The sequence below is a fragment of the Kribbella sp. DT2 genome (genome assembly GCF_049844575.1).
GTDB lineage: Bacteria > Actinomycetota > Actinomycetes > Propionibacteriales > Kribbellaceae > Kribbella.
This window is the reverse complement of the sequence record NZ_JBNCLH010000003.1, coordinates 521,810-577,618: the sequence shown is the minus strand read 5'-3', so window position 1 is coordinate 577,618 and position 55,809 is coordinate 521,810. Positions and strand designations below refer to the sequence as shown.

Here is a 55,809-nt window from a genome sequence, read left to right as displayed (position 1 = left end):
CTTCTGCCTGATCGCGGTCATCGGGCCGTGGATCGCGCCGTACGACCCGTCCGCGCGCAGCGCCGACCTGATCCAGCCGCCGTCGGGCGATCACTGGTTCGGCACCACCCACCTGGGGCAGGACATCTTCTCCCAGATCCTCGTCGGCACCCGCGGCGTGATGTTCGTCGGCCTGCTGGCCGGCATCGTCGCGACCGCGCTGTCGGTCCTGATCGGCGTCAGCTCGGGCTTCCTCGGCGGCGCCGCCGACGAGGGTCTGTCCGCGCTGTCGAACGTCTTCCTGGTCATCCCGGCGCTGCCGTTGATCATCATCGTCGCCTCCACCATCCCGGGCGCGGGTGACCTGATGGTTGCCCTGGTCATCGGTCTGACGTCGTGGGCGTGGGGTGCTCGGGTCCTGCGAGCACAGACCCTGTCGTTGCGGCGGCGCGACTACGTCGAGGCCGCCCGGGCGACCGGCGAGAGCACCTGGCGGATCATCACCGTCGAGATCCTGCCGAACCTGACCGCGATCATCGCGTCCGGTTTCGTCGGGACGGTGATCTTCGCGGTGATGTCGGAGATCACGCTGGCCTTCATCGGCATCTCGACGATCTCGGAGTGGAACTGGGGCACGATCCTGTTCTGGGCGCAGAGCCAGCAGGCGCTCGCCCAGGGCGCGTGGTGGTGGTTCGTCCCGGCCGGCCTCGCGATCGCCGTACTGGGCACGGCGCTGTCGCTGATCAACTTCGGCATCGACGAGTTCGTCAGCCCGCGGCTGCGCAGCAGCGGGCACACCAAGGTGAAGACCAAGGACGGCCACACGGTCCGGATGAAGGTCGGGTTCACCCCGGTGCTGAACACCACCGATCGCAAGGCCCCGGTGACGCCGGTGGTCCGCGCCGACGAAGCGAAGGGCACGGTCTGATGGCCAAGGAACCAGTGCTGGAGATCAGGGACTTCAGCGTCGACTACGGGCTGGGCGACCAGGCCGTGCGCGCGGTCCGCGACGTCACGCTGACTCTGCACCGCGGTGAGGTGCTCGGGCTGGCCGGCGAGAGCGGATCCGGCAAGTCGACCCTGGCGTACGGCGTGACGCGGCTCCTTCCGCCGCCCGGCGTGATCAGCGGCGGCTCGGTGATCTACCACCCGCCGGGCGACCAGCCGTACGACGTGATGTCGCTGTCGCCGGCCGAGCTGCGCAAGTTCCGCTGGGCCGAGACGTCGATCGTGTTCCAGGGCGCGATGAACTCGCTCAACCCGGTGCACAAGGTCTCCACCCAGATGCTCGACGTGATCCGTGCGCACGAGCCGCAGCTCAGCTCCCAGGCACGGCTGGCCCGTGCCAAGGACATGCTGAAGCTGGTCGGCATCTCCGCCGACCGGATGGACGCCTACCCGCACCAGCTGTCCGGCGGCATGCGGCAGCGGGTGATGATCGGGATGGCGCTCGTGCTCGAGCCGCAGATCGTGATCATGGACGAGCCGACCACCGCGCTCGACGTGGTGATGCAGCGCCAGATCCTGGCCCAGCTGGTCGAGCTGCGCGAGCGGCTCGGGTTCTCGGTCCTGTTCATCACCCACGACCTGTCGCTGCTGGTCGAGTTCTCCGACCGGATCGCGATCATGTACGGCGGCCGGATCGTCGAGGAGGCGCGCTCGGCCGACCTCTACAAGGACTCCCTGCACCCGTACAGCGAGGGACTGCTGAAGTCCTTCCCGGCGCTGCGCGGTCCACGCCGGGAGCTGAGCGGGATCCCGGGCTCGCCGCCCGACCTGCGCGGCATGCCCTCCGGCTGCGCGTTCCACCCGCGCTGCCCGCACGCGTTCGACCGCTGCTCGACGGAGATCCCCGTCCTCGGCGTCCCGGAGGCCAGGAACGACCCGAGCCGCCAGGTGGCCTGCTGGCTGCCCGGCCGCGTCCCTGTCGCCTAACTTCTTCCCGAAGGGAGTCAGTACGGCGCTCCGCGCCCGCCCACCGGCTGGGCGCGGAGCGCCGCACGTCCACCATGAACACATCTGCTGCCCCCACCACCTCCGAGGCGGACCTCGCGGCGCGTCTGCCGAGCGGTTTCCGCTGGGGTGTGGCCACCTCGGCGTACCAGATCGAGGGCGCCGTCGACGTCGACGGCCGGACCCCGTCGATCTGGGACACGTTCTGCCGGGTTCCCGGCGCCGTGCACGACGGCGACAACGGTGACGTCGCCTGCGAGCACTACACGCGGATGCCCGCCGACGTTGCCCTGATCAAGGATCTCGGGATGGACACCTACCGGTTCTCGGTGTCCTGGACGCGGGTCCAGCCGCACGGTCGCGGCGGGGTCAACCCGGCCGGGATCGCGTTCTACGACCGGCTGGTCGACGAACTGCTTGCCCAGGGCATCGACCCGTGGGTGACGCTGTACCACTGGGACCTGCCGCAGGAGCTCGAGGACGCGGGCGGCTGGCCTGCGCGTGACACGGCGTACCGGTTCGCCGACTACTCGATGCTGGTGTTCGATGCATTGAGCGACCGGGTCGACACCTGGACGACGCTGAACGAGCCGTGGTGCTCGGCGATGCTCGGGTACGCGTACGGCGCGCATGCACCCGGCAAGCGAGACCTCCCGGCCGCCGTTTCCGCCGTACACCATCTGCTGCTCGGCCACGGGCTCGCGACCGAGCGGATGCGCGAGGCCGCGCCGCGCAAGCTCGACATCGGGATCACGCTGAACGCCGCCACGGCGTACCCGGCCTCGGACCTGGAGCCTGACCTCGAAGCTGCCCGCCGGGCCGACGGGATGGGTGCGCGGCTCTACCTGGATCCGTTGGTGCACGGGCGTTACCCGGCCGACGTGATCGCCGACCTCGATGCCCAGGGCATTTCGCTGCCGGTCCAGGACGGTGACCTGGCCACCATCTCCGCACCGATCGATGTCCTCGGCATCAACTACTACTTCAGCCAGAAGTTCACCGGCTTCGCCGAGGACGGCAGCACGGTCGACGCCGCCGGCCTGCCGGTCAGCCGGTCCGTCCCGCTGAACCGTCCGCGCACCGCGATGGACTGGGAGATCGTCCCCGAGGGCTTCACCGACCTGCTGGTCCGGATCAGCAAGAACTACCCCGGCCTGCCGATGGTGATCACCGAGAACGGCTCCGCCTTCGACGACGTGCCCGATGCCTCAGGCTTCGTCGCCGACGAGGGCCGTACGACGTACTTCACCACCCACCTCGCAGCTGTTGCCGACGCGATCGAACAAGGCGCCGACATCCGTGGCTACCTGGCCTGGTCCCTCCTCGACAACTTCGAATGGGCCTACGGCTACGAAAAGCGCTTCGGCATCGTGCGGGTCGACTACGACACCCAGGAGCGCATCCCCAAGCAGTCGGCGCTGTATTTGAAGGACCTGGCCCAGCAGCACCGCGCGCGCTGAACCGGCCTGGAGCCGCGTCCCCTGACGGAGGACGCGGCCTCCGGCCGTCCTACGATCTTCAGGTGCCAACCCCACCCGAGAACGCCCTACGGCACATCACCGCACTCTCCTCGGGCCCGCCGCTCGACCCCGCCCTGCGGGTGACGCTGAACTTCCACCCCGACCGCCCAGGTCTCCTTGACGCACTCGCCGACGGCGGCACCTACCTGTCCCAGTTCGCGACCGGCACCAGCAACGGCGGCCTCACCGCCCATCCCGGCGGAGACCGCCGGCGCTGGGAGAGCAGGATCTTCAACCGCGCGTACGACGAGGCGCCGGCTCACAGCCGTCCCGTCTACGGCGCGCTCAACTTCCGCCGTCGACCGGTCGGCGCGGCCCCACGCTTCGGCTCGGGGCACTTCCGGCTGACCGCGGACGTCCTCCCTCGCACCACCTTCTGCTACCCCGACAGCGCCTTCGATCCCACCAGCTTCGGCGTCGCCGCCAAGATGTCCCTGATCGCCCTCGCCGAGGCCGATCACCAGGACCCGCTCGACGACTACATCGAGGCCCAGGTCCACGGCCCGGTCCGCCTCGCCCGCGACGTCGAAGCGCTGGTCCTCGACCCGAGCTTCCGCGGCACTCCCGTCGAACACGCCGCCGGACGACTCCCCTGCCCCCTCGAGTGGCACGGCGGCTTCAAGCTGTCCGTCGAAGAACTCCGACGCCATCCACACTTCCGGGGCCCGCAGTACGTCGTACTGGCCACTCACCTGGCCGAGGACGGTTGGCTGACTCCTCACGTCCTCGACCGGGCGTTCGGCCAGTACGACCCTCAGCACCTCAAACGCGTCTGGCACTACCTCGCCCGCTTCGGAACCGACTCGGTGGTCTAGGGCTTGCCACGGTGGAGCAGCGCCTTTGTCGTGTCCCGACGTGGTCCCGGCATCCGTGCTCACCACTGATTCGCTACGGCTTCTATCGTCTCCTCATGGACCTGAAGGCCGAACTCCATGACTCCCTCCGCACCGCCCGCGCCACCAACCTCCAGAAGGCCGCGGGCTTGTCCGAGTACGACCTCCGCCGCCCGCTCACGCCTTCGGGCACCAACGTCCTCGGTGTTCTGAAGCACCTCGGCGGCATGGAGTACGGCTACCTGGGCGGGGCCTTCGGGCGCGACCTGGATCGCGAGATCCCCGGCGACGAGGATCTCTGGGGTGGCGCCGACATGTGGGCCCGCCCCGACGAGTCGTCGGCGTACATCCTCGACTGGTACCACCAGTCCTGCGCCAACGCCGACGAAACCATCGAGCTCCACGACCTCGACTCCCCTGGCCGGGTCGAACACTTCACCGCCGGCCACCAAGCGACCACCCTCTCGTCGATGATCCTCCGGGTCCTCAACGAAGAACTCCGCCACGGCGGCCACCTCGACATCCTCCGAGAACTCGTCGACGGCACCACGAGCCCGAGCAACATCGCGGTCGACCAGACCGCCTACCTCGCGAAGGTCCACACCGCAGCAGCACCGTTCGCGCCGCCTGAGCCTGCCGAGTAGCCGTTGACTGCGGCTCAGGACCGGCTCTTCTGGCGGGCGAAGCGGCGGATCTTGGCGAACATGTCCTCCAGCAGGAAGCGGACGTCGATCTGTTCGCAGACGTGGATCGGGTTGCCGGTGCCGGGCAGGTACCAGCCGTCGACGCCGAAGCGCGGCGCCGGCTGAACCCGCAAGGCCCCGCTCTGGGGGTAGAGCATCAGCGCGATCGCGGGCGAGTCGCCGAGGGAGCGGGACTCGATCGGCTCGCCGTGGTGGATCGCGTTCCACTCGTGCAACTGCTTGATCAGGTACTTGCCGAGCGGCCCGGCGTCCCCGATCTTCTCGTCGAGCTCGGCGTAGCTGACCGAGACCTTGGTGTAGACGTCACTCGTTACCTGCCAAACCGTCATCCCCGATCCGAACACGACGTTCGCGGCGTGGATGTCATTGGACAGGTTGAATTCCATGCCCGGGTACGACGTGTACCCCTGGTAGCCCCGGCCGCCGATCCAGATCACCACGACGTCACGGTTCACGATGCCGGGGTCGAGCAGGATCGCCGAGGCCATGTCGGTCAGCGGGCCGAGGAACGCCACGAACAGCGGGTCGCCCTTCGAGGCCAGCTTCGACTCCTCGATGATCAGCCGTGCGCCGGGTGAGTCCAGCGGGGTCTGCTCGTCGGGAATGCCGGTCGGCCCGCCGTTCGCGACCGGCACCTTGCCGGTCAGGTCCAGCAGTCCCAGCAGCAGGTCGATCTCCTCCCGGGACTCCTCCATGCTGCGGTCCGACCGCCGGGTACCGAAGTGGGCGGCGATCAGCCCCCGCACGTCGAAGGTCGGCGACAGCAGCCCATGCACGATCGCGAACTGGTCGTCGGCCTCGTTCTTGGCATCGGTGTCGATGATCACCCGGCGTCTGCTCGGCTTCACGCTGCCACCCTCTTCAGTAGGAACTCACTGGCACGACGGCGTTAGCGTCCCCGGTCCCCACCCATCTCATGCAGCCCCACCGACTAGCGGGGCAGCTCGATCGCCAAGTGCCCGTCAGCGGCAACTCGCACGATCCACTCCGTGATCGGCGGCGCACCCGCCCGCTGCCAGTCCGCGAAGACTTCCTCAACCTCGGACCAGAGGTCCCGCCCAAGCATCCGTACGCCGTCCGGCCCGGCCTGAGCCCAGGCGCCGTCGTCCGCGGTGAGCGTGACCTCGCGGTCGTGGCGCCAGAACCACACTCCCGGTCGGCAACGCCAGAAGTACAGCCCGAAAGCCTCGTCGTCGAAGACCTCCGGCGCGAGCGCACTCCCCCGCGTCATCATCGACTCGGCCCGCCGCTGATGCTCCTCCAGCGTCAATTCCGGCTGACGTTGCCCGTCGTCGGCGTACTCCGGCACCTTCCGCGCGCTCATGAAGTACCCGCGCGGCGTCATCAGCCGACCGCTCGCACAGTTGCCATCGGCCTCGATCACGAGCTTGACCCACGCACCGATCTGGGTGTTGGACGGTGGCCGCAGGTCGGTGAGGATCACCGCACCCGGCCTCGCCCACGCGATCCATTCGGCCGGTACGTCGTCCACGGCATGCGTCGACAGGATCCGGTCGTAGCTGCCCGGCACAGGCTTGGTCGACGGCTGAAATCCCAGCGCCGCCAACCGTTCGACCGCCGAGCGCAGCAGGTCCGGATCGATCTCCACCGTGGTCACCGCGGCGTCGCCGAGCAGCCGGCACAGGATCGCGGCGTTGTACCCCGTACCGGTCCCGCTCTCAAGCACCCGCATCCCCGGCGCGAGCTCCAGCTCCTCGATCATGTCCGCCATCACCGACGGCATCGAGGACGACGAACTCCAGACGTAGCTCTCCGGCTGACCCCTGACCGGTTTCGTTTGTGTCATCAACGCCTGGTCGGAGTAGACGGTGTCCAGGTACTCCGGACTCGTCCCGTCCACCACGCCGTCGACTGCGGCGAAGCCGGAAGCATCAACCTCCAGCCGCAGAAACTCCGGTACGAACAGATGCCGCGGCACCTCTGCGAACGCCGCAGCCAACCGCTCGTCCGACAACCTGCCCTTCCGCCGAAGCGAGCCCACCAGCTCCGCGGCTCGCCGGCGCCACTCCCGATCGATCTCAGCCCCACTCACGCCGTCTCCAGAAGGTCCGCCATCGCCGCCGTCATCGGCAGCCCGGTCTCCAGCTCGAGCCAGTGCCACTGCCCACCGGCGTTGCATTCGTACCAGACCCACGTCCCGTCGTACGCCAGCCCGAAGTCGAACGCCCCGAAGAGCAACCCGAACCGCTCGAGGTAGCGGCGGCATGCCCGCTCCACCGCGCGCGGCGTGTCGATCACTGTGTACGACACCTGGTCGTAGTCCCGCCGCCAGTCAACGTGCGGCGAATCGATCCGAACGCTGAACACCTCGTCGCCGATCACGGTGACGCGGACGTCGGCGCGCTTGTCGACCTTCGCCTGAAACAGGTGCAGGGTCAGCCGGATCGACTCGTCGAGCTCAGCCGGATCGACCTCGTCCACCCAGATCATCAGCGCGTCACCGTCCGGACCGGTCAGGTCGGCGTTCTGCAACGGCTTGTAGACCAGCCTGCCGTACGTCGACGCGAACTCGCGGACGTCGTCGTACCGGTTCGTGATGATGGTCGGCGGAACGACGAAGCCGAGTTCGCGCGCGACGGCCAGTTGGGTCGGCTTGAACTCTGCTTCGAGGCTTCGCCAGAGATGGTTGACCCACCGGCCACGCACACCGGACAGGATCCCTGCCATTCCGTGCTTCGCCTGCTCCTTGGCGAACCGGCCGTCCTGGCCGGACAGCACCGCAGGTGCGACGTACGACGATGGGCGGCGGTTGGGTCGCCGGCGCAGGTCAGCACCAGGACAGGCTGCTCCATCCCCATCAGTCCGGTACGTACTCGACGATCTTGGTGTCGTCCGGCTTCCCCGGTCTGGCGCCGTCTCCCCCTCCGGTCGGCAGACTCTTGAACTGTGCGCGTGAGGTCCCGTGCTTCGGCGGCCCGGCCTGCACTTGTCGCCCATCCAGGTCCCGGTAGATCCCCAACTGCGTCTCGGGATCGATCGAGTCGGCACTGAGCAGCAAGGTGTCGTCGGGCAACGAGGCGCACCGCGCTGCTCGTCGTACACCCCACGGCCGGGTGGTCGGCATGGTTGTCATGGTCGATCCCTTCGGCGGCGTCATCACTGGGGGTAGTGGTCGCCACGCAGTGTTAGAGGTGGCTCTATTGCGCCATCTCTCGACACGGATGTCAATAGGACCCCCTCTACTGCCTCAAACACGCCGACAGGGCTACCCTTATTCGACGAAGCTGAGGAGGATGATGACCGGCGGCTACAGAGAACTCGCAGCCACGCTGCGGGACGCCATCGTGCGCGGCGAGTACCCGGCGGGTTCGACCCTGCCGAAACAGGACGAGCTGGCGAAGCTCCACGGAGTCAACGTCAAGACGGTTCGCAACGCGGTGTCGTTGCTGGCAGCCGAAGGCCTCGTCACCCCGGTCCGGCGTCGCGGAACCGTTGTCCGGGACCGCCCGCCGATGCGGCGGCTCAGCACTGACCGATACGCGAAGAGCAAGTGGAAGTACGGCGACGTCGTCGCGTTCATCGCCGACCGCGAGGCCTCCGGGCAGGAGTGGAAGCGGACCGACCAGACGCAGACCGTCGCCACGGCCGAGGCGGACGCCGAAGTCGCGGAGGCCTTCGGCCTCGGGATCGGCGCCCCGGTGCACGAGCGGGCGCGCCTCGTCCGGGACTCCGCCGGCAAGCCCACCCACACTCTGACCAGCTACTACCTGCCGGGCGATGTCGAGGGCACGCCCTTGGTCGACCCGACACCAGGACCGGCCGGACGCGGAGGCGGCTTCGCGGTCCTGACCCGGCAGGGCCTCGAACCCGACGCGATCACCGAGACCTTCCACTCCCGCATGCCGACTCCCGAGGAGATCGCCGTACTGGAGCTTCCGGCCGGCGAGCCGGTGATGGTTCTCCACCGGACGACGGTGACCCGGGACGGCCGGGTCGTGGAGTTCGCGCGCGGCGTCCACGCGGCCAGCCGATTCGCCTGGAGCTACACCTTCCGGATCCCCGAGTGAGCGCGCCCCGGATCCCTTCAGAACTCCGCGCGGCAACGCAGATCCTCTGGGATTACCACGATCTGAAGCACGAGCTCGAGCCGGCGGACGTCGCCATCGGACTCGGCAGCCACGACCTGGGCGTCGCGACCTTCACGGCAGAGTTGTACCAGCGGGGCGTCGTACCGCGGATTCTCTTCACCGGCGCGAATGCCCCGACCACGATCGAGCGATTCCCTCGCGGAGAGGCCGTGCATTACACCGAGCACGCGGTGGCACTCGGCGTACCGCCGGCGGACATCGTCGTCGAGCCAGCCGCCACCAACACGGGCGAGAACATCACTCTCGCCCGTGCGGCCCTGGCCGACCAGCAACTCTCGGTCGAAACCGTCATCCTCGTCTCCCGTCCGTACCAGCAGCGCCGAGCCTTCGCGACCTGCCGAAAGCTCTGGCCGGACGTCCGGCCGATCTGCGCGTCGTTGCCGCTGCCGCTCGACCAGTACGTCGATGCGATCGGCGACCCGGACCGGGTCCTGAACATGCTGGTCGGCGACACCCAACGCATCGAACTGTTCGCTGCCAAGGGTTTCGCGATTCCTCAGGACCTGCCGGACGAAGTACGCGGCGCCTACCGGCTGTTGGTCGATGCCGGCTACACCCGGCGCCTGATTGCCGAGTGACCGGGTGAGCGGTGCCAGATCAGGCCGGCGGCGAGCGCGATCGACGTGGTGAGGGCGAACTCGACCCACAGGCCGGTGGTGCTCAGCTGCGGGACGAGTTCCTCGGTCAGGTTCCAGGCCGCGTGGACGAGAACCGCTGCCCACACTCCACCGCGCAACCGTTCGGAGACGAACAGGATGGTGTAGGTCAGCGGGAACAGGCCGAGGAAGAACAGCAGGCCTTCTAGGCTGATCAGGCCCTTGTCGTGCTGGCCGGTGCCGTCGAGGAAGAAGAGCGGGACGTGCCACAGGCCCCAGGCGATGCCGAGGACGACGGTGACGGCGATGCGTCCGTAGTACCGGCGAAGTCGGGGCTGCACGTAGCCGCGCCAGCCGAACTCCTCGGACAGCGGGCCGGCGAGCAGTGTGTAGGCGAAGGCGCCGAGCGGGCCGCCGGCGCCGGCGATCACCGACGAGGCGTGCGCGGGGATGCCGTCGACGCCCGTCAGCAGTGCCGCGAGCAACGGCGGAGCCGCGCCAAGGACCACGGCCACGATGGGCCAGTGCCAGGACCAGGTCACTTGCCGAGGCATGCGGTCGGTACGCCGGTAGCGCAGCCACATCACCAACGCGGCCAAGGAGGGGCCACTCGCCGCCAACGCGAAGACCAGCGAACCGGCTCCTTCGTCGACGTTCGCACCGACCGCGCCGAGCACGATCCACGGCGTCCAGCTCAGCAACAGGCACACCCCGAAGAACCAGCCCAGCCGCCGGTGCACCACCGGCTTGTCGCCGCCCACGCGTACGGGCTCGGCCACTGCGGTCCCGTCTTTCGTCGAATCCATGCTTGAATCCTGGCGGTGATCCACACGTTCGATGAGGGGTCCAGGGTGCCGATCCGTGGTGGTGCTAGGCCCACCACGTGCCGGGTGCCATACCACTGAACGAGCCCCCGGTACGACGTCCCGGTACGACCAGCGTCGCCCCGATCCGGTCGACCTCGTCACCCGGTACGGTGCCGCTCGTGCCGATGCGAACGCTGATGACGGGAACCGCGCCGGTCTCGTACGCGCAGATCTACGTCGAGAGCTCGAACGATTCGATGCCGGAGCTGAGCCAGTGCTTCGCCGGCCAGCAGAACGGGCTGTGCGGCGCCGTCGCTCCCGGCACGCTGTTCCTGATCACCGGTCTCCACACCGGCGACGTCGGCTTCACCGTCGAGCTTCACGACGAGGAACCGCCTGTCGACGACACCTGGGAGGAGATCGTCGAGGCGTCGTACCGGCCCCGCGGTGAAGTCGCACTCAACAGCTGGGGCGGCGAGGCGAGTTGGCCACTGGAGTTGGACCTCGTGAACTACCGCCTCCGCTACTCCGGCTCAGGCCTGGAGGCCGGCCGCCAGGCCGCCCCACAACTGAACGGCGAACCACCGGTCGACCACTACCTCCTACAGTTCTGGCCCGCGCCGCCGGCACCGGATCGGGTGGTCAAGCAGACCAGCACCGCAGCGGCGTACTGGCACGGCTTCGCGCAGGAAACACCACCGCCTCCGACGCCTGAGCAACGCGCTGAGCTGCAGCAAGAACGCGAACGCCAGAAGGAGATCGAGCGGCAAGCGGAAGAGCTGGCCGCCTGGGGAGGCACGCTCCCGAGCGAACGCCTGCAGGAGATCTGGAAGGCGTTCCACCTGGCCAGCGACTACCGCGAGCTGTTGGACGCCGCCGACGCAGCACCACCGGACACCCAGTGGGAGATCGCCCGCTGGATCACCCGCAGCATGTGCGTCGAGGCTGACCTCGCCCAACTCGACTGGATCACGGCCACCCTCGACCGCCTCGACAACGGCCACGAGAACAAGTGGGAGATCCTCCAGATCCCCGCGGAAGCCTTCGACCCACCCCTCACCGACGGCGTCCGCGTCACCTCCGGCGGCTGGAATCCCAACGCGGACCAAGCAGCCCAGGCAACGGCGCTCTTCTCCGCTTTCCTGTACGACGACCCGCTGCGGGCGGTGGTCGACACCCTGTGGGTCGCCCGAGACGTCTACGGACCAGCCCGAGCCCAGGCCTTCCTGGACGACCTGTGGAGCGACTTCCCGACGCTTCGGGGCAGAGGTTAGGTCCAGGTCTGTGACGGCATTCGGGCGTCAGCAGGTTCGGCCTGTTCCGAGGTTCCATGCGGCGCGGGCCGCGTGGGGAAATTCTGACCGCCGACGGGATAGTTGTGTGGGGATGAAACCGCTCCCCCGGGATTCTCCGAGGGGTGGAGATCTGATCAAATAGCAGGTAGTGGTGGCCGGTGTTCCCGCGAAGTCACCGGCCACCACGCTGGGTTGGGGGTCAGCCGTTCCAGCCGCTGCCTTGTTTGATCCGGGTGCCCAGGGCGTTGGGCTTGCCGGGGTAGACGTACAGGTCGCCGCCGGTGTTCGCGACGGTGATCAGGTCCGGTACGGCGTCGCCGGTGAGGTCACCGAAGCCGGTGAGGGAGCGCATGCCGTTCCAGCCGCCGGTGCCGATCTCTGTGCGGGAGGTGCCGCCGGCGAAGGTCAGGCCCTTGTAGAGCCAGAGCTTGCCGGTCGAGGTGTCGACGGCGGCGAAGTCGGGCTTGCCGTCGCGGGAGAGGTCACCGACGGCGGCGAGCTTGGTCATCTTCTGCCAGCTCGTGCCCAGCTGCTTGCGCGCGGCGAGGCCGTTCAGCTTGCCGGGGTAGACCCAGAGCTTGCCGGTCGACTTCTCGACGGTCACCAGGTCCGGCTTGGCGTCGCCGGTGATGTTGCCGATGCCGATCAGGTCGCGCATGCCGGTCCAGCCGGAGTTGCCGATCAGGAGCCGGGTGGTGCCGGACAGTGACGGGCCGCGGTACAGCCACAGCTTGCCGGTGGACTTCTCGACGGCCGCGACGTCGGCCAAGCCGTCGCCGGTCAGGTCGCCGACGCCGGTCAGCTCGGTCATGCCGTTCCAGCTCGTTCCGATCTTGACGGCAGCGGAACCGCCCTCGAACGACCCCTTGCCGTTGTTCGTGTACCGGTACAGATCGCCCGTCGGCCGGTGCACCGCGATCATGTCCTGCAGCCCGTCGCCGGTCAGGTCGCCGGCGTTGGTCAGGTCCGCGTCCGAGTGCCCGGCGACGTACGAGAGACCGTACGACTGCATCGCCGCGTTCAGCGTCGAGGCCGCGATCGTGTGCGTGCCTCCGGTCGGCTTCCACGGGTCCCAGACGGTCAGCGTCTTCGCGGTCCGGTCGTACCCGTAGACGAGGATCGCGTGCCCGAAGTGGCCGTTCAGCCCCTTGTTCCAGGGCAGCTTCTCCATCCAGACACCGATCATCGGCGCGCGCTTCAGCGTGCCGATGTCGTACGCCGCCCAGTTCAGCAGGTTGGTCGGGTTGCCGGTGGTGTCGCTGCTCCAGATCGAGTACCCGAGCGGGTTCACGTGCTTGTTGACCACCGGCATCGAGGTCCGGTTGTAGGTCCCGTCGGTGGTCGTGCCCATCTCCTTGGCCAGCGTCTGCTGGGTGACGTTCACGCCGTACGTCGACAGCGTGACCTGGCTCGAGGCGGGGACGCAGAAGTAGTTCGTGCTCTGGTAGACGCCCTTGATCGACAGCTTGCCGGACGTCGGTACGGCGGCGACGGCGCGCGCGAGCTGCTGGGACGAGTTGGGGCGCGGGGCAACGGCCGGGCCGGAGACGCTCGACGGCGAAACCGCCTTCGGCGCGAAGGCGGCGGCTTCCGCAGCAGTCAGCGGGACGGAGCCCGCGACGGGCGGGAGGCTTGAGGCGGTCGGGCCAGAATCGGCGGCGGGAGCGCCGGTGTCCGCGGTCGCCATGTGGGCGACTCCTCCGACGACGAGGCCCAGGCTCACCACGGCGGCGGTGGCGAGCTTCCAACGGTGACGCAGTCTCATGCAGGGGTCCTCACGACGTACAGGCGGATGCAGCGAGAACAACCCAAGCACGACGAAGGGGCAGACCGGTCGAACGGTCTGCCCCTCCAAGTGATCAACTCAGCAGGTGGCGGTCGGGACCGCCCAGTCGGCGCGGTCGTTGTAGCCGCCGTCGCCGGCGTCGCCGACGACCAGGTCGAGCACCCGGACCCCGGTCAGGTCGACGTCGACCTGCTTCGGGTCGTCCCGGCCGACGGTCCCGCTGTCGTACAGAACCTTGCCGTCACCAACGACCTGGAAGGTGGAGGTGCCACCGTCCGGACCGACGGTGCGGACGGCGTCGTCGATGCCGACGGTCGCGGTGAACCGGCTGCACTGCTGCCCGACGTAGTACCGGACCAGCGACGGCGACGCGACACCGATGCCGGTCTCGTAGGTCTGGCCGACCAGGCTGATCGGCGACCCGCCGCCGACCGACTCGTCGACGGTCGGCGTCATCCAGCCACTGGTCGCGGTGATCCAGTCGTGGTGTGAGAGCTGCGCGGTGCCGGACGGCGGCTCCGGCGCAACCACGACCGGCGAGACCGTGGTCTGGGTCTGCTCGCCGTACCCGATCGCCTCGTACGACGTCCGCGCCGTCAGCGCGGCGTTCCCCGGTGCCGCGCCCGCCGGCAGTTTCGCGGTGAAGGCGAACGTGAACTGCTGACCCGGTGCAAGCACGATCGGCGCCTTGGTCAACGACTTGATCGTCCACCCGGTGCCACCGGCAAGCGTCGCGGCCGGCTTCAGCACCGGCAGGATCCCGTCGTTGCGGACGGCAACCTCGACGCGGAGCTCGTCGCCACCGGCAACCACCGGAGCAACGTCAGCCGGCTGAACAGCCGAGCCGACCTTGGTCACCTGAGGAATCCCGGCGGTGACGTGCGGGACACCCGGCAGACCACGCGCCGGCTCGACCCGGAACAGCGCCGTACCGTGCGCCGGCACCGCGGCGCTGATCGTGCCCGCGCTCTCGGTGACCTTGTTCGTCCACGCGTTCTTCAGCGTGAAGCGACCGCCACCAAGGCCAACAGCCTTAGCCGTCGTGGTGAGCGTCTTCGCGCTGTCCCCACGGTTCAGCAGCACGACCGCGCGACCACCGTCGGCGAGCCGCTTGACCCACGTCTCCGTCGTACCGGCCGCACCGACGCGCACGGCCTGGACGACCGCCTTGTCCTGGTTGATCGCGAGCACGTCAGGATCGGTCAGCGTCGCGATCGAGGTGTCGCTCAGCTTGCGGACGTCGCTGCCGATGATCAGCGGTGCCGCGGCCACGGCCCACAGCGTCATCTGGCTGCGGAACTCCTCGTCGGACATGCCCAGCTCCGGCGCGAGGTAGTCGGGGTCGTTGAACGCGCCCGGCCGGACGACCTCCGGGTGCCGCGCGTTCGCGTCGTAGTTGCGCAGCACGTCCTTGAACTTGATGTCGAACACGAAGCCGACGTCGGTGTAGGTCCGCCACGACTGCGCGATGTCCGGCGCGTAGGTCCAGGAGTTGATCGACTGCTGCGACTCGGGGTAGTCACCCCAGTCCGGCGACGTGACCGGGTTGCACAGGTTGAAGATCATCGGGCGCTTGCTCGCGTTGTTGCGCAGCGCCTTGGCGAACTCGGTGAACGCCGTCTTCGGGTCGAGGTCGGCGGCGATCCCGCAGAGGAAGTCGACCTTGACCGCGTCGAAGCCCAGCGCGGCGAACTGGTCGGCGTCGTGCTGGTAGTAGCCACCGCCGCTGCCGAGCCCGCACTTGCCCGGGATGAACGGCCCGGCGTCGGTGTAGATGCCGGCCTTCAGGCCCTTGCCGTGGATGTAGTCGACCAGCGACTTCAGGCCGCTGGGGAACTTGGCCGGGTTGGCCACCAGGTCACCCTCGGGGCTGCGCGACTGGTCGGCCTGCCAGCCGCCGTCGAGCCAGACGATGTCGTAGCCGGCCTTGGCCAGCCCGCGGCTGACGATGGAGTCGGCGACGGACTTGACGGTGTCTTCGGTGAAATCGCCACCGAGTCCGAAGTACGTGTTCCACCCCTGGTACGGCGTGGGGCTGAGCACCGGAGCGGCGGGTGCTGACGGAGCGGCGGGCGTCGCTGCGGCCGGGACGGTCGCGGTCACCAGAGAGGCGGACACCAGGACCGCCGTCAGGAGACCGCCGAGCAGGGCGGAAGGTCGTTTCACGCCGTTTCCTTTGCTGCCTAGGACGGACGGGCGGGTCGGTCGACGGAGTCGACGACCAGGCAGTGCGAGTCGGCGCCCTCGGGGCTAACACCGACCTCCAGCAGGTAGCTCCCCGGGTGGGTCTCGTCGCCCACCCGGTAGTTCTTCGACGGGTCCAGGCCGGCCAGCCGGACCCGGCGAGGACGGGTCGGCAGGGTGCCGCGGACGTTGGTGTCGGTGGTGTCCCAGAGGAAGACGACCGACTGGCGTTCCCCGTTGTACTGCAGACCCTGATCGAGGAAGTGCACGTTGCCATGAGCAACTGTCCGGCGGATGTCGCGGTACTCCAGGACATGGCGGCGGGCAACGCCCAGCTGCTCGTCCGACCACTTCGACAGGTCGGCACCGATCCCCAGTCCACCGGCCATCGCGACGTGGAAGCGGAAGTCCAGCGACCGCTCCCGGCCGTCATGGGTGCCCTCGGCATCGGTCACCCACGAGCTCATCAGGTGCGGCGACCATCCGGTCAGGAACCCGCGCTGGATCTTCAGCCGGTCCAGCGGCGCCGTGTTGTCGCTCGGCCAGAGCGTGTCCACGCGCGCGGCCATCCCGAGATCGACCCGGGCGCCACCACCCGCGCAGCCCTCGACGAACACCCGCGGGTGCTCCTCCCGCAGCCGGTCGAGAATCCCGTACAGGTTCGCCACGACGCGACCGTCGAGATCCCGCCGCCGGTCCCCCGCGTCCAGCCGCGCCCGGTTCGCGTCCCACTTCAGGTACGTGATGTCGTACGACGTCAGCAGGCGGTCCAGCATCGACCAGATCCACTCCGCGACGTCGTCCCGGCTCAGGTCGAGCAGCCACTGGTTCCGGATCTGCACCGGCTCGCGGCCCTCGGTCCGCAGTACCCATTCCGGGTGCTCCGAAGCCAACCGCGACGAAGGACTGATCGCCTCCGGCTCGACCCACAGCCCGAAGTCCAGCCCCAGTTCGCCCAGATCGGCGATGAACGTGTCGAGCCCGCCCGGGAACGCGGCCGGGTCGACCTCCCAGTCCCCCAGCGCCGATCGGTCGTCGTTGCGCCCGACGAACCAGCCGTCGTCGACGACGAACAGCTCAGCGCCGACCGATGCAGCCCGCCCAGCCAGCTCCAGCTGGTGGTCGGCCCGGATGTCGAACTCGGTCGCGAACCACGAGTTGTACAGCACCCGCCGCGGCAGGTCCCGCGCCAACGACCGCTGGTAGGCGTGAAAGACCCGAGCGAGCCCGTCGGGCCCGGAAGCGCTGCACCCGCCGACCGCCACCGGGGAGACCCAGGACGATCCCGGGGCAAGGGCGAGGCCGAAGCTGGACGGGGCCCGGCCCGCCTGGATCCGGGTCTGCCCGGTGGTGTCGACGTCCGCGCTCATCCGCCAGTCTCCGGACCACGCCAGCTGGACGCCGTACGTGGTACCGGCCGGATCGCCGGCGTCGCTCACGGACAGGAAGGGTGAGTACGAGTGGCCGGTGATGCCCTGGTGGCTGTCGACGGTGAACCGTCCCCGCCGCAGGGTGACCGACTCCTGCTGGAACTCGCTGTTCCACTCGCCCCACAGCGACCGGATCACCGCGCCGTCGGACGTCGGGACCACGAACCCGGCCGAGTCGTGCTGATGCAACGTCAATGCGACGTCGCCGTCGTTGTGCACGGCAACCCACCGCTCGACGACATCGAGCTCGGCAGGCATCCGGTAGTGCAGTACGACGCGCACCGACCGCAGCGGATCGGCGAACGTCAGCTCCAGCTCGTCCTCGTCCTGGACGGCGTCGACGAACACCGGCCGGCACTCGTCGCTCCCGTCCGGACCGCTCACGACCAGCTCGGCCGGGCTCGTGTACCGCACACCTCGTACGCCGTACTCGAGCGGCTCGACGTCGGCCCGCGGCAGGAAGTGCTCGGTCCCGGCCGGCGCGATCACCGACGGGCCGTCGGCAACGGCTTGCGGGCCCCAGGCAACGAGCGAGGCCCACTGACCGTGCTCCGGCACAGCCACGACGTACGCCGTACTGGCGCCGCGCAACGTCCATCGGGTCACTTGACCGCTCCGATCGCCAGCCCACCGACGAAGTGCTTCTGGAACCGCAGGAACACCGCGACCGTCGGCACCGCCGCGATCACCGTGCCCGCCGCGATCACGTTCCACGACGAGACGAACAGGCCCTGGAGCCCGAGCAGCGCCGGGGTGACCGGCATCTTGTCGCCGGACCGGATCACCGTGATCGACCAGAGCAGGTCGTTGAAGATCCAGGTGAACGACAGCGCGCCGAGCGCGGCCAGCGCGGGCCGGGTCAGCGGCAGGATCACGCTGGAGAAGATCCTGCCCGGGCCCGCGCCGTCGATCGTCGCGGCCTCCTGGATCTCCTTCGGCAGGTCGCGCATGAAGCCGTGCAGCACGAACGTGTAGAAGCCGAGCCCGAACCCGACGTGCACGGCGATCAGCGCGATCAGCGTGTCGTAGTACCCGATCAGCTCGACGAAGCGCGAGATCGGGATCAGCAGGATCTGCGGCGGCAGCAGGTTGCCCATCAGCATCAGCAGCAGGACGGTCCGGCGGAACGGGATATTGTACCGGGCCAGCCCGTACGCCGCGATCGCGGCGAGCCCGAGGCTCAGCAGCACGGCCGGGATCGTGACGAGCAGGCTGTTGACCAGGGCCCGGAACTCGTCCGCGTCCTGCCAGGCCTGCACGTAGGTCGAGAACGTGAACGAGTGCGGCAGCGACCCGAGCCCGTTGGCCGCGACGTCGTCGAAGCTGCGGAACGAGATCACCACCACCCAGAGGATCGGCGCGACCCACAGCAACGAGACCAGGCCCATCGACAGGTGGTAGCCACCGGTCTTGAAGCGGTTCCTCATGTCTCCTCCCGGAAGGCACGGATCAGGTAGCCGAGGATGACCGCGAGCGCGAGCAGGAAGATCACCACGGCGATCGCGGAGGCGTAGCCCAGCTGGGTGGACTGGAACGCGGTCGAGTACATGTACGTGCTGAGCAGCTCCGAGGAGTGGTACGGGCCGCCCTTGGTCATCGACCAGACGATGTCGAACGACCGCAGCGAGTCGATCACGATCACCGACAGCACGACCGAGTTCACGCCCTTGAGCTGCGGGATCGTCACGTACCGGGTGCGCTGCCAGGCTGACGCGCCGTCCACCCGGGCCGCTTCGTACAGCGCCGGGTCGACCGCCTTCAGGCCGGCCAGGTAGAGCACCATCACGTAGCCGATCTGCCGCCAGAGCGCGGGCACGATCACGGCGTACAGGGCGGTGTCGGGATCGGCCAGCCACGGGCGGACCAGGTCACCGAGACCGACGCCGCGCAGGACCGAGTCGACCAGGCCGTCCGGCTGGTAGAAGACGCGCCAGATCAGCGCGGTGACGACCAGCGAGAAGACGACCGGGGTGAACAGCGCGGCGCGGTAGATGCCGACGCCGCGGCGTTCCTTCTGCAGCAGCAGAGCCATCCCGAAGCCGCCGGCGACACTGAGGCCGCCGAAGAGCACGAGCCAGATCGCGGTGTTCTTCAGCGCCGTACGGAAGATCGGGTCCGAGACCAGCTCGCCGAAGTTGCCGAGGCCGACGAAGGTCGGGGCGGACAGGCCGTCCCAGTTGGTCAGCGACAGCCAGAACCCCTGTAGCGCGGGCCAGAACACCCAGACCGCCTCGACCGCGAACGGCACGAAGACGAAGGCGAGGATCAGCGGCGAGACCCCCAGCGACCGGCGCCTGGCCGATCGCTGACGGGCCTTCACCTCGACGGCTGTTGCCGTCACGCCTTGAAGACCTTCGTCGCCGCGGCCTGCCAGTCCTTCAGGATCTGATCGATCTGGTCCGGCTTGTCCATGAACTTGGTCAGCGCCGCGTCGGCGGTCGGCTGCAGCGCGTCGCTGGAGTCGCGGTTGAAGAACTGGGTCAGCTCGGCGGCGCTGTTCACCATCGCCTTGCCCTTGGCAACGAGCGGGGTGTCGGCGGCCTTGCCGTCGGGGTTGGCCGGGATCGCCGTACCGGAGGAGTTCTGCACGTACAGCTCCTGCGCCGCCGGCGTGGCCAGGTAGGTGAGGAACTTCTTCACCGCCTCGGGGTCCTTCGCCTTCTTGCTGGCGAAGTAGCCGTCGGTCGGAGCCTCTTCGGCGACCGGAACGTTCGGGTCGATGATCGGGAACTGGAAGAAGTCGATGTCGTCGAGGGCGTCCTTCGGGGCGCTGTCAGCGAAGAACGTGCCGATCAGGAACATCCCGGTCTTGCCGCCCAGCAGCGCAGAGGTGGCCTCCTGGAACGGGAACGACTTGCCCTTGGGGTCGAAGTACGGCAGCACCTCGCGCCACTTGGTGAAGACGGCCTTCACCTTCGGGTCGGTGAAGTCGCCCTTGCCGGCCAGCAGGTCGCGGTGGAACGGCGCGCCGTTGATCCGGATGTTGAGGTAGTCGAACCAGGCCGACGCCACCCACGGGGTGTCGCCGAGACCGATGCCGATCGGCGGGACGCCCTGGGCCTGGATCTTCTGGCAGACCTCGAGGAACTCCGCCCAGGTCTTCGGCGGGGTCACGCCCCACTTGGCGAAGTTCGACTTGCGGTAGAACATGCCCCACCAGTAGTAGCTGGTCGGCACGAAGATCTTCTGGCCGGCCGCGCTGGTGGACAGCGTCTGCATCGACTTGGGGTAGTTGCCCATCGTGTCCCAGACGCTGGACACGTCGAGCAGCAGGTCCTTCTCGGCGTACGAGTTGGCGACCGAGCCGGCGTACCAGGTGTAGAGGTCCGGCGGGTTGGCCGAGGTCAGGTACGTCGGCAGCTGGGTGCGGAAGATCTCCGACGCCACGGTGTTCAGCTTGACCGTGCCGCCGCCGGTCTTGTTGTAGGCCTCGACCAGCTTCTCCATCGCGGCCTTGGCCTGCTCGGCCGACAGGTTGGACTGCAGCGCGAGCTCACCGGTGGCCGAGCCACCGCTGCTGCCGCTGCCCGAGGTCGAGGTGGCGCACCCGGGCACCAGGGCCGCGGCCCCGAGTACTCCGAGGCCCTTGAGGAAAGTCCGCCGATCTGATGCCATCACTGCTCCAGTGCACTGAGTGGTCCGCTGTCGCCGACGATCTTGCGACCAGTTACTTCACTGTGTCAATATTAATTCATAAATTATGTTGAAGAGCTTGAGAGGACACCTCCGTGCAGGTGATCGTGGTGACCGGCGCAGCGACGGGGATCGGTGCTGCCTGCGTGGAGCGGCTGCTGGCGGACGGCCACGCCGTCGTCCAGGTGGACCTCCACCCCTGCAAGGAAGTCCCGGGCCGCGCGATCGCCGTCGTAGGTGACGTCTCCGCGCCGGACACCTGGGCCGAGGTGCTCTCCCGCGGCCGCGACGAGCTCGGGCCGGTCACCGGCCTGGTCAGCAACGCGTACACGGTCGACGTCCGCCCGGCCCACGAGCTCACACCTGCGTCGTGGCAACGCCAGCTCGACGTGAACCTCACCGCAGCGTTCCTCGCCTTCAGGACCCTGTACGACGACCTCGCGGCCGCGAACGGTTCGGTGGTGCTGGTGTCGTCGGTGCACGCGGTCGCGGGCATCCCCGGCCACCCGGCGTACGCCGCAACCAAAGGCGCGCTGGTCTCGCTCGGGCGGCAGTTGGCCGTCGAGTACGGCGGATCGATCCGGGTGAACACCGTGCTTCCGGGCCCGGTCGACACCGCCGCCTGGGACCGGGTCAGTGCCGAGGGCAAGGAGCAGAGCGCGCGGGCGACCGCGGTCGGACGGCTCGGCCGGCCCGACGAGGTCGCGGCGGCGGTCGCGTTCCTGCTGTCGGACCAGGCGTCGTTCGTGACCGCGGCGACGCTCGCGGTCGACGGCGGCTGGTCCGCGGTGAAGGATTCGGCGTGAGCGGCGGCGGGCGCCGCACCGGCGAGCGTCCGGCGTGAGCGGCGGCGGAGCGGGTATGACGAGTTCGACGACCAGGGTGATGGGGAGAGCGACGTGACGGGGATTCAGCGAGGGACGTCGCGGGGGCTGCACGGGCAGATCGTCGAGGTGATGGCGCAGCGCATCCTGTCGGGGCAGATCGCCGAGGGCGCGACGATCAACGTGCCGGACCTGCAGGCCGATCTCGGGGTCAGCCTGACCGCCGTCCGGGAGGCCCTCAAGGTGCTGACCGCCAAGGGGCTGGTCGACGCGCGGCAGAAGCGCGGCACGTTCGTCCGGCCGCGCTCGGACTGGAACCTGCTCGACGCGGACATGATCCGCTGGCACTTCGACGACGACGTACGGCCTGCGCTGCTCGAGGAGTTGCACGAGGTGCGCGGCATCGTCGAGCCGGCCGCCGCGCGACTGGCCGCGATCCGCGCCGACGACGCCAACCTGGCCGCGCTCGACACCGCGCTGGCCGCGATGGCCTCGGCCACCGACGACATCTCCGCGGCCGAGGCCGACGTGGCCTTCCACAAGGCGCTGCTGGCGTCGACCGGGAACGAGTTGCTGACCAAGATGGAGGTCATCATGGAGACCGGCCTGGCCGGCCGCGACCGGTTGGTGCACAAGGCGAAACCGTCCGACGACCCGGTCCCCAGTCACCAGCGCGTGGTCGAGGCCGTCCGGGCCGGCGATCCCGAGGGCGCCGAGCTGGCGATGCGGGAGCTGCTGGCGAAGGCCGCCGAGGACCTGTCCGACGTACGGAAGAAGCCTGGCGTCGGTCGGGGTCGCAGGTGAAGATCGAGCGGATCGAGACGTTCCTGGTACCGCCGCGCTGGCTGTTCTGCCGGATCGAGACCAGCGACGGGGTCGTCGGCTGGGGCGAACCGGTGGTCGAGGGCCGCGCCGAGGTCGTGCGGACCGCGATCGAGGTCCTGTCGGAGTACCTGATCGGCCAGGACCCACTGCAGATCGAGCGGCACTGGCAGATCCTGAGCAAGGGCGGTTTCTACCGCGGCGGACCGGTGCTGAGCAGCGCGGTCGCGGGGCTGGATCACGCGCTGTGGGACATCGCGGGCAAGGTGTACGGCGCTCCGGTGTCGTCGCTGCTCGGCGGCCGGGTGCGGGACCGGGCGCGGGTGTACGCGTGGGTCGGCGGCGACGAGCCGGGCGAGATCGCAGAGCAGGTCGCCGAGCAGGTCGCGGCCGGGATGACCGCGGTGAAGATGAACGCGAGCGGACTGATCCAGCCGTCGCCGTCGCGGGCCGACATTGTCGGCATCGTGGATCGGCTGGCGGCCGCGCGGTCGGTGCTCGGGGATTCGCTGGATGTCGCGATCGACCTGCACGGGCGCGTCGGGGTCGCTGGAGCTCGGCGGATCCTGCATGCGGTCGAGGATCTACATCCGTTGTTCGTCGAGGAGCCGGTGCTGCCTGAGCACCTGCGGCATCTGTCGTCGATCGTGGACGGGTCTACGGTGCCGATCGCCTTGGGCGAGCGGCTCTACAGCAGGTCAGAGTTCCTGCCTGCGTTGGATGCCGGGGTTGCTGTCGTGCAGCCGGACGTGTCGCACGCGGGTGGGATCTCGGAGCTGCGGCGGATCGCTTCGCTGGCCGAGTCGCACGGGGCGCTGTTCGCGCCGCACTGCCCACTGGGGCCGATTTCGCTCGCGGCGTCGCTGCAGGTTTCGTTCGCTACGCCGAACTTCCTGATTCAGGAGCAGAGCCGCGGGATCCACTACAACGTGGCGAGTGACCTGACGTCGTACGTGGTGGATCCGGCGCCGTTCACCTGGGTCGACGGGCACGCGGAGTACAACCCGCTGCCAGGGCTCGGGATCACGGTCGACGAGGCCGCCGTACGGGCTGCTGATCAGAAGGGGCACGCCTGGCGCAATCCCCTGTGGACGCAGGACGACGGGTCCTTCGCCGAATGGTGAGCGCGACCGTTGGCGTCGACCTGACGGACGGTGGTCGGTGGAACTCCTTGCAGCTCGGCGGTCGCGAGTGGCTGTGGTCGGGGCCGGGGCTGGTGTCCGGGCCTCGGACTGGCGATGTCACCTTCACCGATGCGGGTGGGGTGGACGAGTGCTTTCCTACTGTTCGTGGCACACCTGACCATGGTGGGTTGTGGAACCAGGTGTGGAGCGCGGACGGTGAGTGGGATGTGGTGCGGTGGGGCGAGGCGGAGCTGCGGCGCCGGATGAATGGTGGGGAGCGACCGGCGGGTGTCGTCGGCGGGCCGGCGGGTGTCGTCTGGGCGGACTATTTGCTGACGGCTCCGGCCGGGTATCGGTTCGTGTGGGCAGCGCACGCGTTGCTCGACTGTGTTGTCGGTGCGTCTGTTGAGGTTCCGGAGGGGACTGCTTGCCGGCTCTATCCGGATGCTGGGCCGTGGATTGAGGGCTCTTGGTCTGCTTCCTTGGGGACCTACGGGCCGAGCGACGGGACTGCTGTTGGGGCTGTACTCGCTTGTTCGTCCGCCTCCGTGCGGGATCGCGGGCTCGAGCTGACCTTCGACTTGAGTTGCCCTGGGCAACCTATTTCGACTGCCCTCTGGCGAAACCTCGGCGGGTTTCCGGAAGGCGCGCCGTACCGGAGCTTGGGTGTGGAGCCGATGCTCGGGCGCGTGTTCGGGCTGGACGAGGCCGGGCCGGGTGATGCTGCCGTGGTGCCTGACGGCGGCGAGCTGGCCTGGCGGCTGGTTGTGTCCGCCAGGCCAGTGTGATGTCAGCCGAGCGGCAGGTCGAGTACGGCGTTCGGAACCGTGGTGACGTTGCTGGTGCGGATGCTGCCGAGCTCGGCGGCCGTGAGTGCACGCTTGTAGAGGCGGACCTCGTCGAGCGAGCCGTCGAGGTGGTGCGCGCCGTCGAGCCGTTGGCCGACGTACATCTTGAACGGACGCCCGGGGCTGATCGACCCGGTCGGCGCCGGCGTACTGGCGACCTGGGTGCCGTCGACCCACAAGCTCAGAGTGCCGGCCTTGCGTTGCAGGGCGACGTGGTGCCAGGCGTTGTCGTTGTACGCCTTGGTCGAGGCGACCGCCGCCGTACTACCGTTGACGGTGATCAGCCCGCGGATGCGCTGGTCGGCCGGCTCGGCGCGCAGCCAGAACTGCGAGAACTCGTTGATCCCGTAGCCCCAGAAGATCGCCTGCGGCGCCGTGCTCGCGCCGTACTTGAGCCAGGTCATCGCGGTCAAGTCACCCGAGCCGAGCGCCAGCGACTCGGCGTACGGGAGCTGGATCGCGTCGTCGCTGCCGTCGAGATCGCGCGCCTGACCGAACTTGCCCGCGACAACCGTCGTACCGCCGCGCAGGTAGCTGTTGTTGCCCAACCCGGAGACGTCCGGCGTGGTCGTCCCGCTCGCCCCGTCCGGATGGCCGATGTCGGTCTCGGTGAACCGCGCGAACCGGACCTGATCCCGCGCGTCGACCGTCCCGCCCTCGTACAGCAGTCCGATCTCACCGGTGTCGAGCACGGCCATGTCCGAGTAGCCGGACCAGTCGCTGGTGATCCGCGTGCCCTGGGCAACGGTCTGCCAGGTCTTGCCCTCGTCGAAGCTCGACCGGATCGTCATGTACCGGCGCCGCTCGGGATCAGCCGGCGAGGCGAACAGGATCCGGTTGTATTTCGCACCCTGATCGGTCGCTCTGAGCCTCTGCAGGGAGCCCTGCACGGTCGGCGTGGTCAGGCCGGGGATCGACGCGTACGGCGCTGCGTAGGTCTGCCCGCCGTCGTTGCTGACGGCAAAGGCTCGACTGTTGCCGCCGCTGCCACCGTTGTTGCGGGCACCGGCATAGATGCCGCCGTCAACCTTCTCCACCACGCTGATCTCCTGCGGCACCAACGCATCGGACCGCAGATCGGTCGCACCCTTGTGCCAGGTGTCGCCGCCGTCGTCGCTGTAGACGAGTTGCCCGGCGTGCTTGCCGCCGACGTCGTAGTTCGTCCCGGCCACGAGGCGGCCCTTGTGAGCGCCCCGGGTCAACTGGATCCCGTGCACCGGGCCGGTCGCGTACCACCCCCAGGCCGGGTCGTCGATCTGGTCGCCGATGTTTCGCGCCTTGCTGAAAGTCAGGCCGTCGTCGTCGCTGAACTGCACGTACGGCGTCCGCGGACGGACTGTGCCGGCGCCAGGGTCCATCGTGGTGAGCAGCACGATCCGGCCGGTCTCGTAGTCGACGATCGGCGTCGGGTTGCCGCGGGTGGCGACGGCGTTCGGGTCGGTGTCGGTTCCGGAGAGGACGATCTTCTGCGCCGACCAGGTGCGTCCGTCGTCGGTGGAGCGGCGCATCACCAGGTCGATCTCCTGGGAGTCGGCGCAGTAGGTCCGGCGGGCCTCGGCGAACGCGAGCAGGGTGCCGGCTTTCGTGCGGACGATGGCGGGGATGCGGTAACAGCCGTAACCGGCGCCGCCTTTGTCGAACAGTACGGTCTGGGTGATCGCGGTCGGTTGATTGACTGCTTGGGGCTGGGCGGTCGCTTGGGGCTGGGTCAGCGCGGCCGGGAGCAGCAGCGCGACGGCGAGGAGGAGGCGGAGGGATTTGGGCACGGGATGTCCTGCCTTCCGGGTGAACGGAAAGTAAACAACGGGGCGGATGCCACTCGGGTAACTTTTCTCCAGTTATCTGACAACTGCAAGACCCTGGACCTGATCAACTAGCGTTTGAGCTTTGGAGGAGACATGGATCTGCTGGCCGAACTGCGGCGCCGCAAGGTGCTCGCGATCATCCGCGCGGACGGACCCGACCGCGCCCTGGACTGCATCCGGACGCTCGTCGGCGCCGGGATCACCACGCTCGAGGTCTCACTCACCACGCCCGGCGGCGCCGAGGCGATCGCGAAGGCGCGCGCCGAGTTCGACCCGTCGGTGCTGATCGGCGCCGGCACGGTCGTCACCGCCGCCCAGGCCGACGAGGTCGCCGCCGCCCGCGCGGGCTTCGTCGTCACGCCCGCGATCACCCAAGGCGCCCACCGCAGCGTCGAACTCGGTTTGCCTCTCCTGTGCGGCGCCCTCACCCCCACCGAGGTAGTCGCCGCCCTGGACCTGGGCGCGCTGGCAGTGAAGATCTTCCCCGCGAAGGTCTACGGCCCGAGCTACTTCCGCGAGCTCCGCGCGCCTCTCCCCCACGCACCGCTCATCGCCGTCGGCGGCGTCGACGCCGCGATCACCCCGGAGTACCTCGCCGCCGGCGCCCTCGCCGTAGGCGTCGGTTCCCCGCTACTAGGCGACGCCGGCACCGGCGGCTCCCAGCAGGAACTCGCCACCCGAGCCAAAGACTTCCTGAAGGCGGTCGCGGATGCCTGAAGTTCTCACCCTGGGGGAAACGATGGTCTCCCTCCGGACCCGGGCAGCCATGCGGCTCGGCGGGGAAGCCCATCTCTCGATCGCCGGATCCGAGAGCAACGTCGCCATCGGGCTCTCCCGCCTCGGCCACCAGGCTGCTTGGCTCGGTGCCGTCGGCAACGACGAACCCGGTCGCCTGATCCACCGCACCCTGCGAGCCGAGGGCGTCAGTACGTCGTACGTCCGCTTCTCCGACACCGACTTCACCGGGTTCATCGCGTTCGACCAGCCCGCACACGACATCACGCGGGTCAGCTACCACCGCCGCGGCTCGGCCGGCTCCAAACTCACCGTTGACGAGTGCACCGCGGCCATCACGAGCGCGGCCCCGAAGCTCCTCCACCTCACCGGCATCACCCCGGCACTGTCTGACACGGCCCACGCGGCCACGCTCGCCGCCGCCGAAGCAGCCACCGCGGCCGGCGTACGAGTTTCCCTGGACGTCAACTACCGCGGCCGCCTCTGGTCCCGCAGTACCGCAGCTCATTGCCTCAAGCAACTACTCCCGCACGTGCAGACCGTCTTCGCCTCCGAGGACGAGCTCGACCTGCTCACCGACGCCACCGATCCGGTGGCCGCTCTGCTCGCCGCCGGCCTCGACGAAGTCGTCGTCACCGCGGGCGGCAAGGGCGCCTGGTCGTACTCCGCCACCGGTACCCGCCACCGACCCGCCCTCCCGGTCACCGTCGTCGACAGCATCGGCGCCGGCGACGCCTTCGTTTCCGGCTACCTCTCAGCAACCCTCGACAACCTGTCCCCTGACGAGTGCCTCGTCCGAGCCACCACCTCAGGCGCCTTCTGCGTCGGCGGGTACGGCGACTGGGAGTCCCTCCCCACCCGCGAAGACCTCACCCTCATCACCCACACCCACGGCACCGCCCTCCGCTGAACCGTCCAACCCAGCCGGCCCGCGAGCACCCAGCACCAGCACCAGCACCAGCACCAGCAAGCCTCCCGCATCCACCGCCACCCCTGAGCACTCCCCAACCGCATCCGGTCGCCCCCGCCGACCGCCTGCTCCACGCGGCGCGACCTCGCGGCCGGTCGACCGACAGCCGAGCCGCGCCCCCGGCCGACTGCCGACTGCTCCCCATTCCCACGACTACCCCGGTACATCGCGCTAGTCGTCCAACAAGGCGCCACTCGTCGCACAACGCGCCAGTGGACGAAGCCTCCCCCGACGCCCCGCCGCGTAGCGCGGGCCCGCCGGTTGCGGGTACCTCGGACACCTCGTCGGGACCTCGGACAGGCTATTTGGTGTCCGAGGTCGCCGTTGGGTGTTCAAGGTGCCGCTGCCCGTGCTGTGGCAACCGGACTTGCCGGTAGGTGCAGACCGTTTGGGTGAGCGGAGCGGGGGACGGCGAGGCCGGGCCGAGCGGCGGAGTGGTTGTGCGCGCGGGGCTCCGACGAGCAGGGGTGGGGGCGGAGTGGTTGTGCGCGCGGCGGGGCTCCGGCGAGCCTGGGGTGGGTGGCGGAGGGGTTAGGCGCCGGGGGCGGGCTGTGGGAGCGGGCGGGCTGCGGTGGGTTGTAGGCCGTCGAAGGTCAGGGCCAGGTAGCGCTGCCAGATCTCGGGAGAGTCTGGGAGGGCCGGCGCGGCGGTTTGGTAGATGCCGGCCAGGAGGAGCATCACGTCCTGGCCGGTGATGTCGTTGCGTACGGCGCCTGCTTGGCGGGCGCGGTCGACGAGGTACTCGACGGCTGACTCGAGGCGGGCGATCTTCTTTCGCAGTACGGGGTGCTGGCGTACGGCGGCGCCCGCGGCTACGTCGCAGAACGCTTGGTTGTGGACCTGGAGTTCGATGCCTGCGGTCATGAAGGCGCGTAGGGCTTCGGCGGCGTCGTCGGCCTGGAGCAGGTCCTCGGTCTTCGCGACCAGGTCGTCGACCATCTCGTCGACGATGGCCGCGACCAGCTCGTCCTTGTTCGCGAAGTGGCGGAAGACCGTGCCCTTGCCCAGGCCGGCGCTCGTTGCGATCTCGGCGACCGTGGCCTCGGTGCCGCGTACGGCGAAGACGTCGCGTGCCGCGGTCATCAGCTGCGCCCGGCTCCGTACGGCGTCCGCCCGTTGCGGCCGGGTCCCCTCGCTCGTGTTCACGCCCCCAGCATACCTAAGTTGACCAGCCGGTCCGGTTAGATGCTACGGTTGATCTAAACGGACCAGCCGGTCAGGTTAATCGCGAGAGGAACAAGCAATGTCACTCGAAGGCAAGGTCGCGCTCGTCACCGGAGCTTCGTCGGGCATCGGCGCAGCCGTCGCCACGGCCCTGGCGGCCGCCGGGGCGAACATCGTCGCCGGCGCACGGCGTACGGACCGCCTGGCAGAACTGGCCGCGACCGGGGTCGAGACCAATCAGGCGACGACCGGGGCCAACGCGGCCACGCCCGGCGAGATCTACCCCGTCAAGCTCGACGTGAGCGATGAGCAGTCCGTGCGGGACGCTGTCGCGGCCACCGCCGAGCGGTTCGGGCGGCTCGACATCGTGGTGAACAACGCGGGCGTGATGCTGGTCGGCGCCGTACAGACCGCCGACACCAGCGAGTGGAACCGCATGGTCCAGACCAACCTGCTCGGCAGCATGTACGTCGCGCACGCCGCGCTCCCCCATCTACTGGACAGCAAGGGCACGATCATCCAGACGTCCTCGACCTCAGGCCGCTCCGCCTCGGCCGGCAACGGCGCGTACGCCGCGACCAAGTTCGGCATCAACGCCTTCACCGAGGCGCTCCGCCAGGAGGTCACCACGCAGGGCGTCCGCGTCGTCCAGATCGCACCCGGCATGGTCGACACCGAGCTCGCCAGCCACGTCACCGACCCCGCGATCCAGGAGATGGCCGCGAAGCTCTACGCCTCGGTCCGCACCCTCCGCCCCGAGGACATCGCCGAGGCCGTCCTGTACGCCGTCAACCAGCCGCCCCACGTCGCGGTGAACGAGATCCTGATCCGCCCGACCGACCAGGTCGCTTAAGAGGCGATCCCGTCCGGCCGAGCTAAGCCGAGGGCTCCCCCAGCGCGGGATCCTCAGCGGGAAACAAGATCGGACTCAGCAGGTACCGGGTCCGCTCGGAGGTGGCCTCGTTCGTCAGCACCGGCAGGATCGCGGCGCGCAACCCCTCGATCAGCGTGATCAGCTCTTCGGGGCTCAGCCAGACCGCGTGCTGGCGGTACCCGACAAGATCCTCGACGGGATCCGCCTGCTCGTGGTCGAGGTACAGGTTGAACTCGGCCACCAGCACGGCCATCGCCAACGCGAACCCCTGCCGGTGATCGTCGGCCGTCAGCGTCGCGATCGTCGCCGGATCGATCGACGCCCGATCCGCCCGCAACCGGTAGAGCCGCTCGACCGCCCCGCGCACCCGCCGCTCCTCGGCCACCTCGAGCACGCCACCCTCGGCGAGCGCCTCGACGTGCCGGTAGAGCGTCGCCTTCGAGACGTCCGGGATCGACGCACCGAGCTCCGCGGTGGTCAGCACGCGCCCGCCGCGCAGCGCGTGCACGACCCGCAGCCGCACCGGGTGCCCGAGCAGTTCCAGCGGACCCATGGGCCGACGATCTCACGCCGTGCTACCTTTCTCAAACATTGAGAAAGGTAATTGGACGATGACCTGGACCGAACCCCCGTACGCCAATTCGTTGCGCTTCGAGGAAGCGGACGTCACGCTCGCCGTCGACGACCGTCCTACCCAGGGCACCCTGACCCTTCCGTACGGCGGCGCCCGCGTGGGCGTCGTTCTGCTCAGCGGCGGTGGTCCGTTCGACCGCGACGAGACCAGCGGGCCGAACAAGCCGCTGAAGGATCTCGCCTGGGGTCTGGCGAGCCGGGGCGTCGCGGTGCTGCGGTTCGACAAGCCCAGCTTCACCTACCCCGAGCTCTTCACCCAGCCGGGCTTCACGATGACGCAGGAGTACGTCCCGCATGCGGTCGCGGCCGTTCGCACGCTGAGCGAGTACGTCGAGCAGGTGTTCGTCATCGGCCACAGCATGGGCGGCAAGGTCGCCCCGAAGGTCGCCGCCGCCGCGCCGGAAGTCGCCGGCGTCATCATCATGGCCGGCGACACCCAGCCGATGCACCACGCCGCCGTACGGGTGATGAAGCACCTCGCGACGATCGATCCGGCGACCGTCCCGGCCGAGCTCGTCGAGCAGTTCGAGCGCCAGGCAGCCGTCGTCGACAGTCCGGAACTGTCACCGGAGACGACAGATCTGCCGTTCGGGGCGCCGGGTTCGTACTGGCTGGACCTGCGCGACTACGACCCGGTCGCCGCCGCGGCGAAGCTCGACGTACCGATCCTTGTCCTGCAGGGCGGCCGGGACTACCAGGTCACCGTCGACGACGACCTGCCCGGCTGGCGGGACGGCCTGGCCGACCACCCGGCGACCACGATCAAGATCCTGGCCGCCGACAACCACCAGTTCTTCGCCGGGGCCGGGCCCTCGACGCCGGCCGACTACCAGGTCGAGGGCCACGTGGATCCCGAGGCCCTCGACGCGATCCTCGGCTGGTTGCCGACGGCAACCGACTGATCAGATCAGGTTGGCCTGCGCCTCGATCTCCTGCTGGGGGTCGAGCGGGAGCACGATCTTGAAGACCGTCTTGCCCGGATCGGAATCCACGCGCAGGTCGCCGTGATGCTTCTTGACGACGATCCGCCAGGAGATGTCCAGGCCGAGACCCGTGCCCTCGCCGATCGGCTTGGTGGTGAAGAACGGCTCGAAGATCCGGCGCTTGATCTCGGCCGGGATGCCCGGACCGGTGTCGCCGATCTCGACGACCGCGTAGTGACCGTCGCGCCGGGTGCGCAGCGTCAGCGTGCCGGAGCCGTTCATCGCGCCGACGGCGTTGTCGATGATGTTGGTCCAGACCTGGTTCAGCTCCGCGGCGTACGCCGGGATCGCGGGCAGCTCGGGGTCGAAGTCCTTGACCACCTCGATGCCCTGCAGCTTGCCCGACATCATCACCAGCGTGGACTTCAGCAACTCGCGCAGATCCACCACCTGGAAGGGCGCCCGGTCGATCTGCGAGTACTGCTTGGCGGCGCCGACCAGCGTCGAGATGCGGGTGACGGAGTCGTCGATCTCGTTCATCAGCGACTCGGTGTCGACCGTGTACATCAGCCAGCGGACAGCGCCTTCGAGGTAGTCCGGGCCGACGGCGGTCAGCACGTTCTCCATCCAGGGCACGTCCAGGCCGGCCGCGGCCAGCACCGGCGCGACGTCCCAGCTCGCCCGTACGTCGTGCTCGTCGAGCCAGTCGGCCAGGATGTCCTCGGCGTCGGACAGCTCCAGCGGCGAGACCTCCTTGCCGACGGTCTTGGCCAGCCGCTCGACCGCGGCCTCCTGCAGCTCGACGATCTCGTGCAGCTTGGTCGCGTCCAGCGTGCCGTCGGCCAGCATCCCCAGCTTCGACCGCATGCCGGCCACGCGCTGCCGCAGCGTCGCCGAAGCCCGTACGGCGGCCGCGGCCGGGTTGTTCAGCTCGTGGGTCAGGCCGGCCGACAGCGAGCCCAGCGCCAGCAGCCGCTCGCGCTCGCCCATCGTCTCGTTGGTCCGCCGCATGCCCTGGACGAACCCGTCGATCAGGTGCACGGCCATCGGGAACCACTGGTTCATCATCGTGGCCATCGTCTCGGCGGTGATCACGAAGAACGTCGACGGCTCGAGCACCCGCATGGTCGCGTTGTAGGACTTGCGCTCGTCGGCGCCGAGGAACGCGGTCACCGCACCGGCGTACACGCCGCGCTGGGTGCTGCGGTTGATCTCGACCTCCTCACCGTGCGACAGCTTGCACATCCGCAGCCCGCCGGTCAGCAGGATGTAGCAGCAGACCGCCTCGTCGCCCTCGGTGAAGACCACGTCGTCGTACGCCTCGACGGTGCCCTCGCGGGCCAGCCAGCCCAGCTGCTCGTCGGTCAGGCTCTCGAACAGGAACAGCGTGCGCAGCTCGTCGATGCTGATCCGCTGCGACTCGGGCACAGCCTCGGCACTCATCGAACCGTCTCCTTCGTCACAGCATCTCCAGGTATCGGTGCACCAGGGTCACGGCCATGGCTCCGTCGCCGACCGCCGAGGCGACCCGCTTGACCGACTCGGCCCGGACGTCGCCCGCCGCGAAGACGCCCGGCATCGACGTCTCCAGGTGATACGGCTCGCGCTCCAGCGTCCAGCCCGGCGGCTTGCCCCGCAGGTCGGGACCGGTCAGCACGAAGCCGCGGTCGTCGCGCTGCAGGTCGCCGGGCAGCCAGTCGGTCCGGGGCGCGGCGCCGATGAACACGAACAACCACTCCGAGTTCACCTCCCGCGTCTCTCCGGTCGAGCTGTTCTGCAGGGTCAGCACCTCGAGGTGCTCCGACCCCTTGCAGGAGGCCACCTGCGTGCAGGTGTGCACCTCGATGTTGTCGATGGCCTCGATCTGGTTGATCAGGTACGACGACATGGTCGCCTCGAGCGACGGCCCTCTGACCAGCATATGCACGCGCTCGGCATGGTTGCTGAAGTAGACCGCGGCCTGACCGGCCGAGTTCGCCCCGCCGATGATGTAGATCTCCTGGCCGGCGCAGTTCGGGCCCTCGGTGGTCGCGGAGCCGTAGTAGATACCGCGGCCGCACAGGTCCTCGACGCCGGGCGCCTGCAGCGTCCGGTACGCGACGCCGGTCGCCAGGATCACCGAGTGCGCGGAGATCTCGCTGCCGTCGGAGAACTTCAGCCGCCGGGCCGAGCCGGTCGTGTCCAGCCCGACCACCTGGCGGGCGGTCAGCAGCTCGGCGCCGAAGCGCACCGCCTGCCGCCGTGCCCGGTCGGTCAGCTGCGCGCCGGACACCCCGTCCGGGAAGCCCAGGTAGTTCTCGATGCGGCTGGACTGGCCGGCCTGGCCACCGGTCGCCAGCTGCTCGACCAAGACCGTCCGCAGCCCTTCGCTGGCGCCGTACACGGCGGCGCCGAGCCCGGCGGGCCCGCCGCCGACCACGACCAGGTCGTAGAACGCCTCGGCCGGTGAGGTCGACAGCCCGACCTTGGCGGCCAGATCGGCCTCGCTCGGCGCGACCATGACCGAGCCGTCCGGCGTGATCACCACCGGAAGCGTCGAGCCGTCCACGCCGGCGGCCTCGAGCAGCCGCTTGCTCTCGTCGTCGTCCACGCCGTACCAGCGATAGGGCACGGCGTTGCGGGCGAGGAAGTCACGGGCCGCGAACGACGGCGCCGACCAGCGGTGCCCGATCACCCGGGTCTCGTCGGTGGACGGCTCCGGGGTCGCCTTCCACAGCTCCAGCATCGAGTCGACCACCGGGTAGAGCTTCTCCTCCGGCGGGTTCCACGGCTTGAGCAGGTAGTGGTCGAGGTCGACGACGTTGATCGCCTGGATCGCGGCGTCGGTGTCGGCGTACGCCGTCAGCAGCACCCGGCGGGCGAGCGGGAACAGGTCCATCGCCTGCTCCAGGAACTCGATGCCGGTCATCTGAGGCATCCGGTAGTCGGCCAGCAGCAGCGCGACCGGCTCGCCGCGCAGCTTCAGCTCGCGCAACGCGTCCAGCGCCTGCGCACCGGTCTCGGCCCGGACGATGCGGTTCTCCTCGCCGTACCGGCGGCGAAGGTCGCGGGCAATCGACCGGGACACCCCGGGGTCGTCGTCCACGGTGATGATCACCGGGCGGGAAGTCGACGCTGTCATGCCTCTTTCATACCAGCGCCCGGCCAACTGTGGGAGCGATTCCTCCACAGGCTGACCGGGCGCCCTTTCACGGTAGGGCGGCGAGGTACGGCGCGTGGCTGTTCTGGAACTCCCAGTTGTAGAACCTGTCCCAGTTGATCGACCACGTCATCAGCCCGCGCAGCGACGGGCTGGCGCCGCCGCGCAGGCTGTAGCCGCCGCAGTTCTGGCCCTTGACCAGGCAGTCCAGCGCCTGGTGAACGGCCGCGGGGGCGGTGTGGCCGTTCCCGGCGCTGACGGCGGCCGGCAGGCCGAAGGCGATCTGGTCCTCGCGCAGGCCCGGGAAGGTCTGGCCGGTGCTCGCGACCGGGAAGCCGGCCTTGACCATGTCGGTCATCGCGATGTGGAAGTCGGCGCCGCCCATGGTGTGGTACTGGTTGTCGAGGCCCATCACGGGTCCCGAGTTGTAGTCCTGGACGTGCAGAACGGTGAGCGCGTCGCGCAGGGCGTGGATCACCGGCAGGTAGGAGCCGGTCCGGTTGTCGCCGCTGCCACCGTTGCCGCCGTACGACTGGTAACCGACCTGGACGAAGAAGGTCTCGGGCGCCATCGTCAGCACGAACTTCGCGCCGTACCGGGCCTTGAGGGTCTTCAGCGCCGAGATCAGGTTCACCACGACCGGCGTGGTCGGGTTGCGGAAGTCCGTGTCGCCGGCGTTCAGGTAGAGCGAGTGGCCCTCGAAGTCGACGTCCAGGCCGTCCAGGCCCCAGCGGTCGATGATCGTGCCGACCGAGCTGACGAAGGCGTCGCGCGCGGCTGCCGTCGTCAGCTGGACCTGGCCGTTCTGGCCGCCGATCGAGAGCAGGACCTTCTTGCCGGCGGCCTGCTTGGCCTTGATCGCGGCCAGGAAGTCGGCGTCGCTCTCGACGTTCGGGCACTCGGCGACCGGGCAGCGGTTGAAGCGGATGTCGCCGGACGTCACCGACGTCGGCTCGCCGAAGGACAGGTTGACGATGTTCCACGCGGCCGGTACGTCGGCCATCCGGACGTAGCCCGAGCCGTTGGCGAAGCTCGCGTGCAGGTAGCCGATCAGCGCGTGCTTGGGCAGACCGGTGCTGGCGCAGCCTGCTGTCGTGGCGCTGGTTGCTGAGGTCTTGGCCGACTCCCCCTGGGCGTTGTACGCCGCTACCGAGTAGCTGTGGCTGGTGCACGCACTGAGCCCGTCGATCGTCGTACTGGTTCCGGTGACGGTCTTGACCACGCTGGCGCCTTCGTAGACGCGGTAGCCCGTCACCGTGCCGGTGGAGGCCGGCCAGGTGAGGCCGATCGAGCTGTTGGTGGTGCCGGTGACCGACGGGTTGCCGGGCACGCTGGGAGCGCCTTGGGTCGGCGGGTTGCCGCCGGGGCCGTCCAGGATCACATCGTCCGCCTGGTACGCCGGTTGGCCATACCAGCCGTGCAGGTAGATCTGCGCTGACGTCTGCGACGCCGTCGTGGTGAAGGAGACCGACAGCTGCGTGTAGCTGCCGGCCGACGGCGTCCAGGTGGAGGCGCCGCCGGTCACGCCCAGGTAGACGTAGGAGCCGCGGACCCAGGCCGACAGCGTGTACGCCGTACTGGGCTGTACGGCGACCGTCTGGCTGCACTGGGCGAAGTCGGAGCCGGTCACTCCGCCCTGCAAGGCGTGGCTGCCGGTGCGGACCGGGCTGGCGACCACCGAGCCACCGGAGCAGCTCCAACCGCTCAGCGAGCCGCTCTCGAAGCCGGGGTTGGTCAGGATGTTGGCGGCTTGCGCCGGGGACGCGACGGCGACAAGTCCGGTGAGGACGAGCAGCAACGCGGCCAGCAAGCGTGGTGGGCGCACAGGGACCTCCAGAGGCGGGTCCATTTAGTAGAGAGCTTTCAGAAGTAGGTCGTCAATGCGCCGCGACTGTCGGCTTACCGACGCTGTCCGGATGCCGACGCGTCACTGGCGGTTTCCCGTCAGAAGCCGCAGTCCAGGCATGGCCAGTACCCGCCGCAGCGCACGCACCGGCCGTCCACGCCCGGTGCCGGCAGGTACGGCGGCCGCCGGACGGGCTCGTCGGCCTGGTCGCGCGGCGGCTCGTGGTGGTCGTGGCTGTGCTCGGGGTGGTCGTGGTTGTGCTCGTGGGGCTGCTCGGTCCACCGCACCTCGGTACTGCCGTCCCGGCCGTGTCCGGCGAGCAACGCGTCCAGCCCGCCCGACCACACCGAGACAGCGGTCCCCTGCCCGCACCACCGCACGGCCACCACCCCATCCGCCCACAGCACCCCTTCCGCCACCGCACCACCACCGTCGGACCGCACCAGCCAGAAGGCCCGCGGCGGCCCCTGCTGTGTCATCACCCGTGTCATCCCCTGCCGGCCCACACCACCAAGTCTCACCACCGGCCACATGCCCCACCAGGTGTGATCTGTGGGCTCTCCAAACAGCCCACGGCCCCCAGCCGCCGCTGCCTGCCTGCGTGGGAGCCACTGCCCCACTTTCTGTCGGTAGGCCCTTGTAGCGTTCCAGACACGCACCGCAACCACCGGGCGTGAGCAGTGGGGGGAGGACCTGTGGCCGAGACAGCACTGGAACCGTTCGGCGTACAGCTGAGGAGGTGCCGCCAGGCAGCAGCCCTGAGCCTGCGCCAACTCGCAACCCGCGTCGGCTACGACCACAGCTACCTGTCCCAGGTGGAACGCGGCCGCCGCCCGGGCTCCGCCCATCTGGCTCGCCTGTGCGACCGGGAGCTGGCCGGTGCCGGCGCTCTGGCCCAGGCCTTCCAGCGGGACCGTCAGGCCCGCCCGCTCCCCGTAGTACAAGGTGGGCAGCTGCTGGAGGCCGTGCGGCACGGCGTGACGGAAGCGTTCGTGCGCTCGTCGGTGGGAGCCGAGTGGTCGACGACGACTGCGGACTACGCAAGCACCTTCAGCCTCACGCCGGCTGCGGACCTGCTGCCTGAGCTGACCGCCGACCTCGAGCTCCTGCACCGAACGGCCGGGTCCGAAGCGGCTGACCTCGCCGTACCAGCCGCCGAGCTCGCCGTACTGATCGCGCTGACGCTCTCGTCCTCGGGCAGGTCCCGCGCCGCCGAGCGCTGGTGGCGTACGGCCCGTGCGACCGCCGACAGCTCTGGCTCCGACTGGATCGCGAGTCAGGCAAGAAGCTGGCAGGTGATGAGCACGACCGACTCCGGCGGAGCCGGCCTGCTGGAGTTGGGAGTCGACGCACTCACTCTGGCCGAGCGGCCCCGGGACCAGGCTCGTGCTCTTGCTGCGCAGGCTCGGCTGCTGGCTGTGCTCGGTCGGCCTGAGGAGGCTCGGCTGGCGGTGCGCTTGCTGCCGGGCGGGATCGACAGCTCGGGCTCCGTGTTCGGCTGGGCGGCGCACGAGCCGTCGAGTGTGGAGAGCTTCGTGCACACCGTGCTGGGCGACACCGCCTCGGCGTACGTCTCGCTGGATCGGGCGCTGGGGTTGTGCCCGGCCGAGCTGCGCCGGGAGGAGGCTGAGCTTCGGCTGCTGCTGGCGGAGTGCCTGGTGCTCGACGGCGACGTCGCGACCGGCTTGGCGATGGCGATGCGGACTCTGGTCGAGCTGGAGGACCAGTGGCACAGCCCGAGCTTGTACGACGCGGGCGGCCGGGTGCTGGCCGCCGTACAGGGCAAGGAGCTGACCCGGCCGGCCGTGCGGGACTACCGGGAGCTCCTGCGGCGCCGGCCGTTCGGGGGTCGGAGTGTGGGCAGCGGGTCGAGCACTGGGGAAGGGCAGGGGTAGCGTGCCGAGAGTGACGACTGCAGACGGTGCGACGGTGATGACAGGCGCGTGGGACTTCGAGCTGGAGCTGCGGAGCGATCCGGCGAGTGCGGCGGCCCGGACGGCGGTGCTGGACAAGCCCGGCTTCGGCCAGGCGTTCACCGACCACATGGTGCTCGCGTCCTGGTCGCGGGAGCGCGGCTGGTTCGACCAGAAGGTGACGGCGTACGCACCGCTCAAGGTGAGCCCGGCGGCCGCCGTACTGCACTACGCGCAGGAGATCTTCGAAGGGCTGAAGGCGTACCGGCACGAGGACGGCTCGGTCTGGTCGTTCCGCCCGGAGCTCAACGCGGCCCGCTTCCGCCGGAGCGCCCAACGGCTCGCGCTGCCGGAGGTGGAGGAGCAGGACTTCATCGCAGCACTGCGGGCGCTGCTGACCGTCGACGAGGCCTGGGTGCCGGAGACGGGCAGCGGTGAGAGCAGCCTGTACCTGCGGCCCTACATGATCGCCACCGAGGCCGCACTGAGTGTCCGCCCGGCCAACGAGGTGCTGTTCGGCGTGATCGCCTCACCGGCCGGCGCGTACTTCGAGACCGGTCCGAAGCCGGTGTCGATCTGGCTGACCACGTCGTCGATCCGGGCCACTCCCGGCGGCACGGGCGCGGCCAAGTGCGGCGGGAACTACGCCGCCAGCCTGGCCGCCCTGGCCGAAGCGGTCGCCAACGGCTGCGACCAGGTCGCCTTCGTCGACGCGGTCGAGCGCCGCTGGCTGGAGGAGATCGGCAGCATGAACCTGTTCTTCGTGCACGCCGACGGCTCGATCGTCACCCCCGAGCTGTCCGGCTCGATCCTCGAGGGCGTCACCCGCACGTCGGTGATCGACCTGGCCCGCGACCTCGGCCACACCGTCGTCGAGCGCCGTGTCTCCGCCGACGAGTGGCGCGACGGGGTCCGTTCCGGCGACATCACCGAGGTCTTCGCCTCCGGCACCGCCGCCGTCATCACCCCCATCGGCCGCCTCGCCTGGCCCGACGACGAGGTCCTGATCGGCGACCACACGGTCAACCACGGCGTCGGCCCGATCACCGCCACCCTCCGCAAGACCCTGCTCAACCTCCAGTACGGCCGAATCCCCGACGACCACGGCTGGCTGACGCGCCTGGTCTGAGGCCGCGCCGGGGCCCGGCGGACGCAGCCAGAACCGGCCACGCACAGATCCGGGGGACCACGCACGCCTCACGGGGACTCCGGGACAGGTCCCGGGACCACGTGCACCTCGCGTGGACCACGCACGCGTTCCGGGGGATCACACCCGCGCTCCGGGGACCTCGGACAACAACTGGGGACCGAGGACAGGCTATTTCTTGTTCACGCTCCCGGGTGGGTGTGCAAGGTCCCGGCCGGTGGACCAGCGGAGCTGCAGCACTCAGCAAGTGGGGTTGCGGAGTGGAGCTCTCGCCTGGGCGGGCGAGCGGTGAGTGGGTTGTGACGGGTTGGTGAGTGCTGCATGTCCCCTGGGGCGGTTAGGTTGGCTGTATGGCGGAGTCCTCGGCGGGGTCTACGGGTGCGGCGAAGAAGAAGGCTGCCAAGAGCAAGTCTCCGGCGATCGAGCTCGAGGTCGGGGAGCGGATCGTGCGGATCTCCAACCCGGACCGGGTGTACTTCCCGGCGCGGGGCGAGACCAAGCTCGACCTGGTGAAGTACTACCTGTCGGTCGGGGACGGGATCGTGCGCGCGCTGCGGGAGCGGCCGTGCATGCTGCACCGGTTCCCCGACGGGGTGGCGGGCGACAAGGTGCACCAGAAGCGGCTGCCGAACGGGGCGCCGGACTGGATGGAGACCGTGCGGGTGAAGTTCCCGCGCTACAACCGGACCGCCGACGAGCTGTGCGTCACCGAGGTCGCGCACGTGGCGTGGGCGGTGCAGATGTCGACGGTCGAGTTCCACCCGTGGAACAGCCGGCGGGCCGACACCGAGAAGCCCGACGAGTGGCGGATCGACCTCGACCCGATGCCGGACTGCCCCTTCGATCGCGTACGCCGGGTCGCGCACGTGACGAAGGAAGTGCTCGACGAGCTGGGCGCGGTGGGCTACCCGAAGACCTCGGGCGGTTCGGGCCTGCACGTGTACGTCCGGATCAAGCCCGAGCACGGCTTCACCGACGTACGGCGGGCCGCGCTCGCGTTCGCGCGCGAGGTCGAGCGACGGGCGCCCGAGGACGTCACCACGACCTGGTGGCGCAAGGACCGGGATCCGAAGAAGCTGTTCGTGGACTTCAACCAGAACGCACGGGACCACACGATCGCGGCGGCGTACTCGGTGCGCGGCAACCCCGAGGGCACGGTGTCGGCGCCGATCCGGTGGGACGAGGTCGACGACGTCGAGCCGCGCGAGTTCACCATCGCGACCGTGCCCGCCCGCTTCGCCGAGCTGGGCGACCTGCACGAGAAGATCGACGACGATCCGTACACGCTGGACACGCTGCTGGAGTGGGCAGATCGCGACGAGCGGGAAGGCGCGGAGGAACCACCGCCGCCGGAGGAGTAGGCCGGGCCGGAGTCAGCCTCCATTCACTCGCCCCGGCTCAGCTGCCCGCGAACCCGTGGTGCAGCAGGTCGGTGAGTAGCTCGATCGCTTCCTCGTCCGGGATCGTCCGGCCGTCGGCGGCGTTCACCACCAGCCACTGGTAGGCGAACCCCTCCAGCAGCGCGTTCATCGCCGAGATGTGCGGCGTCGGGTCCGCCGGCGCGTCGGGCAGGTGCGAGAAGTGCTCGACCATGTGCGCCCGGTCGTCGTTCATGATCTGCTGCAGCCGCAGGCCGACCGCCGGGTCCACCATCGCGGCCTGCTTGAGCGCGACCATCTCCGGCAGGTGCGCCTGGTAGAACCGCCAGAACGTCGCGACGTGCCACCGGATCGACGACCGCTCGCTGAAGTCCGCCGAGTGGGTCGCGTCCCCGAGCACCGCCTCGTCCGCGGTCGCCAGCATGTCGGTGAGCAGCGACTCGAGCAGTTCTTCCTTGCTCGCGAAGTGGTTGTAGAACGAGCCGGTCGCCCGCCCGGCCGCGGCGGTGACGTCGGTGATCTTGGTGTTCAGGTACCCGCGCTCGGCGAACACCTGCCGCGCGGCCTGCTTCAGCGCGGCCTCGGTCCCGGCCGCCTTCTCCTGGCGGCTCCCGGTCTGCACCACGACCACCTCCTTGACAGCGAAGCCTAGCGACGCGCAAACTGAATTCAGATTCAGTGAATCATAATTCAGTGAAACGGAGAAGCACATGACCGTATTGATCGCCGGCGCCGGCCCGACCGGGCTGACCCTGGCCATCGACCTGGCCCGCCGCGGGATCGCCGTCCGGCTGGTCGACCAGGCAGCGTCGTACTTCGAGGGATCGCGCGGCGACGGACTCCAGCCGCGCACGCTGGAGGTGTTCGAGGACCTCGGCGTGCTCGACGAGGTGCAGGCCCAGGGCATCCCGGTCCCGGCGATGAAGGTCGTGATCGACGGCACCTTCGTCCAGGAACGCAGGATGGCTCCGATCGTCGAGCCGACGCCGGACGCGCCGTACCCGAACGCGCTGATGCTCGGCCAGTCCAGGACCGAGGCGATCCTGCGCGCCAAGCTTTCCGAGTACGGCGTACAGGTGGAGCCCGGCACCGGGCTGACCACCTTCGCCCAGGACGCCGACGGCGTCACCGCCCAGCTGTCCACCGGCGAGACGCTGACCGTCGACTACCTGGTCGGCGCCGACGGCGGCCGCAGCACGGTCCGCCGGACGCTCGGCATCCCGTTCGTCGGCACCACCGACGACTCGATCCGGATGCTGCTCGGCGACGTCGCGGCCGACGGGCTCGACCACGACTCCGGGTACTGGTTCGCCCGCGGCACCGACCCGATGACCGGCGTGATCATGACGCCGCTGTCCGGCGGCGACCAGTTCCAGTTCGGTACGCCGCTCGACGACGACCACGTCGACCCGACGCTGGAGATCCTGCAGGAGCTGGTCGACCGCTTCGCCGGTCCCGGGGTCGCGAAGCTGCGCGACCTGACCTGGTCGACGATCTGGCGCCCGAACATCCGGCTGGCCGGGCGGTTCCGCGACGGCCGTGTGTTCCTGGCCGGCGACGCGGCCCACGTGCACCCGCCGACCGGCGGCCAGGGCCTGAACACCGGCGTGCAGGACGCGTACAACCTCGGCTGGAAACTTGCCAGCGGCAACGAGGAGCGGCTGGCGTCGTACGAGCCGGAGCGCCGGACGAACGCGGAACGGGTGCTCGGGATCAGCACCGGACTGATGAAGAAGTACCAGGACGGTGACGAGCGCGCCCACGAACGCGGCCGGGACACCCAGCAGCTCGACATCACCTACCGCGACCTCGACGACCCGGCAGTGCTGGCCGTCGGCGACCGGGCTCCGGACTCGCCGCTCGTCGACGCCCAAGGTAACAGGACGCGGCTCTTCGAGCTCTTCACCGGTCCGCACGAGACCCTGCTCCGCTTCAGCCCTGATGCCCCTGGCAACCACCCCCACACCGTCGACATCGCCCACTCCCCGACCGCCAACGCCTACGCCTCACCGGAAGCCTTCACCTACTACGCCGCGAACGACGGTGACGAGCTGCTGATCCGCCCGGACGGCTACATCGGACAGGTCCTACGATGATCCAGTGCATTTCACCGAGTACCACACGCGGCTCGCGGCGTACGCGCTGATCGTCGACGACGCCGAGCAGGTCCTGCTCACCTGGTACAACGGCAGCGGCCGGGGCGAGGCCTGCTGGAGTCTCCCCGGCGGCGGTGTCGAGTACGACGAAACCGTCGAGGAAGCCGTCGTCCGCGAGGTCCTCGAAGAGACCGGGTACCAGGTGGTCCTGCACGAGCCGTTGGCCGTGCACTCGTTCACCGCAGGCGCCGAGCCGGACCGGCCCTTGCCGTTCAAGTCGCTCCGGGTCGTCTACCGGGCCTCGATCGTCGGCGGGAGCCTCGGCACGCTCGAAGTCGGCGGTACGACGGACTACGCGGAGTGGTCCGCTCCGGACACGATCGAAGGGCCGCGCGCCGACATCGTCGACGTCGCCCTCGCCGCCTGGCGCGGTCAGCGCGCCCGGTAGCGCCGCATCGCGTGGTGCAGCGTCTGGTTGACGACGCCGGGGAGCGTCAACTCCCACTCCCCCAGCGTCTCGACCACGTCGCCGCCGGTCCCGAGCTTCCACCGCAGCAGCCCGAACTCGCGCCGCTCCGGATCGAGGCAGTCCGAGATCCCCCGCATGTCGTAGTACGCCGCACCGTGTTTGAACGCATCCTGCATCATCCGCCACTGCAACGCATGGCTCGGCCGCACGTCGCGCCGATGGCTCGCGGACGCGCCCGTCTGGTACCAGACCCGGCGCCCGACCACGTTCATCGTGTGCGCCGCCAGCACTTCCCCCTCGTACGACGCCAAGTACAACCGCATCCGCCCGCCGGCCTCGGCGTTCAGCGCCCGGTACTGACGCTGGTAGTAGCCCAGCGATCGCCCGAGCCGGAAGCCGTTGCGCTGCTCGGTTGTCTGCAGCAACTGGTAGAACGTCGGCAGATCACCCTCGTCGCCGATCCGGGTCTCGATCCCGGAACGCACCGATTTCTTGAGGTTTCGCTGCCACTCGCTGTTCATCGAGGTGAGCACGTCGTCCAGCGAGCGCAGCGGGACCTGGAAGACGAACCGCGGCTGAGCATCTCCGCCGTCGTCGCACCGGCTCCAGCCCAGCGAGCGCAACCGGTCACCCACCGACGACCCGACCGGCTCGACCAGATCGGGCAGCACGTCCCCGATCCGCAGCGACGGACCGGCCGCCGCCTTCAACGTCGACGCCCTCCACCTGCGCAACGCGGGCGGCGGCCCAACCCGTACGGCGAACGCGCCCGCCGCGACGAGGTGCTCGACCAGCGGCGCGAGCCACCGCTCCAGCGACGGGTCGATCCAGTCGATGTCCGGACCCTCCGGCAGGTAGGCGAAGTAGCGCTTCAGCCCGGGCACGGAGCGGTAGAGCACGAGCGCCGTACCGACGATCTCGTGGTCCGCGTCGCGCCAGGCGAGCAGCTCCGGTCGCCAATCGGGCTTGACCTGCGCCCACGACGGGTTCTGCAGAAAGCTCCGGCCGCCGTACAGCTCAGCGGCGGCCAGGTACGTCACCGAGTCGACAGCTCCCACTGTCAGCCGGGCTTGGCGAGTCGGACTCAGAGTTGTGGCCAGCACAACGCACCTCCGGGTCGGTCTGGTCGGCATCCCTTGTAGACAAAGACGTCAAGACCCACGAAAACGTTCTGGTCGCCTTTGATCTCTTCGACGCCGTGGACCAACCGGAGTGTCACAGCTCAACTGAGCCGGGTGATCCGATCCTGGATCCTGAACTGCAACCCGTCGGCCGCGGCCAGGTAGACGTCCTGGTCGAGCAGGTTGCCGTCGAGCCGGAGCAGCCCGCGCGGACTGCTCCAGAACTGCCCGCTGCCCATCGCCGCGACGTCCGCGATCGCGACCGAGCCGGCGACCTCGCCGAGCCGGGCCAGGAAGTGGATCGCTTCGTAGCAGGACTCCCCGACCGCGTTCAGAGCCGGAGCCCAGGCTCCGAACCGCGCGTAGTAGTCGCGGGCGAACTCGCTGCTCTCGACCGTCGCCATGCCGTCGAAGTACGCCGCGGCGGCGTACAGGCCGTGGTTCGCGGCGGCACCGGCGCCGAGCAGCGTGTTCTCCTCGACGGCGGGACTCAGCCGGACCAGCCGCTCGCTCAGTCCGGCGCGCGCGAACTGGCGACTGAAGTGGACGGCGTCCTGTCCCATCAGCAGCATGATCACGCCGTCGGCCGTACTGCGGGCGATCTCACGCAGCACGGGACCGAAGTCCGTCGTTCCGAGCGGGACGTACGACGTACCGATGACCTCGGATCCTGAACCCAGCAAGGCAGACGTCGCCACTTCCCCGGTCACGCGTGGATAGACGTAATCGTTGCCGACCACCACCCATCGCCGGACGCCGTGCTGGTCGCGCAACCAATGGGCCGCGGGCAACAACTGGTTGACCGGCCGTTCACCGAGCATGAACACGCCCGGGGTGTCGTCGCGGCCCTCGTGCATCGCCGCGAACGCGTAGACGACGCGGCCGCCGATCCGCTGCGTCAGCGCGACGCGGACAGCGGAGATGTGCCAGCCGGCGACGGCGTCGACCCGGCCGGTGTCGACCAGCCGCCCGACCTCCTCGGCGACGACTGCAGGCGCACGGCCGGCGTCCACGTGAACCAGCTCTACAGGGCGGCCGGCAATCCCGTTGCGCGCGTTGAGCTGCTCGACCGCGAGCTGACCGCAGGCCAGGCAGGACGGGCCGTAGATCCCGGTCGGCCCTTGCCGCGGCACGACGAAGGCGATCGAGATCACCTCCGCGGGCCCTGGCATGCCGACCAGTGTGGGCCAACCGCGACCGGATCTTCGAGCGCTGAGCTATATTCGCCGCACCGTGAGACGGCGTACACGACCCCGGGGAGGATCATGGCGGCCAGTCTGCTGCTCCTGCTCAAGCAGGCCGAGCGCCGGATCGAGCTCGGGCTGCTGCCGGAGCTGGACGAGTTCGAGCTGACGATCGAGCAGTGGCGGGTGATGTCCGCGCTGCACGAGGAGCCGGGCCTGCCGATGACGACGCTCGCCGAGACCGCCGTGCTGCCGCCCGCGAGCCTGACCCGGTACGTCGACAAGCTGGTCGAGCGCGGGCTGGTGCTGCGCCGGATCCACCCCTCCGACAAGCGGCGGATCGTGACGGCGCTGTCGCCGGTCGGAGCGACCGTGGCTCTTCGTCTGCGCGCCGCCGAGCGCCGGGTCGAGTGCGCGCTGGACGTCGGCGACTTACTTCCAGATGGAAATACAAGAACGTAGCGGTTGCGTCATCTGCCGGTAACAGACGGTTCCTAGGTTCCTTCCATTCGGGTGCATCGACTGCACCACCCGCCTGAAGGTGCCCGCCAGGAGTTCGTGATGACCGTTGAACCCTCGCTCGACCAGCGCACTGAGCCACCCGCCCCCAGTACGGCGACCCGCGAGACGCTCGAGGACTACACGCTGCGGTTCGCGCCGCGCAGCTACCGCAAGTGGTCGACCGGCGTGGTCGGTGTCTCCGCGCTCGGCGGCATCGCCTACCTGGCCGACTTCGCGATCGGCGCGAACATCGGCATCTCGTACGGCACGACGAACGCGCTGTGGGGGATCGCGATCTTCGCCGTGGTGATCTTCGCGACCGGCCTGCCGCTGGCGTACTACGCGGCGCGCTACAACGTCGACCTCGACCTGATCACCCGCGGCAGCGGCTTCGGGTACTACGGGTCGGTGGTGACGAACGTGATCTTCGCGTCGTTCACGTTCATCTTCTTCGCCCTCGAGGGCTCGATCATGGCCCAGGGCCTGGAACTCGGGCTGGGCGTGCCGCTGTGGCTCGGGTACGCCGTGTCGACGCTGGTGATCTTCCCGCTGGTCATCTACGGGATGAAGGTCTTGTCCACGCTGCAGGTCTGGACGACGCCGCTGTGGCTGGTGCTGATGGTGCTGCCGTTCGTCTACCTCGTGGTCTCGCACCCGGAGTCGGTGTCGTCGTTCTTCGACTACCAGGGCGAGAACGGGCAGGGCGCGACGGACGTCGGCTCGATGCTGCTCGCCGCCGGAGTCTGCCTGTCGCTGATCGCGCAGATCGCGGAGCAGGTCGACTACCTGCGGTTCATGCCGCCGAAGACGCCGGAGAACTCGCGCCGCTGGTGGTCCGCGATGCTGCTGGCCGGGCCGGGCTGGGTGATCTTCGGCGCGCTGAAGCAGGCGATCGGGCTGTTCCTCGCCGTCTACCTGATCGCGAACGTCGCCGACGGCGCCGCGGTCGCGAACGAGCCCGTGCACCAGTTCCTGGAGATCTACAACGGATTCCTGCCCGGTTGGCTGGCGATGACGCTGGCCGTCGTCCTGGTCGTGATCAGCCAGATCAAGATCAACGTCACCAACGCGTACTCCGGCTCGCTCGCCTGGACGAACTCGTACACGCGACTGACCCGGCACTACCCCGGCCGGCTGGTCTTCCTCGGCCTCAACCTGGTGATCGCGCTGGTGCTGATGGAGGCGAACATGTTCGACTTCCTCAACACCATTCTCGGCTTCTACGCCAACTGCGGCATCGCCTGGATCGTGGTCGTTGCCTCCGACATCGTCTTCAACAAGTACCTGCTGAAGCTGTCGCCGCTGCGGCCGGAGTTCCGCCGGGGCATGCTGTACGCCGTCAACCCGGTCGGGTTCGTCTCGATGACGGTCGCCGCGGGGATCTCGATCCTGGTCTTCTTCGGCGGTCTCGGGCCGGCGATCAAGCCGTACTCGCCGCTGGTCGCGATCGGGCTGGCGCTCGTGCTGCCGCCGCTGCTGGCGCTGGCGACGAAGGGCAAGTACTACCTGCGTCGTACCGACGACGGCATCGATCTCCCGATGCTCGACGAGCACGGCAACCCGTCGGGCGTCGTACTGACCTGTCATGTCTGCCGGCAGGACTACGAACGGCCCGACATGGCTGCCTGTGTGACGCACGACGCGTACGTGTGCTCGTTGTGCCTGAGCACCGACAAGGTCGCCGATCACGTCCTGCCCGCTTCATGAGCTTCACCCCCAGCGAGGTCGAGAAGTTGCTGCTGTCGGTCGCGGGCTTGGTCGCCCGCGACCGGCTGTCCCGAGGTGTTCCGCTCAACCATCCCGAGGCCGTGGCACTGCTCAGCACCTGGGTGATCGAACGGGCCCGCGAGGGGGCGCTGGTCGCCGACCTGATGGAGAGCGGCCGCACGGTGCTGTCCCGCTCCGACGTGATGGATGGGGTCGCTGACCTTCTCCACGACGTACAGGTCGAGGCGACGTTTCCGGACGGCCGCAAGCTCGTCACCATCCACCACCCGATCATCTGAGGAGCTGTCCATGTCAGCTGAAGGCCCTGGTGCCGTTCGGGTTGCTCCCGGCACCATCGAACTGAACGCCGACCGTACGCCGTCCGAACGGCTGCGGCTGGTAGTCCTCAACACCGGCGATCGTCCCGTGCAGATCGGCTCGCACCTGCACCTGCCCAATGCGAACTCGGCGCTCGCCTTCGACCGGGAGGCGGCCGCGGGGTTCCGGCTCGACATCCCCGCCGGCACGTCGCAGCGGTTCGAGCCGGGTGCTTCCCGCGAGGTCGCCGCGGTCGCCCTGCGCGGGCGGCGCGTCGTACCGGGTCTGCAGGTCAAGCATGGTTGAGATCTCGCGGACCGCGTACGCCGCCTTGTACGGGCCGACGGTCGGGGACCAGGTGCGGCTGGCCGACACCGATCTGTGGGTGGAGGTCGAGCGGGATCTGACGGTCGGCGGCGAGGAAGTCGTGTTCGGCGGCGGGAAGTCGATCCGCGAGTCGATGGGTCAGGGGACCACGACCCGCGCCGAGGGTGCGCCCGACACCGTGATCACCAACGTGCTGGTGATCGACTGGTGGGGGATCGTCCGCGCGGACGTCGGCCTCCGGGACGGGAAGATCGTTGCCCTCGGCAAAGCCGGGAACCCGGACATCGCCGACGGGATCCACCCCGATCTGCGGATCGGACCGTCGACCGACGTGATCGCCGGTGAAGGGCGGATTCTCACCGCCGGAGGGATCGACTCGCACGTCCACCTGCTCTCGCCGTCGCAGCTCCACGAGGCGAGCGCGTCGGGCATCACCACGATCGTCGGCGGCGGCACCGGCCCGAGCGAGGGCTCGAAGGCGACCACTGTCACTCCTGGCGCTTGGCATCTTCAGCAGTTGCATCGCGCGCTCGACGACTTCCCTTTGAACGTACTGCTGCTCGGCAAAGGAAACACCGTCAGCGTTGCAGGCCTGGCCGAACAGGCACTGGCCGGCGCTGCCGGTTACAAGGTCCACGAGGACTGGGGATCGACACCTGCCGCGATCGACGCCGCGCTGCGGGCCGCCGACGACTGGGGTCTCCAGGTCGCCCTGCACGCGGACTCGCTGAACGAGGCCGGCTTCGTCGAGTCGACGCTCGCGGCGATCGACGGCCGGTCGATCCACGCGTTCCACGTCGAGGGCGCCGGCGGCGGGCACGCGCCCGACATCCTCTCCATCGCCGCGCACCCGCACGTCATCCCCGGTTCGACCAACCCGACGCTTCCGCACACCGTCAACACCGTCGCCGAGCACCTCGACATGCTGATGGTCTGCCACCACCTCAATCCCGAGGTCCCCGAGGACCTCGCCTTCGCCGAGTCCCGGATCCGCGCCACCACGATCGCCGCCGAAGACGTCCTGCACGACCTCGGCGCGCTGTCGATCACCTCGTCGGACGCCCAGGCGATGGGCCGCATCGGCGAGGTGATCACGAGGACCTGGCAGGTGGCCCACGTGATGAAGGCCCGCCGAGGACGGCTGGACCTCGGTGGTCCCCCGGACCTCGGTGGTCCCCCGGACCTCGGCTCCGACGATCCGACGGGCCGCGCCGGCACGCCGGGCCGCGCCGGCACGCCGGCGATCGGCTCGCTCGCCGACAACGATCGCGTCCGCCGGTACGTCGCCAAGTACACGATCAACCCGGCGGTTGCTCACGGCATCGACTACCTGGTGGGGTCGGTGGAGCCGGGGAAGCTGGCCGATCTGGCGTTGTGGGAGCCGGCGTTCTTCGGCGTCCGGCCCGCGCTGGTGATCAAGGGCGGCACGATCGCCTGGGCCGCGCTCGGGGATCCGAACGCCTCGATCCCGACGCCGCAGCCGGTGCTGATGCGGCCCGCGTTCGGGGACGCGATCGGCGCGCGGACGTCGTACACGTTCGTCGCTCCGGCCGCGCTCGAGGACGGCCTGGCCGAGCGCCTCGAACTGCGGCGTGAGCTGCTCGCGGTCCGTCCGACGCGTGACGTCGGGAAGGCGCAGATGAAGAACAACGACGCCCTGCCGTCGATCGAGATCGACCCGGAGACGTTCGCGATCGAGGTCGACGGCGACCTGATCGAGCCCGCGCCGGCCGACCGCCTGCCACTCGCCCAGCTCTACCAGCTGTTCTGATGGGCTCCCCCGAGCTGGTCGCGATGATGCTCGCCGACGCGCGGCTGCCGACCGGCGGTCACACGCAGTCCGCCGGCCTCGAACCAGCGGTCCGCGCCGGACTGGGTGCCGATGGCAACAAACTGGAGGAGATCGAGCAGTATGCGCGTGACCGTCTCCGCACGGTCACCCGCGTGGAGGCGGGGACGGCGGTGGTTGCTCGTCAGCTGCTGGAGGAGCTTGAAACTCTGGAGTGCGCCTGGGCGGCACGCGTTCCCAGCCAGGTACTCCGGGAAGTCTCACGCCGGCAGGGCCGTGCTTACCTGCGACTGGCCGGCAGGGTCTGGCCGCGCGTCCTGCTTCATCTGCGGGCTGATGCCGAAGTTCCCCGTCCGATCGTCGTCGGCGTGGTTGCCGCGATCAACGGACTGTCCGCCGCGCAGACCGCCCGACTGATCGCGTACGACGACGCTCAGGCGGTTGTCGCGGCGTCGCTCAAGCTGCTTCCGGTCGATCCCGCCGAGGCGGCCTGCTGGTTGACCGCGCTCCATCCCGACATCGAGGACCTGGTCGCCGACGTGGCCGACCTGACCCGCGCGACCGACGTACCGGCGTACGGCGCTCCGCTGGTCGACGTGTTCGCGCAGAACCACTCCATCGAGAGAATGAGGTTGTTCCATGCCTGAGTCCAGCAGGTCGTTCCGGCTCGGTGTCGCGGGGCCGGTCGGTACCGGGAAGAGCTCGCTGATCGCCACCGTCTGCCGCGAGCTCGCGTCCGAGCTGCGGCTCGGCGTGATCACCAACGACATCTACACCGACGAGGACGCGCGGCTGCTGCGCTCGGCCGGCGTACTGGACGCCGAGCGGATCCGCGCGGTCGAGACCGGCGCCTGCCCGCACACCGCGATCCGCGACGACGTCACGCCGAACCTGATCGCCGTCGAGGACCTCGAACGCGACTTCGCCCCGCTCGACGTCGTCCTGGTCGAGTCCGGCGGTGACAACCTGACCGCGACGTTCTCCCCCGCCCTGGTCGACGCGCAGATCTTCGTGCTCGACGTCGCGGGCGGTGGGGACGTGGCGCGCAAGGGTGGGCCGGGGATCGCGCGTGCTGATCTGCTGGTGGTGAACAAGACCGACCTGGCGCCGTACGTCGGGGTGGACGTTCCGCGGATGGTCGCCGACGCCGAGGCCGCGCGCTCCGGGAAGCCGGTGCTCGCTCTGTCGCGGACGGATCCCGAGTCGGTCGCGGCGCTGAAGCGCTGGGTGCTGGAGATGACCGCGATCGTGCGCGGGGGTGCGCACGTGCCGGTCGATCCGGGACCGATGGCGCCGCACTCCCACGTCGGCGAGGACGGCGAGATCCTCACCCACGTGCACAGCGCGGGCACGGGCACGGGCACGAGCGCGGATCTGCATGCTCACTCGCATTGAGGTCGTCGCCGATCCGGTGCGAGCTCGGTGCGTCCTGCGGACCGGCGACCTCTCGCCGCGGCGACTGCCCGCGCCGGACGGCGTGGTGCGAGTCGCGCTCGTTGCCGCGGGCGCGTTGTTGCTTGCTGGGGACAACGTGCGGATCGAGGTGGTGGTCGAGGGCGACCTCCGGCTGGAGATCGTGGAGACCGCCGGGACGGTCGCGTACGCGATGCGGGGTGGAGCAGCTCGGTGGGACGTGGACATCACGCTGACCGAAGGTGCCGAGCTGACGTGGCACGGCGAGCCGTTCGTGGTGGCCGAGGGCGCCGATGTCGGGCGCTCGACCTCGATCGCGCTGGGCGACGGGTGCCGGGCAACACTGCGGGAGTCCCTGGTCCTCGGCCGTCACGGCGAGGCCGGCGGCCGGCTCCGGACCAGAACAAGGGCGATGCTCCTGGCGAGCGAACTACTGGTCGAGGATCTGGACTTGTCGCCCGGCGTACGGTCCGGCTGGGCGGTGCTCGGCGACGCCCGGTGTCTGGACAGCATCACCACGCTCGGATACCGCCTGCCGGACGACGGACAGACTCTTCAGCTCGAAGGCCCCGGCTCGATCGCGCGTCGCCTGGTGGTCGAGCAGCACACCAGCGACCTCGGCGCCCTAGGATCTGGGGATGCGCTCACTCGACCCGGCTGCCGCCCGTGACCGTGCTGTCGAGCTGGCCGCGCGGCCCGAGCGCGCGATCCTCGGCATCACCGGAGCGCCCGCGGCCGGCAAGTCGACGTACGCCGAGCGCCTGGTCGCGGAGCTGGGCGCGGACGGGTTCACGGTCGTGCTGGTGCCGATGGACGGGTACCACCTCGCGCAGTCCGCGTTGGAGACCCTCGGGCTGGCGGACGTGAAGGGAGCGCCGCACACGTTCGACGCGGGTGGGTTCGTCGCGCTGCTCCGGCGCCTCAGGCAACGCGACGGCACGGTATGGGCGCCGCGGTTCGACCGCGAGCTGGAGGACTCGATTGCCGCCAGCATCGGGGTCGGTCCCGAGGTCGACCTGGTCGTGACCGAAGGCAACTACCTGCTGCTCGACCAGGAGCCCTGGGCAACAGGCCGGTCGTTGCTCGACGAGGTCTGGTATGTCGAGCTGTCCGAGGACGTTCGCCACGCCCGCCTGGAAGCCCGTCACCGCCGGTTCGGCCGCTCCCCCGAGGAAGCCCACGACCGCACGTACGGCTCCGACGAACGCAACGCCCACCTGATCGCGTCCACCAAACCCGCGGCAGACGCCGTACTCCACCTCAGCTAGCTGCAGGTCCGTTCGATGAAGCCGGCGACGCCGTCGAGGTAGAGCTGGAGGCCGAAGTCGAAGTCGGCGTCCTCGACCTCGTCGAACTCGATCTCGAGGTCGAACACACCCGCGTCGAGCACCTTCGCCACCGCCGGGAACTGCTGGCGGTCGACCACCTTCGCCAGGATCTCGCCGTACCGGCTGAACGCGTCGGGATTGTCGGCGTAGCCCGAGGCCAGGTCCATCGACAGGCGGATCTGGCCGTGCACGTAGGTCAGCAGGCCCATCACCACGCCGACCTTGCCCTCCTCGCTGAGCCCGGTGCTCTCCAGCGCGCCGAGCGCCGAGTCGAACCAGGCCAGGTTGTTCGGCCCGGCCGGCGGGCCGGAGACCGGGACCTGCGCGTACCAGCGGTGGGTGCGCAGCACGGTCAGCACGTTGTCGGCCCAGAACGTCAGCGCGGTCCGCCAGTCGATGCCCTCCGGCATCGGTGACGGGCGCTCGAGCGCGGCGTCCGACATCAGCGTCAGTAGCTCGTCCTTGCTCTTCACGTGCCGGTAGAGCGCCATCGTGGAGTTGCCCAGCCGTTCGGCCACCCGGGCCATCGACACCGCCGCCAGGCCCTCGGCGTCCGCGAGCGCGATCGCCGCCTGGGTGATGTCGTCGATCGACAGCGACGCCTTCGGCCCGCGCCGGGTCACCTCCCGCAGGCCCCACAGCAGCGTCACGTCCGCCGGCAACTCGTTCATCTCCACCGCCTCAGTCTAGAAATCTGTACTGCGTACCTGCTACGCTATTTAGCGTACCCAATACGCAGTAGGGAGAACCCATGATCGTCGAGGCCACCGGCCTGACCAAGTCGTATGGCGGCACCGAGGTGCTGACCGGGGTCGACCTGACCGTCCGCGAGGGCGAGGTGGTCGCCCTGCTCGGCCCGAACGGCGCCGGCAAGACCACCACCGTGCGGATCCTGACCACGCTGACCCGCCCGAGCGCGGGCACCGCCACCATCGCCGGGTACGACGTCGTCCGCGCGGCGACCAAGGTCCGCGGCGTGATCAGCCTGACCGGCCAGTACGCCGCCGTCGACGACAACCAGACCGGCCGCGAGAACCTCGTCATGGTCGGCCGGCTGATGCACCTCGGCCGCGGCCCGGCCCGGCAGCGCACGCTCGAGCTGCTCGAACGCTTCGGCCTCACCGACGCGATGGACCGCCGGGTGAAGACCTACTCCGGTGGGATGCGCCGCCGCCTCGACCTGGCGATGAGCCTGATCGGCCGGCCGCGGGTGATCTTCCTCGACGAGCCGACCACCGGGCTCGACCCGGCCAGCCGGCTGACGATGTGGGAGGCGATCGGCGAGCTCGTCCGCGACGGGACGACGATCCTGCTGACCACCCAGTACCTCGAGGAGGCCGACCGCCTGGCCGACCGGATCGTGCTGCTCGACCGTGGCCGGATCACCGCGGAGGGGACGGCGGACGCGCTGAAGAGCCAGATCGGCGGCGAGCGGATCGAGCTGTACTTCACCGACGCGGTCGACGCGCAGAAGACCGCCCAGGCCGTCAACGGCGTCGCGGACGGCGTACTGGTGAACCTTCCGTCGGACGGGACGGCGGCGCACCTGCACGCCGTACTGGACGAGTTGCGAGTGCAAGGCCTGCAGCCGGCCCGGGTCTCGTCGCACCGGCCGACGCTCGACGACGTCTTCCTCACTCTGACCGCCAAGGAGAACGCATGAGCCACGAGGGGTTCGGGGCTGCTGTCAGCGACACCGTGACGATGATCGACCGGAGCGTCAGGCTGAGCAGGCGCAACGTGGACACGTTGTTCGTGTCGATCCTGCTGCCGTTGCTGATGATGATGCTGTTCGTCTACGTGTTCGGCGGCGCGATCGAGACGGGGACCGAGTACATCAACTACGTCGTACCGGGCATCCTGCTGCTGACCACCGGGTACGGCGCGTCGAACACCGCGATGGCGGTCGCCGACGACATGACCAAGGGCATGATCGACCGGCTCCGGTCGTTGCCGGTGCGCAGCTTCGCCGTCCTCACCGGGCACGTCACCGCCAGCGTCGCGCGGAACGCGGCCTCGACCGCGATCGTGCTGCTCGCCGCGCTGGCGATGGGTTTTCGCCCGAACGCGTCGGTGGGCGAGTGGTTCGGCGCGATCGGGCTGCTGGCGCTGTACGTGATCGCGCTCTCCTGGCTCGCGGCCGGGCTCGGCGTGATCGCGAAGACGGTCGAGTCGGCGAGCACGCTGAGCTTCTTCATGCTGTTCCTGCCGTACCTGAGCAGCGCGTTCGTGCAGCCCGAGACGATGCCGGGCTGGCTGCGGCCGATCAGCGAGCACCAGCCGATCACGCCGGTGATCGAGACCGTGCGCAGCTTCCTGACCGGTACGCCGCTGGGCAGCAGCGGGTGGATCGCGCTCGCTTGGTGCAGCGGCCTGCTGGTCTTCTCGGTGACTTTCGCGTCCGTGCTCTACCGGCGCCGCAGCAACGCCTGAAAAAACGAATGCCCCGATCGTGATCGGGGCACTCGCCCGTGCGGGTCCCGGGGGGAGTGGGACCTCCACACGTGGGGGGGACTACGAATCTATCGCCTCCGAAGGGTCAGCCCAGAATCGAGACGGCGATTCTCGAAACACAGTCCGCT

Annotated in this window: 53 protein-coding genes (1 of these 53 running past the window's edge); 31 read left to right on the top strand and 22 right to left on the bottom strand. The window is 69.3% G+C overall.

What is annotated here, in order from left to right:
• The 5 genes from ACLQ2O_RS16085 to ACLQ2O_RS16065 all read left to right on the top strand — a co-directional run.
• Positions 1 to 907, top strand: the 3' portion of a protein-coding gene (locus tag ACLQ2O_RS16085) for an ABC transporter permease (RefSeq protein ID WP_425831938.1). Its footprint begins 134 nt before the window's first position; only the last 907 of its 1,041 coding nucleotides appear in the window; its start codon lies beyond the left edge, outside the window; the stop codon is at positions 905 to 907.
• A complete protein-coding gene (locus ACLQ2O_RS16080; RefSeq protein WP_425831936.1) occupies positions 907 to 1,914 on the top strand; it encodes an ABC transporter ATP-binding protein in 1,008 nt (335 codons plus the stop codon). The genes ACLQ2O_RS16085 and ACLQ2O_RS16080 overlap by 1 nt, the downstream gene beginning before the upstream one ends.
• 74 nt (positions 1,915 to 1,988) lie before the next feature.
• Positions 1,989 to 3,392: a GH1 family beta-glucosidase gene (locus ACLQ2O_RS16075; RefSeq protein ID WP_425831934.1), complete on the top strand. Its 1,404-nt coding sequence runs from the start codon at positions 1,989 to 1,991 to the stop codon at positions 3,390 to 3,392.
• Between the two features lie 62 nt (positions 3,393 to 3,454).
• On the top strand, positions 3,455 to 4,267 hold the full coding sequence (locus ACLQ2O_RS16070) for a DUF3626 domain-containing protein (RefSeq protein ID WP_425831932.1): 813 nt from the start codon (positions 3,455 to 3,457) through the stop codon (positions 4,265 to 4,267).
• A gap of 95 nt (positions 4,268 to 4,362) precedes the next feature.
• Complete coding sequence (locus tag ACLQ2O_RS16065; protein WP_425831930.1) at positions 4,363 to 4,929, top strand: DinB family protein; 567 nt, start codon at positions 4,363 to 4,365, stop codon at positions 4,927 to 4,929.
• Positions 4,930 to 4,943: 14 nt separating this feature from the next.
• On the opposite strand, the gene ACLQ2O_RS16060 is transcribed toward ACLQ2O_RS16065, so the two are convergent.
• The 4 genes from ACLQ2O_RS16060 to ACLQ2O_RS16045 form a co-directional block, all read right to left on the bottom strand.
• A complete protein-coding gene (locus ACLQ2O_RS16060; RefSeq protein WP_425831929.1) occupies positions 4,944 to 5,837 on the bottom strand; it encodes a nucleoside hydrolase in 894 nt (297 codons plus the stop codon).
• 83 nt (positions 5,838 to 5,920) lie between these two features.
• Positions 5,921 to 7,042, bottom strand: coding sequence for a hypothetical protein (locus ACLQ2O_RS16055; RefSeq protein ID WP_425831928.1), 1,122 nt, complete (start codon positions 7,040 to 7,042; stop codon positions 5,921 to 5,923).
• Positions 7,039 to 7,728: an ATP-grasp ribosomal peptide maturase gene (locus tag ACLQ2O_RS16050; protein WP_425831927.1), complete on the bottom strand. Its 690-nt coding sequence runs from the start codon at positions 7,726 to 7,728 to the stop codon at positions 7,039 to 7,041. Before ACLQ2O_RS16050 ends, ACLQ2O_RS16055 begins: the two co-directional genes overlap by 4 nt.
• A 79-nt stretch (positions 7,729 to 7,807) precedes the next feature.
• A complete protein-coding gene (locus ACLQ2O_RS16045; RefSeq protein ID WP_425831925.1) occupies positions 7,808 to 8,083 on the bottom strand; it encodes a putative ATP-grasp-modified RiPP in 276 nt (91 codons plus the stop codon).
• A gap of 163 nt (positions 8,084 to 8,246) precedes the next feature.
• Between ACLQ2O_RS16045 and ACLQ2O_RS16040 the strand changes: the two genes are divergently transcribed.
• Entirely contained in the window at positions 8,247 to 9,017 is a 771-nt protein-coding gene (locus ACLQ2O_RS16040; RefSeq protein WP_425831923.1) for a GntR family transcriptional regulator, read from the top strand.
• Positions 9,014 to 9,676 carry a YdcF family protein gene (locus ACLQ2O_RS16035; protein ID WP_425831921.1) on the top strand — a complete coding sequence of 221 codons (663 nt, stop codon included), beginning with the start codon at positions 9,014 to 9,016 and terminating at the stop codon, positions 9,674 to 9,676. Before ACLQ2O_RS16040 ends, ACLQ2O_RS16035 begins: the two co-directional genes overlap by 4 nt.
• Here ACLQ2O_RS16035 and ACLQ2O_RS16030 read toward each other — a convergent pair.
• Positions 9,649 to 10,500 carry a CPBP family intramembrane glutamic endopeptidase gene (locus tag ACLQ2O_RS16030; protein ID WP_425831919.1) on the bottom strand — a complete coding sequence of 284 codons (852 nt, stop codon included), beginning with the start codon at positions 10,498 to 10,500 and terminating at the stop codon, positions 9,649 to 9,651. The two genes, ACLQ2O_RS16035 and ACLQ2O_RS16030, sit on opposite strands and share 28 nt — an antisense overlap.
• Before the next feature lie 179 nt (positions 10,501 to 10,679).
• On the opposite strand from ACLQ2O_RS16030, the gene ACLQ2O_RS16025 reads away from it, so the two are divergent.
• On the top strand, positions 10,680 to 11,774 hold the full coding sequence (locus ACLQ2O_RS16025; RefSeq protein ID WP_425831917.1) for a hypothetical protein: 1,095 nt from the start codon (positions 10,680 to 10,682) through the stop codon (positions 11,772 to 11,774).
• A 220-nt stretch (positions 11,775 to 11,994) separates the two neighbouring features.
• Here the strand turns inward: ACLQ2O_RS16025 and ACLQ2O_RS16020 are convergent, their stop codons facing one another.
• From ACLQ2O_RS16020 to ACLQ2O_RS15995, 6 genes are all read right to left on the bottom strand, one after another.
• On the bottom strand, positions 11,995 to 13,560 hold the full coding sequence (locus ACLQ2O_RS16020) for an FG-GAP-like repeat-containing protein (RefSeq protein ID WP_425831915.1): 1,566 nt from the start codon (positions 13,558 to 13,560) through the stop codon (positions 11,995 to 11,997).
• Positions 13,561 to 13,659: 99 nt separating this feature from the next.
• Positions 13,660 to 15,747 (bottom strand): NPCBM/NEW2 domain-containing protein, encoded by a 2,088-nt coding sequence (locus ACLQ2O_RS16015; RefSeq protein WP_425831913.1) that lies wholly within the window; start codon positions 15,745 to 15,747, stop codon positions 13,660 to 13,662.
• A 17-nt stretch (positions 15,748 to 15,764) separates the two neighbouring features.
• Positions 15,765 to 17,801, bottom strand: coding sequence for an alpha-galactosidase (locus ACLQ2O_RS16010; RefSeq protein WP_425831911.1), 2,037 nt, complete (start codon positions 17,799 to 17,801; stop codon positions 15,765 to 15,767).
• Positions 17,798 to 18,622, bottom strand: a complete 825-nt coding sequence (locus ACLQ2O_RS16005) for a carbohydrate ABC transporter permease (protein ID WP_425831909.1) — start codon at positions 18,620 to 18,622, stop codon at positions 17,798 to 17,800. The genes ACLQ2O_RS16010 and ACLQ2O_RS16005 overlap by 4 nt, the downstream gene beginning before the upstream one ends.
• Positions 18,619 to 19,536, bottom strand: a complete 918-nt coding sequence (locus ACLQ2O_RS16000) for a carbohydrate ABC transporter permease (RefSeq protein ID WP_425831907.1) — start codon at positions 19,534 to 19,536, stop codon at positions 18,619 to 18,621. The genes ACLQ2O_RS16005 and ACLQ2O_RS16000 overlap by 4 nt, the downstream gene beginning before the upstream one ends.
• Positions 19,533 to 20,810, bottom strand: a complete 1,278-nt coding sequence (locus ACLQ2O_RS15995) for an ABC transporter substrate-binding protein (RefSeq protein ID WP_425831905.1) — start codon at positions 20,808 to 20,810, stop codon at positions 19,533 to 19,535. The genes ACLQ2O_RS16000 and ACLQ2O_RS15995 overlap by 4 nt, the downstream gene beginning before the upstream one ends.
• A gap of 113 nt (positions 20,811 to 20,923) precedes the next feature.
• Here ACLQ2O_RS15995 and ACLQ2O_RS15990 point away from each other — a divergent pair, with 113 nt between their 5' ends.
• From ACLQ2O_RS15990 to dgoD, 3 genes are all read left to right on the top strand, one after another.
• A complete protein-coding gene (locus tag ACLQ2O_RS15990; RefSeq protein ID WP_425831903.1) occupies positions 20,924 to 21,634 on the top strand; it encodes an SDR family NAD(P)-dependent oxidoreductase in 711 nt (236 codons plus the stop codon).
• A gap of 93 nt (positions 21,635 to 21,727) precedes the next feature.
• A complete protein-coding gene (locus ACLQ2O_RS15985; RefSeq protein ID WP_425831901.1) occupies positions 21,728 to 22,456 on the top strand; it encodes a FadR/GntR family transcriptional regulator in 729 nt (242 codons plus the stop codon).
• Complete coding sequence (gene dgoD / locus ACLQ2O_RS15980; protein ID WP_425831899.1) at positions 22,453 to 23,598, top strand: galactonate dehydratase; 1,146 nt, start codon at positions 22,453 to 22,455, stop codon at positions 23,596 to 23,598. Before ACLQ2O_RS15985 ends, dgoD begins: the two co-directional genes overlap by 4 nt.
• Before the next feature lie 790 nt (positions 23,599 to 24,388).
• Here the strand turns inward: dgoD and ACLQ2O_RS15975 are convergent.
• Complete coding sequence (locus ACLQ2O_RS15975; protein WP_425831897.1) at positions 24,389 to 26,212, bottom strand: exo-alpha-sialidase; 1,824 nt, start codon at positions 26,210 to 26,212, stop codon at positions 24,389 to 24,391.
• 132 nt (positions 26,213 to 26,344) lie between these two features.
• On the opposite strand from ACLQ2O_RS15975, the gene ACLQ2O_RS15970 reads away from it, so the two are divergent.
• Both ACLQ2O_RS15970 and ACLQ2O_RS15965 read left to right on the top strand, forming a co-directional pair.
• Entirely contained in the window at positions 26,345 to 26,968 is a 624-nt protein-coding gene (locus ACLQ2O_RS15970; RefSeq protein WP_425831895.1) for a bifunctional 4-hydroxy-2-oxoglutarate aldolase/2-dehydro-3-deoxy-phosphogluconate aldolase, read from the top strand.
• The gene (locus ACLQ2O_RS15965) at positions 26,961 to 27,896 is read left to right on the top strand and encodes a sugar kinase (protein ID WP_425831893.1); all 936 of its coding nucleotides are present in this window, start codon (positions 26,961 to 26,963) and stop codon (positions 27,894 to 27,896) included. Before ACLQ2O_RS15970 ends, ACLQ2O_RS15965 begins: the two co-directional genes overlap by 8 nt.
• A 591-nt stretch (positions 27,897 to 28,487) precedes the next feature.
• Here the strand turns inward: ACLQ2O_RS15965 and ACLQ2O_RS15960 are convergent.
• Positions 28,488 to 29,102, bottom strand: a complete 615-nt coding sequence (locus ACLQ2O_RS15960; protein ID WP_425831891.1) for a TetR/AcrR family transcriptional regulator — start codon at positions 29,100 to 29,102, stop codon at positions 28,488 to 28,490.
• 97 nt (positions 29,103 to 29,199) lie between these two features.
• Between ACLQ2O_RS15960 and ACLQ2O_RS15955 the strand changes: the two genes are divergently transcribed.
• Positions 29,200 to 29,973 carry an SDR family NAD(P)-dependent oxidoreductase gene (locus tag ACLQ2O_RS15955; protein ID WP_425831889.1) on the top strand — a complete coding sequence of 258 codons (774 nt, stop codon included), beginning with the start codon at positions 29,200 to 29,202 and terminating at the stop codon, positions 29,971 to 29,973.
• Positions 29,974 to 29,995: 22 nt separating this feature from the next.
• Here the strand turns inward: ACLQ2O_RS15955 and ACLQ2O_RS15950 are convergent, their stop codons facing one another.
• On the bottom strand, positions 29,996 to 30,547 hold the full coding sequence (locus tag ACLQ2O_RS15950; RefSeq protein WP_425831887.1) for a helix-turn-helix domain-containing protein: 552 nt from the start codon (positions 30,545 to 30,547) through the stop codon (positions 29,996 to 29,998).
• A 58-nt stretch (positions 30,548 to 30,605) separates the two neighbouring features.
• Here ACLQ2O_RS15950 and ACLQ2O_RS15945 point away from each other — a divergent pair, with 58 nt between their 5' ends.
• Entirely contained in the window at positions 30,606 to 31,529 is a 924-nt protein-coding gene (locus ACLQ2O_RS15945; RefSeq protein ID WP_425831885.1) for an alpha/beta hydrolase family protein, read from the top strand.
• Here ACLQ2O_RS15945 and ACLQ2O_RS15940 read toward each other — a convergent pair whose 3' ends face one another.
• The 4 genes from ACLQ2O_RS15940 to ACLQ2O_RS15925 form a co-directional block, all read right to left on the bottom strand.
• Positions 31,530 to 32,993, bottom strand: coding sequence for an ATP-binding protein (locus tag ACLQ2O_RS15940; RefSeq protein WP_425831883.1), 1,464 nt, complete (start codon positions 32,991 to 32,993; stop codon positions 31,530 to 31,532).
• 16 nt (positions 32,994 to 33,009) lie between these two features.
• A complete protein-coding gene (locus ACLQ2O_RS15935; RefSeq protein WP_425831881.1) occupies positions 33,010 to 34,671 on the bottom strand; it encodes an FAD-dependent oxidoreductase in 1,662 nt (553 codons plus the stop codon).
• A 67-nt stretch (positions 34,672 to 34,738) separates the two neighbouring features.
• On the bottom strand, positions 34,739 to 36,514 hold the full coding sequence (locus ACLQ2O_RS15930) for a chitinase (protein WP_425831879.1): 1,776 nt from the start codon (positions 36,512 to 36,514) through the stop codon (positions 34,739 to 34,741).
• Positions 36,515 to 36,633: 119 nt separating this feature from the next.
• On the bottom strand, positions 36,634 to 37,017 hold the full coding sequence (locus ACLQ2O_RS15925; RefSeq protein ID WP_425831877.1) for a hypothetical protein: 384 nt from the start codon (positions 37,015 to 37,017) through the stop codon (positions 36,634 to 36,636).
• A gap of 213 nt (positions 37,018 to 37,230) precedes the next feature.
• On the opposite strand from ACLQ2O_RS15925, the gene ACLQ2O_RS15920 reads away from it, so the two are divergent.
• The 3 genes from ACLQ2O_RS15920 to ligD all read left to right on the top strand — a co-directional run bounded on the left by ACLQ2O_RS15920 (position 37,231) and on the right by ligD (position 40,956).
• On the top strand, positions 37,231 to 38,430 hold the full coding sequence (locus ACLQ2O_RS15920) for a helix-turn-helix domain-containing protein (protein WP_425831875.1): 1,200 nt from the start codon (positions 37,231 to 37,233) through the stop codon (positions 38,428 to 38,430).
• 37 nt (positions 38,431 to 38,467) lie between these two features.
• Positions 38,468 to 39,577 carry a branched-chain amino acid aminotransferase gene (locus ACLQ2O_RS15915; protein ID WP_425832626.1) on the top strand — a complete coding sequence of 370 codons (1,110 nt, stop codon included), beginning with the start codon at positions 38,468 to 38,470 and terminating at the stop codon, positions 39,575 to 39,577.
• A 368-nt stretch (positions 39,578 to 39,945) separates the two neighbouring features.
• Positions 39,946 to 40,956 carry a non-homologous end-joining DNA ligase gene (gene ligD, locus ACLQ2O_RS15910; RefSeq protein WP_425831873.1) on the top strand — a complete coding sequence of 337 codons (1,011 nt, stop codon included), beginning with the start codon at positions 39,946 to 39,948 and terminating at the stop codon, positions 40,954 to 40,956.
• Positions 40,957 to 40,993: 37 nt separating this feature from the next.
• On the opposite strand, the gene ACLQ2O_RS15905 is transcribed toward ligD, so the two are convergent.
• Complete coding sequence (locus ACLQ2O_RS15905; RefSeq protein ID WP_425831871.1) at positions 40,994 to 41,599, bottom strand: TetR/AcrR family transcriptional regulator; 606 nt, start codon at positions 41,597 to 41,599, stop codon at positions 40,994 to 40,996.
• 85 nt (positions 41,600 to 41,684) lie between these two features.
• On the opposite strand from ACLQ2O_RS15905, the gene ACLQ2O_RS15900 reads away from it, so the two are divergent.
• Both ACLQ2O_RS15900 and ACLQ2O_RS15895 read left to right on the top strand, forming a co-directional pair.
• Positions 41,685 to 43,070, top strand: a complete 1,386-nt coding sequence (locus ACLQ2O_RS15900) for an FAD-dependent monooxygenase (RefSeq protein WP_425831869.1) — start codon at positions 41,685 to 41,687, stop codon at positions 43,068 to 43,070.
• Between the two features lie 4 nt (positions 43,071 to 43,074).
• On the top strand, positions 43,075 to 43,518 hold the full coding sequence (locus ACLQ2O_RS15895) for an NUDIX hydrolase (RefSeq protein WP_425831867.1): 444 nt from the start codon (positions 43,075 to 43,077) through the stop codon (positions 43,516 to 43,518).
• Here ACLQ2O_RS15895 and ACLQ2O_RS15890 read toward each other — a convergent pair.
• Both ACLQ2O_RS15890 and ACLQ2O_RS15885 read right to left on the bottom strand, forming a co-directional pair.
• Complete coding sequence (locus ACLQ2O_RS15890) at positions 43,503 to 44,642, bottom strand: lipid II:glycine glycyltransferase FemX (RefSeq protein ID WP_425831865.1); 1,140 nt, start codon at positions 44,640 to 44,642, stop codon at positions 43,503 to 43,505. The genes ACLQ2O_RS15895 and ACLQ2O_RS15890 overlap by 16 nt on opposite strands.
• Positions 44,643 to 44,761: 119 nt before the next feature.
• On the bottom strand, positions 44,762 to 45,832 hold the full coding sequence (locus ACLQ2O_RS15885) for a substrate-binding domain-containing protein (RefSeq protein WP_425831863.1): 1,071 nt from the start codon (positions 45,830 to 45,832) through the stop codon (positions 44,762 to 44,764).
• A gap of 93 nt (positions 45,833 to 45,925) precedes the next feature.
• Here ACLQ2O_RS15885 and ACLQ2O_RS15880 point away from each other — a divergent pair, with 93 nt between their 5' ends.
• The 9 genes from ACLQ2O_RS15880 (at position 45,926) to ACLQ2O_RS15840 (ending at position 53,167) form a co-directional block, all read left to right on the top strand.
• The gene (locus tag ACLQ2O_RS15880; RefSeq protein WP_425831861.1) at positions 45,926 to 46,306 is read left to right on the top strand and encodes a MarR family winged helix-turn-helix transcriptional regulator; all 381 of its coding nucleotides are present in this window, start codon (positions 45,926 to 45,928) and stop codon (positions 46,304 to 46,306) included.
• 99 nt (positions 46,307 to 46,405) lie between these two features.
• Positions 46,406 to 48,052 (top strand): purine-cytosine permease family protein, encoded by a 1,647-nt coding sequence (locus ACLQ2O_RS15875; protein WP_425831859.1) that lies wholly within the window; start codon positions 46,406 to 46,408, stop codon positions 48,050 to 48,052.
• Positions 48,049 to 48,351 (top strand): urease subunit gamma, encoded by a 303-nt coding sequence (locus ACLQ2O_RS15870; protein ID WP_425831857.1) that lies wholly within the window; start codon positions 48,049 to 48,051, stop codon positions 48,349 to 48,351. Before ACLQ2O_RS15875 ends, ACLQ2O_RS15870 begins: the two co-directional genes overlap by 4 nt.
• A gap of 10 nt (positions 48,352 to 48,361) precedes the next feature.
• On the top strand, positions 48,362 to 48,676 hold the full coding sequence (gene ureB, locus ACLQ2O_RS15865; RefSeq protein ID WP_425831855.1) for an urease subunit beta: 315 nt from the start codon (positions 48,362 to 48,364) through the stop codon (positions 48,674 to 48,676).
• A complete protein-coding gene (locus tag ACLQ2O_RS15860) occupies positions 48,669 to 50,468 on the top strand; it encodes an urease subunit alpha (RefSeq protein WP_425831853.1) in 1,800 nt (599 codons plus the stop codon). Before ureB ends, ACLQ2O_RS15860 begins: the two co-directional genes overlap by 8 nt.
• Positions 50,468 to 51,133: an urease accessory protein UreF gene (locus ACLQ2O_RS15855; protein WP_425831851.1), complete on the top strand. Its 666-nt coding sequence runs from the start codon at positions 50,468 to 50,470 to the stop codon at positions 51,131 to 51,133. The genes ACLQ2O_RS15860 and ACLQ2O_RS15855 overlap by 1 nt, the downstream gene beginning before the upstream one ends.
• The gene (gene ureG / locus ACLQ2O_RS15850; protein ID WP_425831849.1) at positions 51,126 to 51,881 is read left to right on the top strand and encodes an urease accessory protein UreG; all 756 of its coding nucleotides are present in this window, start codon (positions 51,126 to 51,128) and stop codon (positions 51,879 to 51,881) included. The genes ACLQ2O_RS15855 and ureG overlap by 8 nt, the downstream gene beginning before the upstream one ends.
• Positions 51,865 to 52,569, top strand: coding sequence for an urease accessory protein UreD (locus ACLQ2O_RS15845; RefSeq protein WP_425831847.1), 705 nt, complete (start codon positions 51,865 to 51,867; stop codon positions 52,567 to 52,569). The genes ureG and ACLQ2O_RS15845 overlap by 17 nt, the downstream gene beginning before the upstream one ends.
• Positions 52,538 to 53,167 carry a nucleoside/nucleotide kinase family protein gene (locus ACLQ2O_RS15840; RefSeq protein WP_425831845.1) on the top strand — a complete coding sequence of 210 codons (630 nt, stop codon included), beginning with the start codon at positions 52,538 to 52,540 and terminating at the stop codon, positions 53,165 to 53,167. Before ACLQ2O_RS15845 ends, ACLQ2O_RS15840 begins: the two co-directional genes overlap by 32 nt.
• Here ACLQ2O_RS15840 and ACLQ2O_RS15835 read toward each other — a convergent pair.
• Positions 53,164 to 53,898 carry a TetR/AcrR family transcriptional regulator gene (locus tag ACLQ2O_RS15835; RefSeq protein ID WP_425832624.1) on the bottom strand — a complete coding sequence of 245 codons (735 nt, stop codon included), beginning with the start codon at positions 53,896 to 53,898 and terminating at the stop codon, positions 53,164 to 53,166. The two genes, ACLQ2O_RS15840 and ACLQ2O_RS15835, sit on opposite strands and share 4 nt — an antisense overlap.
• Positions 53,899 to 53,978: 80 nt before the next feature.
• Between ACLQ2O_RS15835 and ACLQ2O_RS15830 the strand changes: the two genes are divergently transcribed.
• Both ACLQ2O_RS15830 and ACLQ2O_RS15825 read left to right on the top strand, forming a co-directional pair.
• Entirely contained in the window at positions 53,979 to 54,890 is a 912-nt protein-coding gene (locus tag ACLQ2O_RS15830; protein ID WP_425831843.1) for an ATP-binding cassette domain-containing protein, read from the top strand.
• Entirely contained in the window at positions 54,887 to 55,660 is a 774-nt protein-coding gene (locus tag ACLQ2O_RS15825; protein ID WP_425831841.1) for an ABC transporter permease, read from the top strand. Before ACLQ2O_RS15830 ends, ACLQ2O_RS15825 begins: the two co-directional genes overlap by 4 nt.
• The last annotated feature ends 149 nt before the right edge of the window (positions 55,661 to 55,809 follow it).

What these genes read in the sequence shown, in the direction of transcription:
- ACLQ2O_RS15935 (WP_425831881.1), bottom strand. Translation starts at nt 34,671, where the DNA reads ATGACAGCGTCGACTTCCCGCCCGGTGATCATCACCGTGGACGACGAC.
- ACLQ2O_RS16065 (WP_425831930.1), top strand. Translation starts at nt 4,363, where the DNA reads ATGGACCTGAAGGCCGAACTCCATGACTCCCTCCGCACCGCCCGCGCC.
- ACLQ2O_RS15970 (WP_425831895.1), top strand. Translation starts at nt 26,345, where the DNA reads ATGGATCTGCTGGCCGAACTGCGGCGCCGCAAGGTGCTCGCGATCATC.
- ACLQ2O_RS15875 (WP_425831859.1), top strand. Translation starts at nt 46,406, where the DNA reads ATGACCGTTGAACCCTCGCTCGACCAGCGCACTGAGCCACCCGCCCCC.
- ACLQ2O_RS15940 (WP_425831883.1), bottom strand. Translation starts at nt 32,993, where the DNA reads ATGAGTGCCGAGGCTGTGCCCGAGTCGCAGCGGATCAGCATCGACGAG.
- ligD (WP_425831873.1), top strand. Translation starts at nt 39,946, where the DNA reads ATGGCGGAGTCCTCGGCGGGGTCTACGGGTGCGGCGAAGAAGAAGGCT.
- ACLQ2O_RS15840 (WP_425831845.1), top strand. Translation starts at nt 52,538, where the DNA reads ATGCGCTCACTCGACCCGGCTGCCGCCCGTGACCGTGCTGTCGAGCTG.
- ACLQ2O_RS15900 (WP_425831869.1), top strand. Translation starts at nt 41,685, where the DNA reads ATGACCGTATTGATCGCCGGCGCCGGCCCGACCGGGCTGACCCTGGCC.
- ACLQ2O_RS15965 (WP_425831893.1), top strand. Translation starts at nt 26,961, where the DNA reads ATGCCTGAAGTTCTCACCCTGGGGGAAACGATGGTCTCCCTCCGGACC.
- ACLQ2O_RS15825 (WP_425831841.1), top strand. Translation starts at nt 54,887, where the DNA reads ATGAGCCACGAGGGGTTCGGGGCTGCTGTCAGCGACACCGTGACGATG.
- ACLQ2O_RS16030 (WP_425831919.1), bottom strand. Translation starts at nt 10,500, where the DNA reads ATGGATTCGACGAAAGACGGGACCGCAGTGGCCGAGCCCGTACGCGTG.
- ureG (WP_425831849.1), top strand. Translation starts at nt 51,126, where the DNA reads ATGCCTGAGTCCAGCAGGTCGTTCCGGCTCGGTGTCGCGGGGCCGGTC.
- ureB (WP_425831855.1), top strand. Translation starts at nt 48,362, where the DNA reads ATGTCAGCTGAAGGCCCTGGTGCCGTTCGGGTTGCTCCCGGCACCATC.
- ACLQ2O_RS15845 (WP_425831847.1), top strand. Translation starts at nt 51,865, where the DNA reads ATGCTCACTCGCATTGAGGTCGTCGCCGATCCGGTGCGAGCTCGGTGC.
- ACLQ2O_RS15830 (WP_425831843.1), top strand. Translation starts at nt 53,979, where the DNA reads ATGATCGTCGAGGCCACCGGCCTGACCAAGTCGTATGGCGGCACCGAG.
- ACLQ2O_RS16080 (WP_425831936.1), top strand. Translation starts at nt 907, where the DNA reads ATGGCCAAGGAACCAGTGCTGGAGATCAGGGACTTCAGCGTCGACTAC.
- ACLQ2O_RS15855 (WP_425831851.1), top strand. Translation starts at nt 50,468, where the DNA reads ATGGGCTCCCCCGAGCTGGTCGCGATGATGCTCGCCGACGCGCGGCTG.
- ACLQ2O_RS15870 (WP_425831857.1), top strand. Translation starts at nt 48,049, where the DNA reads ATGAGCTTCACCCCCAGCGAGGTCGAGAAGTTGCTGCTGTCGGTCGCG.
- ACLQ2O_RS15950 (WP_425831887.1), bottom strand. Translation starts at nt 30,547, where the DNA reads ATGGGTCCGCTGGAACTGCTCGGGCACCCGGTGCGGCTGCGGGTCGTG.
- ACLQ2O_RS15915 (WP_425832626.1), top strand. Translation starts at nt 38,468, where the DNA reads ATGACAGGCGCGTGGGACTTCGAGCTGGAGCTGCGGAGCGATCCGGCG.
- ACLQ2O_RS15955 (WP_425831889.1), top strand. Translation starts at nt 29,200, where the DNA reads ATGTCACTCGAAGGCAAGGTCGCGCTCGTCACCGGAGCTTCGTCGGGC.
- ACLQ2O_RS15860 (WP_425831853.1), top strand. Translation starts at nt 48,669, where the DNA reads ATGGTTGAGATCTCGCGGACCGCGTACGCCGCCTTGTACGGGCCGACG.
- ACLQ2O_RS15835 (WP_425832624.1), bottom strand. Translation starts at nt 53,898, where the DNA reads ATGAACGAGTTGCCGGCGGACGTGACGCTGCTGTGGGGCCTGCGGGAG.
- ACLQ2O_RS16020 (WP_425831915.1), bottom strand. Translation starts at nt 13,560, where the DNA reads ATGAGACTGCGTCACCGTTGGAAGCTCGCCACCGCCGCCGTGGTGAGC.
- ACLQ2O_RS16005 (WP_425831909.1), bottom strand. Translation starts at nt 18,622, where the DNA reads ATGAGGAACCGCTTCAAGACCGGTGGCTACCACCTGTCGATGGGCCTG.
- ACLQ2O_RS16075 (WP_425831934.1), top strand. Translation starts at nt 1,989, where the DNA reads ATGAACACATCTGCTGCCCCCACCACCTCCGAGGCGGACCTCGCGGCG.
- ACLQ2O_RS15880 (WP_425831861.1), top strand. Translation starts at nt 45,926, where the DNA reads ATGGCGGCCAGTCTGCTGCTCCTGCTCAAGCAGGCCGAGCGCCGGATC.
- ACLQ2O_RS16040 (WP_425831923.1), top strand. Translation starts at nt 8,247, where the DNA reads ATGACCGGCGGCTACAGAGAACTCGCAGCCACGCTGCGGGACGCCATC.
- ACLQ2O_RS16045 (WP_425831925.1), bottom strand. Translation starts at nt 8,083, where the DNA reads ATGACAACCATGCCGACCACCCGGCCGTGGGGTGTACGACGAGCAGCG.
- ACLQ2O_RS15995 (WP_425831905.1), bottom strand. Translation starts at nt 20,810, where the DNA reads ATGGCATCAGATCGGCGGACTTTCCTCAAGGGCCTCGGAGTACTCGGG.
- ACLQ2O_RS15885 (WP_425831863.1), bottom strand. Translation starts at nt 45,832, where the DNA reads ATGCCAGGGCCCGCGGAGGTGATCTCGATCGCCTTCGTCGTGCCGCGG.
- ACLQ2O_RS15945 (WP_425831885.1), top strand. Translation starts at nt 30,606, where the DNA reads ATGACCTGGACCGAACCCCCGTACGCCAATTCGTTGCGCTTCGAGGAA.